A 57,671-nucleotide genomic window follows, 5' to 3' on the forward strand; every position below is an offset into this window, starting at 1 on the left:
GTCAGTGCAGGCCCAGGGGACTGCCTTCGCCATCGGTGTTCCTCCGCATATCTACGCATTTCACTGCTACACGCGGAATTCCATCCCCCTCTGCCGCACTCTAGCCGTGCAGTCACAAATGCAGTTCCCAGGTTAAGCCCGGGGATTTCACATCTGTCTTGCACAACCGCCTGCGCACGCTTTACGCCCAGCAATTCCGATTAACGCTCGCACCCTACGTATTACCGCGGCTGCTGGCACGTAGTTAGCCGGTGCTTATTCTTCAGGTACCGTCATCACTCCGAGGTATTAGCCCAGAGCTTTTCTTCCCTGACAAAAGCGGTTTACAACCCGAAGGCCTTCTTCCCGCACGCGGCATGGCTGGATCAGGCTTGCGCCCATTGTCCAAAATTCCCCACTGCTGCCTCCCGTAGGAGTCTGGGCCGTGTCTCAGTCCCAGTGTGGCTGGCCGTCCTCTCAGACCAGCTACGGATCGTCGCCTTGGTAAGCCTTTACCCCACCAACTAGCTAATCCGACATCGGCCGCTCCAATCGCGCGAGGCCTTGCGGTCCCCCGCTTTCACCCTCAGGTCGTATGCGGTATTAGCTACTCTTTCGAGTAGTTATCCCCCACGACTGGGTACGTTCCGATGCATTACTCACCCGTTCGCCACTCGCCGGCATCCCGAAGGACCCGCTGCCGTTCGACTTGCATGTGTAAAGCATGCCGCCAGCGTTCAATCTGAGCCAGGATCAAACTCTTCAGTTCGATCTCTAAAACTCATCCGGAATTGAAGTGAACTTCACTTCTGCTTCCGTGAGCGTTCAGGAAAGTCTTTCAACTTCCCCACAAGGCATCCGCCTCAAACGCCCACGCTTATCGGCTGTATCTTGTTAAAGAACCCACACCACAAACAAAACCTTCGCTTCGTTTGCGTCGCCAATCAGTGATCAGCGAAGACCGAGATTATTGCAAGATTCTTATTTCCTTGTCAAGTGCTCGGTTATTTCGTCTGCTTTGCTTCACTTGAACTTGCGCCACCGGGACTCTTCGTCGCCTCGGCGCGCTGCTCAGTTGTCCGTATCGCAGCGAAGACAGAAACTTTAGCACACTTTCGAGTGGTCGTGCCAGCCCCCCAGGCTCCCACCCGGTGACGCGGCACGGCCTTCAGTGGGCGAGGGTGTGCTCGCGGACAAGCTCGGGCCGCAGCAGCTGTCCGCAGGTTTCCTGCGGGTTCTCGCTGGCCAGCACGGTCTGCACGTGTTGCGCCAGACGACGCGTGTCCACACGCAGGATGCGCTGCTTGATGGTGGCGATTTGCGAGGGATGCATCGAGAAGCTGCGCAAGCCCATGCCCAGCAACAAGGCCGTGAACGCAGGATCGCCGGCCATCTCGCCGCAAATGCTCACGGCTTTGCCCGCGGCCCGAGCGCAGGCGATGGTGTCGGCCACCAGACGCAGTACCGCAGGATGCCAAGGATCGTATAGGTGCGCCACGGCCTCGTCGGCGCGGTCGATGGCCAACGTGTACTGGATGAGGTCGTTGGTGCCCAAGGAGACGAAGTCGAAATATCGCAAGAAGCGCTCGACCTGCAAGGCCGCCCCGGGCACCTCGATCATGGCCCCCACTTCGACATCGGTGTAGGGCTGACCCGCGTCGCTGAGTTGCTGCTTGGCCCGCGCCAGGGCCTCGAAGGTCTGACGCACCTCACCCAGATGGGTGAGCATGGGAATCAACAAGCGCACCTTGCCGTACGCACTGGCTCGCAGGATGGCGCGCAACTGCATGCGAAACATGCTGGGTTCGGACAAACTCCAGCGGATCGCGCGCAAGCCCATCGCTGGGTTGAGGGTGTGTTCGTGGCGCAACTCGTTGTGAGACATGCGCTCCAGGGGCTTGTCGGCGCCGATGTCGATCGTGCGTATGGTCACGGGCAGCCCTTGCATGGCCTGCACGACGGCCCGGTAGGCCTCGAACTGTTCGTCTTCACCGGGCAAAGCGCCGTTGCGGTTCATGAAGAGAAACTCGGTGCGGAACAGCCCCACGCCGACGGCGCCGGCTTGCAACGCGCTGGGCGCATCTTGCGGCAGCTCGATGTTGGCCAGCAGCTCGACGCGCTCACCGTCGAGCGTGACGGCCGGCGTGTGCCGCAAGCGCGCCAAACGCTCGCGTTCGAGTTCGCTTTGGCGCTGACGAAAGCGGTATTCCTCCAGGATGATGGGCGACGGATCGACGATGACCACCCCGGCGTCGCCATCGATGATGACCCAGTCGTCCTGACGGATGAGATGGCTGGCTTCTCGAGCACCGACCACGGCGGGGATGCCCATGCTGCGCGCGACGATGGCGGTGTGCGAGGTCTTACCCCCCACGTCGGTGACGAAGCCCTGAAAGACGCTGCGCTTGAACTGCAGCATATCGGCCGGCGCAATGTCATTGGCGATGAGCACGAGGGGGTCCTCCCCTCCCCAGTCGTGCGGGGCGGGCGCCGGCGGGGCCGCCAATACCGAGCCGTTGCGCCCGAGCACGCGCAGCAAGCGTTCGACGACCTGCTCGATGTCGGCTTTGCGCTCGCGCAGGTAGTCATCTTCCATTTCGTCGAATTGGCGCGCCAGGACTTCGAGCTGGGCCGACAGGGCCCATTCGGCGTTGTAATGACGCTCGACGATCCATTGTTTGGTGGCCCCGGTCAGCGCCTCGTCGTGTAACAGCATCAGGTGGACATCGAGCAAGGCCGCCAACTCAGTCGGCGCATCGGCGGGCATGTCGCGTTTGAGACCGGCCAGCTCTTCGGCCACGGCATCGCGAGCCTGGCGCAGCCGGTCGATCTCCGCCTCGACACGGTCAGGGCTGATGAAGTAGTGGGCCACGTCCACTCGGCTGGAGGCCACCAGGACCGCTTTACCGATGGCCACACCGCGCGCAACGGGCAATCCGAAGACTTGGAGGGTCATGCCCAGATGCTAGCAGCGCTGCCTGCAGCGGTCATGAGGGTTGACCGCGGCCCGGCCGCTTGCAGCCGGTCCGCATAGCGCACCGCCGTCCTTGCAGGAGCCGGCCTGCATCGGTCAGACTCGGGGGCAAGTGCAGCGCCTGTCAGCGGCGCATCTCTCATGCATGACCCAGCTTGTGGAGGACCACATCATGTCAGGGCTTGCGGGCCTGATCGAGCAGAAACTGGAAGGTTTGCCACGTCCGGTGGCGCTGCAGTGGCCCGGCGGCAGCGCCGGCGCCCGCGATGCAGCGGTACGGCTGAAGCTCCATGAGCCGCGCTGGTTGGCCGCCTTGGCGCGCGGACAGATCGGCGCGATGGCCGACGCGTATGTGATGGGCCAGCTCGACATCGACGGCCACATGCGTGACTTGATGGCCGTGGCAGCCGCTTTGGTGGGCAACCCGGTCGCACGAGGGCAGCCGGGTTGGTGGCAGCGTTGGTGGCGATCGGTGCGCTCGCGCTGGCGCCACCACAAGGCGCGCGACGCGCGGCAGATCGAGTTTCACTACGATGTGTCGGACGATTTCTACGCGCTGTGGCTGGATCCGAGGCGGGTGTATTCCTGCGCGTATTTCCGTGAGTCGGACATGACGCTGGCCCAGGCGCAGGAGGCCAAGCTCGATCACATCTGCCGCAAGCTGCGGCTCGGGCCCGGTCAGCGCTTTTTGGACATCGGCGCGGGCTGGGGCGGCTTGCTGTTATGGGCGGCTCAACACTACGATGTGAAGGCCGAGGGGATCACGCTGTCGCGCAATCAGCATGCGTATGTCAACCGGCTGATCGACGAACTGGGCTTGCGCGGACGGGTGCAAATGCATTTGCGGGATTACCGCGACGTGCCGGAAGACACTCCCTATGATCGCATCGCCTCGGTGGGCATGTTCGAGCATGTCGGGCGGGCTCAGCTGGTGAGCTACTTCGACAAGATCCGCCGCCTGCTGATCCCGGGCGGCCTGGTGATGAATCACGGGATCACCGCCGCTGGACTGCACAATGCCCAGCTCGGCGCCGGCATGGGGGATTTCATCGAGAAGTACATTTTTCCCGGCGGCGAGCTGGAGCATGTCTCGGAGGTGACCCAAGCACTGAGCGCCGGGGGGCTGGAGCTCCTGGATGCGGAGAACCTTCGGCCTCACTACGCACGCACGTTGTGGGCCTGGTCCGATGCGCTGGAGGCCCAGCTGGAGCGGGCGCGCGCGCTCACCAACGACAAAACGGTGCGCGCCTATCGTCTGTATCTGGCGGGTTGCGCAATGAGTTTCGAGCAGGGGTGGATTTCGCTGTTCCAACTGTTGGCGGCGCGGCCCAGTGGGTCTGTGGACGAGGGCTCGATGCGCGGGGCGCAATCGGCCTATCCTTTCAACCGGGAATACATGTACCGTTGAGGCGGGACATCGATGCTGTACAAATTCAAGTCCAAGGCCGCCGCCGAGGTGATCATGACGTCTGCGCACGGGGACCATGTGATGCGCCTGATCGGCAAGCCCCCGGGGCAAAAGGGCATTCTCTTGCCGCAGGAGATGCCAGCCGCGTTGAGCGCGCTGGAGCAGGCCATCGCGCAGGAAGAACATGCCCGACGCCAAGCCGAGCAAGAGGCCCAGGCCGAAGGGCACAGCCTTCCGCCGCCCGAGGACGTGAGCCTGCGGCAGCGCTTGTGGCCCCTGATCGAGATGATCCGGCGCTGTCATGCCGCCGACAAGGAAATCGTCTGGGGGGTATGAAGCCCACCCTTGCCTGACAGGAGAGCAACATGAAACTGTGGAGCCAGAGCTGGAACGATGGACAAGCCATCCCCGAGCGCTACGCGGCCGGACGCCCGGATGCGCAGGGTGGCGTGACGTTCTCGGACAATCTCAACCCCCATTTGGCTTGGAGTGGGCTGCCCGCGGGCACGCAATCACTGGTGTTGATGTGTCACGATCCGGACGTGCCCAGCCGGGGCGAGGACGTCAATCAGCCCGACCGGGAAGTGCCAGCCGACCTGCCGCGGGTGGACTTTTTCCATTGGGTGATGGTCGATTTGCCGCCCACATTGAGCGAGATCGGCGAAGGCGAGTTCTCCAGAGGGTTCACGCCTCGGGGCAAGCCCGGACCGGCCACCCTGCATGGGGCGCGGCACGGCCTGAACGATTACACGGGTTGGTTTGCCAGCAATCCTGACATGGCGGGCTCGTATTTCGGCTATGACGGCCCCTTCCCTCCGTTCAATGATGCTCTCGTGCACCACTACGTGTTCACGCTGTTTGCATTGGATGTGGCTCGCTGCCCTGTCGAAGGAGCGTTCACCGGCGCGCAAGTGCGCCAAGCCATCACCGGGCATGTGCTAGGCTCGGCATCTTTCGTAGGCACCTACACGCTGAATCGGCGCCTGCGCGCTGGCTGACCGTCCCGCTGGACGGTCGGTGGCGTCGTTTCCAACGCCCCCCCCGCCCGCGTTGCGCCGTCCTGCGTCCTGTCTTGCATGTCCGATCCGCTCCCTACCCGCATCGTGGCCATCCGCCATGGCGAGACCGCCTGGAATGTCGATGCCCGAATCCAGGGTCACCTGGACATCCCGCTCAATGACACGGGACGGCGCCAGGCCGCGCGTTTGGCTCGGGCCCTGGTCGATGAAGGCTTGCACGCGCTGTACAGCAGCGATCTGAGCCGCGCTCGGCAGACGGCGCAGGCCGTGGCCGAGCTCACCGGTTTGCCGGTGCACGCCGTGCCGGGCTTGCGCGAGCGCGCCTTCGGTCATTTCGAGGGTCGGACCTTCCGCGAGATCGAGACGCAATGGCCCGAGCAAGCGCAGCGATGGCGGCAGCGCGACCCCGAGTTCCGTCCTCAAGGCGGTGAGAGTTTGGCCGGCTTTTACCGGCGGGTGGTCACACAGGCGGAAGCCTTGGCCCGCGCCCATCCCGGCCAAACGATTGCCTTGGTCGCCCACGGCGGCGTGCTCGACTGTCTGTATCGGGCGGCCACACGGATCGACCTGCGCGCGCCACGCACCTGGGAATTGGCCAACGCCAGCGTCAACCGGCTGCTGTACACGCGTGAGGGCTTCACGCTGGTGGGGTGGGCCGACACTCAGCATCTGCAAGATATGGCGCTGGACGAGTCCCTGGAGGGGCCTCGGGCTCGCTGAGGGTCTCCCCGTAGCCCGTGGTCACCCGTAGCTGCGCACAATGAGGATTTGTGCTTGGCTGCGGAAGGTCCTATGGAAGGTGCACAGATCATCGTTTTGGCCACCCCGGTTTTTCTGTTGTTGATCGCCGTGGAATACGGCGTCGGACGCTGGCGGGGACGCAACACCTACCGGCTCAATGATGCGCTCAGCAGCATCGGCCTGGGCATCATGAGTCAGGTGGTGGGGGTCTTGACCAAGGCTTGGACGGTCGGGATCTACACCGTGGCTTACCAGCATCTGGCCCTTTGGCACTTGCCGACCGACGCCCTCTGGGTCTGGGTGCTGGGCTTGCTGCTGTATGACCTGTGCTACTACTGGCACCATCGCCTGGGTCACGAGTGTGCGTTGTTTTGGGCGGCCCATGTGGTGCACCATCAAAGCGAGGACTACAACCTGTCCACCGCTTTGCGGCAAACCAGCTCCGGCTGGATGGGAGGCTGGCTGTTCTATCTGCCCATGGCCGTGCTGGGATTTCCTCCGCTGGTCTTCGGTGTGGTGGCGCTCATCGACCTGCTCTACCAATACTGGGTGCACACGCAGCAAGTCGGCAAACTGGGCTGGTTCGACCGGGTGTTTTGTTCTCCGAGCAATCACCGGGTGCACCATGCCGTCAATGACAAGTATTTGGACAAGAACTTTGGCGGCATTCTGATTTTGTGGGACCGCCTGTTTGGCACCTTCGAGGAAGAGGACGACCGCGAGCCCTGCGTTTACGGTACGCGCAGCCCGCTGCGCAGCTGGAATCCCGTCTGGGCGAACCTGCAGGTCTATCGCGACTTGGCGCTGGATTGCTGGCGCACGCGCCGCTGGAGCGACAAGCTGCGCGTGTGGTTCAAGCCACCGGGCTGGCGCCCGGCCGACGTGGCCGAGCGCTTTCCGAAGCCTCCCTTCGATCTGTCACGGGTGCACCGCTACGACCCGCCGATGCCGCGTTGGGCCCAATGGGCCGCCGCCACGCTGTTCTTGGCCTTGTTGGGAGCCACTGCCGCCTTCCTATGGCAGGCGCACACGCTCAGCCTGGGGGCGCAAGTCGGCGCCGCAGCGCTGATCGTGGCCGGGTTGTGGGGCGTGTCGGCCTTGTGCACCACCTCGGCGCCACAGCAGGCGCCTGCGGTGGGTCAAACCGCCTGAGACGCCCGCAGGCTCGTGCTATCCTTCTCCGGTTGGCCGAGTTTGCGGCAACTTCCTTGCGGCCCTCATCGTTTTGTCGTCGCGCGTTTGTCGTCCCCACCTGACCGTCCACGCATCTTGCATTTCGTCACCGGAGGCTTCTCGGGAGCCACTCAGGTGGCGATCGACCTCGTTGACGCTGCACTGTCCAGCGCGCGCACCGAACCCTTGCTGGTCTTGCGGCGCAAGCCTCAAACGCCACGCTCCCGTATCGACGCGCTGAAGGAGCGCGGCATGCCAGTGGCCACGGTGGCGTCTTGGCCCCACGCCCTGACGGTTTGGCAACTGGTGCGCCTGTGCCGCAAGTTTCGGCCCCAGGTACTGGTGGCACATGGGTTCAGCGAGCACCTCTGGGGACGGTATGCCGGCCTGTGGGCCAAGGTGCCGGCCTTGGTGCATGTGGAGCACAACTCGCGTGAGCGCTACACGCCTTGGCGTTTGGCGCAGGCGCGTTGGCTGGCCCGGCGCACTGCGCGCATCGTTGGTGTCTCCGAGGGTGTGCGCGAGCAACTGCTGAGACTGGGCTTCCCGCAAGATCGCACCGTGGCGATCCCCAATGGCATCCGGCTGGAGCGATTCGCGCAGGCCGACGAGCATCCCCTCGAAGCACGTGAGCCAGGCATCGTGATGGCGGCCCGCTTCGCCAAGCAAAAAGACCACGCCACCTTGCTACAGGCCATCGCGGTATTGAAGACTCGGGGGTGGACACCCCCGGTGTGGCTGGCCGGTGGCGGCAAGCCACGGCACCTCGAAGCAGCGCAGCAGTTGTGCCATCGCCTCGGACTGGACGGGCAAGTTCACTTTCTGGGGCACTGCAGCGACCTGCCCGGTCTGCTGATGAGCCAGCGCATCTGCGTTTTGTCCACTCACTATGAGGGGATGCCCTTGTCCCTGGTGGAAGGCATGGCCGCCGGCTGTGCCGTCGTGGGCACGGCCGTGCCGGGCGTTCGCGAACTCATCGACCACGGCCACAATGGCCTGCTCGTTCCCCATGAGGACCCCGTCGCGCTGGCCGATGCGCTGTGCGAGCTGCTGTCCGATGCGGCCAAAGCCAGTCGGCTGGCTCGACAAGGACGCCAGACGGCGCTGAACCGACATGGGCTGGACCTGATGCAGCGCCGCTATGAAACGCTGTTTCTGGCGCTGGCCGGTTCGACCTCTCCTCATGCCTGAGTCCCTTCATGGACACCTCTCCTTGGCTAAGCGTTCTCATTCCCGTCTACAACGTCGAGCTCTATTTGCAGGCCTGCGTGGAGTCGATCCTGATGCAGGCCGACGAGCAGGTGGAAATCGTCTTGCTCAACGATGCCTCCACCGACGGGTCTGTGCAGGTGATCTCGCGGCTGCAGCAGTCCTGGCCGGGACGGCTACGCGTCTTGCACCATGACCGCAACCGTGGGCTGAGTGCGGCACGCAATACGATGCTGGATGCGGCATGTGGGCGTTATGTGTGGTTCGTGGATTCGGACGATCTGATGGCCCCCGGCGCGATTGGTGAGCTGCGAGCCACCGTCGATCGTGACGCGCCGGACCTGGTGCTTTGCGATTTCAGCGTGCTGCGTGAGCGCCCTCGGCTGAAGCATCGGCTACGCGGAGAATCGCATCGACGCACCTTCATCGGTCCGTCTGGCCGCACGCTCACGGACCGATCCGTGTTGTTCGCCGGGGTGCTCGAGGGAGTGAATCTGCATGCGTGGTCCAAGATCGCCAAGCGCGATCTGTGGGCCGATGATCTGCGGTTCCCGCAGGGGCGCTACTTCGAAGACATGATGGTGATCCCTCGTCTGGTCCTGCGCGCCCAAAGCTTCCATCACGTGGCCCGCCCCTGGATCCGATACCGTCAGCGACAGGGCAGCATCCTGGCAACCATGTCCATGCAAAAGGCCCAGGACATGTCTCGTTCTTTGCTGGGAGTGCGTGAAGCGCTGGCCTCGGCGCCGTTTCAGCCAACGCCTCGAGCACAGTTCGCACTGGCTTACTTGGCGGCCCGAAACTACATCGGCGCCGCCCGGTATGTGGCCAAGCACCACCCTCAACACCAAGCCGCCAGGCTGCGCGAGTTTCGCCAGGATTTCATGCAAACGATTTCGCTGGACTTGCGTGAACTGCGCCAGGCCTACCTGAGTCGGGGTTGGATTTGGCGCTGGCTGCGTCTGCAGCATTGGCTGCAACAGGCCCCGCTTGGATCGAGCGAGGCGCGGTGACCCCAACGAGGCAGAACAACCGTTGTCAAGGCCGCCGCACGGAGCCCGCGGCATCGCGTGCAAGGTCGTCGATCGATTCTTCTCGGCGGCTGGATGCGTGCCGCACTGTGGCCGGACGATGTCGCTGACGATGCCTCTTCTCAAGGGCCAGTGTCGAACAGCCCGCCCTCGCCACTTTTGGGGGCCACCAAGCCCAGGTGCCGATAAGCCGTGGCCGTGGCGATGCGGCCGCGCGGGGTGCGTTGCAAGTAGCCCTGCTGGATGAGATAGGGCTCGATGACATCCTCGATGGTGTCGCGCTCTTCGCCAATGGCGGCAGCCAGGTTGTCCAGGCCCACCGGACCGCCGTCGAAGCGATGGATGACGGCTTCGAGCAGTTTGCGGTCCATCACGTCGAACCCCATGGGATCCACATCGAGCATGGCCAGGGCACGATCGGCGATCGCTTTGTCGATGTGGCCGTTGCCTTTGACCTCGGCATAGTCGCGCACGCGGCGCAGCAGGCGGTTGGCGATGCGCGGCGTGCCACGCGAACGTCGGGCGATTTCCATCGCGCCTTGCGGGTCGATGGAGGCATTGAGCAGGCCGGCAGACCGGGTGACGATGCGCGTGAGCTCCTCGGCGGTGTAAAACTCCAGCCGCGCCACGATGCCAAAGCGGTCACGCAAAGGGTTGGTGAGCATGCCCGCGCGGGTGGTGGCCCCCACCAGCGTGAAGGGCTGCAGGTCGAGTTTGATCGAGCGTGCAGCCGGGCCTTCGCCGATCATGATGTCGATCTGGTAGTCCTCCAACGCGGGATAGAGGATTTCCTCGACCACGGGGCTCAGACGATGAATTTCGTCGATGAAGAGCACGTCGTTGCGCTCGAGATTGGTCAGCAGGGCGGCCAGGTCTTTGGGTTTTTCGAGCACGGGCCCGGAGGTCTGGCGCAGGTTGACCCCAAGTTCGTGAGCGATGATGTGCGACAGCGTGGTCTTGCCCAGGCCCGGTGGACCGAACAGCAAGACGTGGTCCAGCGCTTCACCGCGCTTTTTGGCCGCGCCGATGAAGATTTCGAGCTGCTCGCGTGCCTTGGTTTGGCCCACATACTCGGCCAGGCCTTTGGGGCGCAGCGCGCGCTCCAGAGCTTCTTCCTGGGGCGAGGTGGGCGCCGCCGACACGACCCTGGCGCGTGGCGGTGGCGTGAAGTCGTCGGTTTGGATGCTCATGGGCGCCGGCTCACTTGGCAAGGGACTTCAACGCCAGTTTGATGCCCTCACTGACGCCCACGTCCTCGGGCACAGACTTGAGGGCCGCGGCGGCCTCCCGTTCGCTGTAGCCCAGGGCCACCAGGGCCTGCAGCACGTCGGCCTGCACTTCGTTTTTGACCGACACGGCCGCCACCCCCAGTTCCGCGCCGAGCTTGCCCTTGAGTTCGAGCAGCAATCGCTCGGCCGTCTTTTTGCCGATGCCGGGAATGCGCGTCAGGCGGTCTGCCTCTTGCACACTGATGGCCTGGGCCAGTTCGGCCACGCTCAGGCCTGACAGCAGCGACAGGGCCATGCGCGGCCCCACGCCCGAGACCTTGATGAGTTGGCGAAACGCATGGCGCTCGGCCGCCGTGCCGAAACCATAGAGCGTTTGCGCGTCTTCGCGCACGACGAAATGGGTCAGCAGCGTGGCCCGCTCACCCAGTGGGGGCAGGTGATAGAAGGTGCTCATCGGCACGTCGACTTCGTAGCCGACGCCGCCCACATCGATCAACACTTGCGGAGGGGCTTTCTCCGCGATGACGCCCGTCAAACGACCGATCATCCCGGCATTATCGCGGGGGTCGCGGGGGCGTCGCCGCCGACGGCCGCCTCGGGTTCATCGCGGGGTGCGCTTGAACAGGCCCAGGCGCTGCGCCTCCAAGGCCGCCTCGGCACGCGAGGACACATTGAGCTTGCGGTAGATCTGCTTGACGTAGTCGGCGATGGTGTGACGCGACAAGTTGAGTTGTTGTCCGATCTCGGGCAGCGTGAAGCCTTTGGCCACACGCAGCAGCACTTCGTTTTCACGCTCGGTGAGCGAGACGTCGGGCAGCAGCGGCGTCTCCTCTTGCTGCTGCCGCGCGTGGGATGCGAAGTAGGCGATCACCCGGCGAGCGATCGAGGGCGACAGCGGCGGCTCGCCCTGGGTGATGCGCTGCAGCTGCTCGGCCAGCATCTCGCGCGATTGCTCCTTGAGCAGGTAGCCGAACGCACCGGCTTGCAAGGCGGGAAAGAGGTGATCGTCGTCGTCATGGATGGTGACCACGACCGATTGGGCCTCCGGCTGCTGCTCGCGCAGGGCTGCGACCACCTCGACGCCCGAGCCGTCGGGCAGGCCCAGGTCGATCAGCGCAAGATCGAACCGCATGGCGGTGATCTGTTGCAGCGCATCGTGGACACGGGCGCTTTCGACGAGCCGCGCCTTGGGAAACACCTGGATCACCAGGGCTTTGAGCCATTGGCGGATCTCGGGCAAGTCTTCGAGCAGCAGGATGTGCATGGCGAGTCAGGGCACCGAGGCCGAAGCGCCCTTACGGGCGGGGGATGGGCAAATATTAGCAGGCCGGCCCGGCCTGCTACAGGGGCAGTGTGAGGCGGATCAGGGTGCCGAACCCTGGGCCGGATTCGACCAGGCACTGTCCGGCCAACTGTTTGGCGCGGCGTTTCATGCTGGCCATGCCATGGCCGCGGTCGAGGCGGCCATCGAGCTCCATGGGAATGCCTTTGCCGTTGTCCTGAATGACGAGATGAAAGTCGTTGTCGTCGATCACGCAGCGGATGGTGCAGGCATTGGCTCCACTGTGCTTGATGATGTTGCTGACAGCCTCGCGCAGGATGCGGGTGGTCTGCACGTAGGCGCGCGCCGAGAGGTTGCGTTCGTCCAGCTCGTGCGCGCTGACCCATTCGACCTGCACGGCCGCTTGGCTGAGCCGCGAGACGGTTTCGGCACGCCAGTCGGCCAAGGCATCGGCGATGCGCACCGGCTTGCCGGTGAGCCCGCGCACCGACAACCGCATTTCTTCCAGGGCTTCACGTGCCAAGGTGGCGATGCGCTCGTCGTGGCTGGTATGGACGATGGTCAGCAGCTTGGCGCCGAGGTCGTCGTGCGAGTCGCCGGCGATGCGCTTGCGCTCGGCCTCGGCCACCTGTTCGATGCGCAATTCGGCCAAGTGGGCGTAGCTGCGTTCGATTTCGACCGTGCGCTCGTGCACACGCCGTTCGAGTTCGTCGCGCATGGTCTCGGCCACGCGCAGCGCCTGCGCGAATTCGCGCAAGACCTGGACGGCAACGACCAACATCAGCACCGGCATGACGAAATGCACCAAGTGTCGGTTGGGCAAGTCCAGCCAGCCGCGTTGCAGCCCCAACTCAGCCACCGCGGCCAGCACCGCCAGGATCATCACCGCAGCCACACCGCGCCAGCTTGTGCGTTGGGCCCGCCGGGCCTGGATGAGATAGTCGACCGAGGCCACACCGACTTCGAGCGTGAAGATCGCAAACCACAGGTTCATGACCTCGAAAAGCCGCTGCCGACCCGCCAGCGCCAGGCTCAGCGGCACCAGCAGGCATTGCATCCACAGCGCGATGTCCACCCAGCGGTAGCGCAGCCCGGCGTGGCGCTGCAGGAACAAAATGGCAAATGCCGTCACCGGCGCGACCAGGCAACCGATCAGGACTTCGGCTGCGGCATGGGTCAGAGGAATGTCACTCCACCACACGCGGGCACTGACGAGGGACCAGCCGATCAACAGAGCGCCGAAGTAGAGGTACACCGGCTGGGATCGCCGGATCCAGCCCAGCCCGAGCATGAACAGGCCCATCACGGACAGCACGGCTGCACCGATTTGCAAAACGGTGACGTTCCAGAACAGCGCACGGTCGTGGCGCGCGCGCAACTGATCGTAGGAACCCACCTCGAGCACCGACAGCCCCCCGGCGCGTTGGCGCGCGGCGACCTCCCCGGCCGAGAACCCCACCACCCGCACATCGAGATGGTTGCGACCGGAGGGTTCCAACAAGCCCGACGGCAGTGCAAATAGAAAAGGACGGTAGCAATTGCGGGTGACGGGCTCACTCATGCGGCCGCCGCGACCAATGACGTGGCCGTTGAGGCGCACCTCGACATTGGTGCAGGCCCGCTCGATGTACAGCCCCAGCAAGCCATCGGGCACCACCAGCGTGTCCGCCCGCAGGTCGAAGCTGGCCGAATAGGTGAGCACCCCAGAGAAGTCCGGCTGCTCGCGTGCCCAGTCGTGAGGCAAGCTGACGTTGCGCAACACCGGCCGGCCGACACGGCCGTCCGGGTTCTCCTGCGTGACCAGCGCCTCGCGGATGACCAGGTTCTGGGCCTGCACCGGCACGCTGAGGCCCACCAGGGCCAGCATCCAGCCCAGCACCCACAGCCTGACGGCCACACCCACCCACGCTCCGCGCGATACGCCCATCGTTTCCATGGCGCGCATTCTGCGACGAAGGCCGACGGCTTCCCAGGCCCACGCTTCACTTTCCCCGAAGTCGGGGGACAATGCCGGCACTGGAGCTGCCCTGAATCGCCCGTGCCCGTGATCCTCCGCCACGCTTTCATCCCGCTGGACAACACCCGCCTGGCCCACCTGTGCGGCACCCTCGACGAGCATCTGCGCACCATCGAAGCCGCGCTGGATGTGAGCATCCGCCGGCGCAATGAGTCCTTCCGCATCGAAGGCACACGCCGGCAGGCCGAGCGGGCCGCCGCGTTGCTGCAGTCGCTCTACGAGCGCGCAGCCCAGCCGCTGCCGTCCGATGTGGTCCAGATGGCGGTGCTGCAAGCGGCCCGCGCCGACGAGCCGCCCGCGCCGGCTGGCGATGATGCGGCCGAGGACATCGTGCTGCGCACCCGGCGCGCCGATCTGGCAGGACGCACCCCGAACCAAGAGCTGTACCTGCGCAACATCCTCAGCCACGACATCACGTTCGGCATCGGTCCGGCCGGCACCGGCAAGACCTTCCTGGCCGTGGCCTGCGCGATCGACGCCCTGGAGCGTGCCGCCGTGCAGCGCATCGTGCTGACGCGGCCGGCCGTGGAAGCCGGCGAGCGCCTGGGCTTTTTGCCCGGCGATCTCACGCAAAAGGTGGACCCCTATCTGCGCCCGCTGTACGACGCGCTGTACGACCTGATGGGCTTCGACCGGGTCACCAAGGCTTTCGACAAGGGGCAGCTCGAGATTGCGCCATTGGCCTTCATGCGTGGACGCACGCTCAATCACGCCTTCGTGATCCTGGACGAAGCGCAGAACACCACGCCCGAACAAATGAAGATGTTCCTCACCCGCATCGGCTTTGGCTCCAAGGCGGTCATCACCGGCGACGTGAGCCAGATCGATCTGCCGCGCGGCACCCCCAGTGGCCTGATCGACGCCGAACGGGTGCTCAAGCGGGTGCGGGGCATTGCGATGACACGGTTCACCGCCGCCGACGTGGTGCGCCACCCGCTCGTGGCCCGCATCGTCGAAGCCTATGAGGCGGCCCGGCCCGCTCGAGGGGAGTGAACATGCGCCCGAGGCTGCAACTGTCCCTGCAGTTTGCCGATGCGCGCCATCGCGCGCTGTTGCCCCGGCACAAAGTCGCGCGTTGGATCCGTGCGGCCTTGGAAGCACCGGCCCAGATCACGGTACGCATCGTCGATGCCGAGGAAGGACGCGCGCTCAACCGCGATTATCGGCAGCGGGATTACGCCACCAATGTGCTGACCTTCGACTACCAGCACGCGCCGGTGGTGGTGGCCGACCTGGTCGTGTGCGCGCCGGTGGTCCAGCGCGAAGCCGCCGAGCTGGACAAGCCGCTGATCGAGCACTACGCGCATCTGCTCGTGCATGGTACTTTGCATGCACAAGGCTACGACCACGAAGCCGACGACGACGCCGAGGTGATGGAAGCGCGCGAATCGGCCGTGATGCGCGCGCTGGGTTTCTCAGACCCCTACGCGCGCGCCGTTTGACGGGCTCGGGCCCGGCCGCAGCTCAAAGCCGACCCTCCTCCACGGCGTGGCAGGCCACTTTGATGCCCTGCCTGTCTTGCAAGACCGGGCGCTCGCGCGAGCAGCGCGCATTGGCATGTGGGCAGCGCGGATGGAACGCACAGCCGCTGGGCGGGTTCAGTGGGTTGGGCACCTCGCCTTGCACCGGCGTGCGCGCGCGTCCGGTCATGTGGATGTCGGGGATCGCATCGAGCAGCATGCGGGTGTACGGGTGACGCGGGCGCCCGAACAGCTCGCGCTTGGGCGCCAGCTCCACCAGCCGGCCGAGGTACATCACGCCCACCTCGTCGGACACGTGGCGCACCACGGCCAGGTTGTGGGAGATGAACAGATAGGTCAGCCCGCGCTGGCGCTGCAAGTCCTTCATGATGTTGAGCACTTGCGCCTGCACCGAGACGTCCAGCGCCGAGGTCGGCTCGTCGCACACCAGGAACTCGGGCTGCGTGGCCAGGGCACGGGCGATCGAGATGCGTTGACGCTGCCCACCGGAAAACTGGTGGGGGAATTTGTCCATGTCGGCGCTGGACAGGCCCACCGACTGCAACAGCTCGCCCACACGCTGCTTGGCCTGCGCATCGGTGTCGACCAGACCGTGCTCGCGCAAGGGCTCGGCGATGATGTCCAGCACCTTCCAGCGCGGATTGAGGCTGGCATATGGGTCTTGAAAAATCATCTGCATGCGGCGATGCAGCGCTCGGCCTGCGGCCGTGCCGGCCACCGCCTGGGTGTCGATGCCGTCGAAGTACACGCTGCCACGGCTGGGCTTGTACAGCCCCACCAACAGACGCGCCACCGTGCTCTTGCCACAGCCGGACTCGCCCACCAAGGCCAGCGTGCGCCCGCGCTCGATTTGAAAGCTCACCCCGTCGACGGCATGCACGAATTCACGCGGCTTGCGTTCGATCACTCGGTTGAGCCAGGGGGCCGAGACATCGAAGGTCTTGGCCAGGTCTTTCACTTCCACCAAGGCAGTCATGCGGCACGTCTTTCTTGCGGTGAGTGCAGCCAGCACGCCGCACGGGTGCGGCCGGCATCCATCAGTTCAGGCCGCTCAATGCGGCAACGGTCGAAGGCTTGCGGGCAACGCGGGTTGAAGGCGCAGCCCTTGGGGATGGCCGTCAGGCGCGGCATTGCACCGTCGATTTGAGTGAGGCGATCGCGGTCCTCGTCCATCGAGGGAATGGAGCCCATCAGGCCCACGGTGTAGGGATGGGCCGGAGCGTGGATCACGTCTTGCACCGGGCCGATTTCGACGATGCGCCCGGCGTACATCACGGCCACACGATCGCAGGTCTCGGCAATCACGCCCATGTCGTGCGTCACCAGCATCACCGCGGCGCCCTTTTCCTTGCACAAGCGCTTGAGCAACGCGATGATCTGGGCCTGGATCGAGACATCCAGCGCCGTGGTGGGCTCGTCGGCCACGATGAGCTTGGGCTCGGCCGCCAGCGCCAGAGCGATCACCACGCGCTGGCGCATGCCGCCGGAGAACTGGTGCGGATAGTGGTCGATGCGCTGCTCGGCCGCCGGAATGCCCGTGTCCTTGAGCAGTTGGATGGCGCGCTGGCGGGCCTGCGCCGGGCTCATCGGCAGGTGGGTCAGGATGGTCTCGACGAGCTGCCGCCCCACGGTGTACAGCGGGTTCAGCGAAGTCAGCGGATCCTGGAAGATCGCGCCGATTTGCCGGCCGCGCACCTTGCGCATCTCCTCGTACGGCAGGTTGTCGATGCGCCGGCCGTCCAGCCGGATCTCTCCGGCGGCCACGCGGCCCGGCGGCTCCAGCAGACCGATGATGGCCGCTCCGGTGAGCGACTTGCCCGCACCGGACTCGCCGACCACGCCAAGGATCTCGCCAGCGGCGATGTCGAAGCTGATGTCGTCCAACGCCAGCAGCGTGCCGCGCCGGGTCGGAAATTCCACGCGCAGGTTCTTCACCTGCAGCAAAGGGGTTTCGTTCGTGTTCATCGTGGGCACTCCTGGCTCAGCGCAGGCGGGGGTTCAGCGCATCGCGCAGCCAGTCGCCCAGCAGGTTCACGCTCAAGGCGATCAGCACCAGCATGGCGCCGGGGAAAATGGTGATCCACCACTCGCCGGAAAACAGGAAATCATTGCCGATGCGAATCAAGGTGCCCAGCGAGGGCGAGGTGGGCGGCACCCCGACCCCCAGGAAGGACAACGTGGCCTCGATGATGATCGCTTGGGCCACCTGGATGGTGGCCAGCACCAGCACCGGCCCCAGCACATTGGGCAGCACGTGCTTGCGCATGATGCGCAAGGGACTGACACCGATCACCCGAGCGGCCTGCACATAGTCTTTGTTGCGCTCGATCAGCGTGGAGCCGCGCACCGTGCGGGCATAGTCCACCCACTTGGTCAGCGCAATGGCCAGGATCAGCACGCCGAAGGCCAGAGTCTCGTGTGCATTGGGAAACAGGGCCCGGCCCACGCCATCGATCAACAAGGCGATCAAGATGGCCGGAAAGGACAACATCACGTCACACACGCGCATGATGAAGGCATCGACCTTGCCCCCCACGAAGCCCGACAGCAGGCCCAGCGAGACGCCCAGCACCACCGACAGCACCACCGAGGCCAGCCCGACGAACAGCGAGATGCGCGCGCCATACATCAGGGCCGAGAGGATGTCGCGGCCCTGGTCGTCCGTGCCCAGCAAGTACTTGGTCGTGCCGCCCTCCATCCACGCTGGCGGCGAGCGTGAATCCGCCAACTCCAACGTGGCCAGATCGAAGGGATTGTGAGGCGCCACCCAGGGCGCGAACAGCGCGCAAAAGCCACAGAGAAACGCAATGGCCGCCGCGGCGATGGCCACTGGCGAGGTGCGAAAGCTGTACCAGAGGTCGCTGTCGAAGAAGCGTCGCCAGGCGCTGGGTGGAGCAGTCGTGGAGGTCGTCATCGGAATACGCAAAGGTCGTGTGCACCCGCCGTCGGCGCGCGCTCTCGTGAAGCGCAACCTCCCGGCGGGCTCGGGAGGGGCCCGCTTGGGCCCAGGCCGTCACTTCACATGGATGTACTTGAAAGGCATGAAGTTGTCGGCCAGCTGGACCAGGTCGATGTTGGACTTCATCGCCCAGGCCAGCGCCTGCTGGTGCAAGGGGATGTGCCCGACCTCGTCCTGGTGAATCTTGAAGGCTTCGGCAATCATGGCGTTGCGTTTGGCCGGATCGGTTTCGGACTGGATGCGCTGGGTCAACTCATCCACCCGGGGGTTGCTGTACCAGCCCAGATTGAACTGGCCTTGCCCCTTGTCGTTGGGCGTGGCCATCAGGGCCGACAGCGGGTTGTGGGAATCGTAGGTGCCAGGCGTCCAGCCCAACAGGTAGAAGCTGGTGTCGCGGCGCAGGATCTTGGGGAAATAGGTGGCCTTGGTTTCGGCCTGCAGGTTCACCTTCACCCCGATGCGAGCCAGGTTGGCAGCCACGGCCTGGCAGATCGCCGCATCGTTGACATAGCGGTCGTTCGGGCAGTTCATGCCCACCTCGAAGCCATTCGGATAGCCGGCTTCGGCCAGCAGTTTTTTGGCCGCATCGGGATCGTAGGGCAGGCGCTTGTTCAACTCAGGCACGAAGCCCTTGATGCCCGGGGCCACCATCAGCGCCGTGGGCGTGGCGGCCCCGCGCATCACACGGGTGCGAATGGTCTCGATGTCGATGGCCTGATAGAAGGCGCGGCGCACCCGCACGTCCTTGAACGGGTTCTTGCCCTTGACGTTGGAAAACAGCAGCTCGTCGCGCTTCTGGTCCATCCCCAAGAAGATGGTGCGCAGCTCGGGGCCTTGCAAGACCTTCAAGCCCGGGTTGGCCTTGAGCCGGTCCACGTCCTGCAGCGGCACGGGCTCCATCAGGTCGATCTCGCCAGACAGCAGCGCGGCCACGCGCGTGGCGTCGTTGCCGATCGGGGTGAAGATCACCTCGGTGACATTGCCCTCGATCTTGCCCCAGTAGTTGGCATTGCGCACCAGCACCGTGCGCTGCCCCGGCTGACGCTCGCGCAGACGGAAAGGGCCCGTGCCATTGGCGCGGAAGCTGGCCGTGTTCTCGATGCCTTTGCGGCGGTCCACCGGCGTCTCGGCGCGGTTCTCCTCGCACCACTTCTTGCTCATGATGTAGACGAGGGTGATGACGTCCGGCAAGATGGGAAAGGGCGCGCTGGTTTCGATCTCGACCGTGTGGGCATCGAGCTTGCGCACTTCCTTGATCGCATTGGTGTAGCCACGCATGTCCGAGCCCTCGCCGGCGGCGCGCTTGAAGCTGAAGACCACGTCATCGGCGGTGAAAGGCGTGCCATCGTGGAAGCTGACGTTGCGGCGCAGCTCGAAACGCCACACGGTGGGAGACGTTTGCTTCCAGCTCGTGGCCAGGCCCGGCGTCAGGCCCAGGGTCTTGTCGCGCGCCACCAACGGTTCGTAGATGTTGCCGGTGAAGCTCAACTGCATCGACTCGTTGAGCGAATGAGGATCCATCGACTGGGCATCCCCCTGGTTGGCTACCCGCAGGGTCTTGGCAGCGGCCAGCCCGCAGCTCAGGGCCAGCGCCAGGGCCAGCAATGTGGGCTTGAACTTCATCGACAGCACTCCTTGATCAGTGGGGAGAAAGAGGCATGGCCTGTTCGACCAAAGCAGCGAACAAGGCCGCGCCCAGCGGCAAGATCTCGTCATTGAAGTCATAGCGGCTGCTGTGCAAGAAGCCGCTGGAATCGGCCACCTCGCGCCCCTGCCCGATGCGCAGATAGGCCCCGGGCTTGACCTGCAACATGAAGGCGAAGTCTTCGGCGCCCATGCTGGGCGGCAAGTGGCGCACCACATGGTCCTCGCCGACCAGCGAGGCGGCCACGTCGGCGGCGAACTGCGCCTCACGCGGCGAGTTGACCGTGGCCGGGTAGATGCGCTGATAGTCCAAGGTGGCCGAAGCCCCCAATCCCATGGCCACCGATTCCACCAAGCGCCCCAGGCGCTCCTCGATCATGTCTTGCACCTGCGAGCGGAAGCTGCGCACCGTGCCCACCAGCTTGACCTGGCGCGGGATCACGCTCATGGCGCCCACATCGCCGCCTTGCATCGCGCAGATGCTGACCACCGCCTGGTCGAAAGGGCTGACATTGCGCGAGACCAGACTTTGCGCCGCCGTGATGATGTGCGCGGCCACCAGCACCGGGTCCACGGCCAGATGCGGATGGGCGCCATGCCCCCCCTTGCCGGTGACGGTGATCTCGATGCGGTCGGCCGCCGCCATCATCGGCCCCGGCGCCACGCCCACATGCCCGGCCGGCAGATGCGGCCAGTTGTGCATGGCATAAACCGCTTGCGCCGGAAAGCGTTCGAACAGCCCCTCGTCGATCATGGCCTTGGCCCCACCGAAGCCCTCCTCGCCGGGTTGGAAGATCAGATAGGCCGTGCCATCGAAGCGGCGGGTTTCGGCCAAATAGCGCGCTGCGCCCACCAGCATGGTCGTGTGGCCGTCATGGCCGCAACCATGCATCAGCCCCGGCTTGGTCGAGCGCCAAGCGAAGTCGTTTTCCTCGCGCATCGGCAAGGCGTCCATGTCGCAGCGCAGGCCGATGGCGCGGCCGCTGTCATGCCGACGGCCCCGGATGACGGCCACCACCCCGGTTTTGGCAATGCCGGTGTGGATTTCGTCCACGCGCGCGAGCTTGAGCGCCTCGACCACGCGGGCCGAGGTGCGCACCTCCTCGAAGCCCAGCTCCGGGTGCGCATGCAAATCCCGGCGCAAGGCGGTGAGCTCGGCATGGAAAGGCACGATGTGGCGAAAGATGCCGTGATGCAGATCGAGCAACCGCATGATCCAGCCCCGCCCTCAGTGGGCACTGCCCGGACGCTCCACACGCAAGCGCGGATCGACCGCGAAATACAACAAGTCCACCGCCAAGTTGATGATCACGAAGATCAGGGCGATCAGACACAGGTAGGCCGCCATCACCGGGATGTCGGCAAAAGTCACGGCCTGGATGAACAGCAGGCCCATGCCTGGCCACTGGAACACCGTCTCGGTGATGATGGCAAAGGCAATCAGCCCGCCCAGCTGCAAGCCCGTGATCGTGATCACCGGCACCAAGGTGTTCTTCAGCGCATGGCCGAAATGCACCGCGCGGTTGCTCAAGCCCCGCGCCCGCGCGAACTTGATGTAATCGGTGCGCAGCACTTCCAGCATCTCGGCGCGCACCAAGCGCATGATGAGCGTGAGCTGGAAGATCGCCAAAGTCACCGCTGGCAAGATCAAATGTTTCCAGCCCGTGGCCGTGAGCCAGCCGGTGGTCCACACCTCACCGAGCTGGACCACCTCGCCACGCCCAAAGCTTGGCAGCCAGCCCAGCGTCACCGAAAACACCATGATCAGCAAAATGCCGATCAAGAAGGTGGGCAGCGACACCCCGAGCAACGAGAACGTCAGCATCAGCTGCGACAAAAAGGTGCCTCGGTTCAGCGCCGTGTAGACCCCCATCGGGATGCCCACCACCAAGGCGATGACGGCCGCGACGATCACCAGCTCCAGCGTGGCCGGGAAGCGCTCGAGCAACAAGGTGGACACCTTTTGTCCTTGACGCAGGCTGAGCCCGAACTCGCCCTGCACCGCATTGGCCACGAAACGGCCGAACTGCACGAAGAAGGGCTGGTCCAGCCCAAGATCGGCGCGCATCTGGTCACGCTGCTCGGGCGTGGCATCTTGCCCCAGGATGTTGGTGACCGGGTCGCCCACGTACTGAAACAGCATGAAGGCGATGAAAGCCACCGTGAGCATGACCACGACGGCCTGGGCCAGTCGACGAAGAATGAATGCAAGCATGAAGCCTGTTCCGGCCGGTTGCCAAGGCGCTCACTCGTGATGAGCACCTTCGGGAGTTTCGAGATACACAGAGCTGTGGACCAGCTCGCAAGGAGCGCGGGATCGTCCGCGCCGCATGCGCGCTGGCTCAGTCCGTCATGAGAGGCAAAGGCAGCGGCGACACCTCCTCAATTGACCTTCACCAAGCGCATGTCGATGCGGTTGTCGGCACGGTGCACCAAGTCGATGTTCTTCTTCATCGCCCAGGGGATCACCTGGTCGTGCAGGGGAATGTGCGCCACCAGATCGTTTTGCAGTTGCAAGGCCTCGGTCAGCATGCGCCGGCGCACCGGGGCGTCGGTTTCCACCTTGATGCGATCGACCAGATAGTCCATGCGCTCATTGGAGAAGCGGCCCACGTTGTAATTGCCGTCGCCACCCGTGCCCACGCTGCGCACCAGCGATTGCAGCGAATACAGCGCGTCGAAGGTCGGCACGCCCCAGCCCAGCATGTAGATGCTGGCCTCGTAGCGCTGGATCATCGGGAAATAGGTCACCAGCGGCATCGTGCGCAGCTTGGCCTTCACGCCGATGCGCGCCCACATCGCGGTGATGGCCTGGCAGATGGCCTCGTCGTTGATGTAACGGTTGTTCGGGCAGGCGAAATCCACCTCGAACCCGTCGGGATAGCCGGCCTCGGCCAGCAGCTTCTTGGCCGCTTCCACGTCATAGGGGTAGCGCTTGGCCACGCTTTCCGTCCAGCCGGCCACCTGCGGGGCCACCAGCGCGCCGGTGGGCTTGCCCAGGCCGCGCATGATGTTGCGCGAGATGGTGTCGATGTCGATGGCCTGGTACAGCGCCTTGCGCACCCGCAGGTCTTTCAGCGGGTTCTTGCCCTTGATGTTGGAGCCCGGCAACTCATCGCGGAACTGGTCCATGCCCAGGAAGATGGTGCGGTTCTCGACGCCGTCGACCACCTTCAGATTGGGGCTGGCGCGCAGACGCGGCAGGTCTTGGGGGGTGGGGTCGAGCACCAGATCGACCTCGCCGGACAGCAACGCGGCGATGCGGGTGGCGGCCGACTTGATCGGCGTGTAGACGATCTCGGTGACATTGCCCTCCATCTTGCCCCACCAGTTGGGATTGCGCTTGAACACCATGCGCTGGTCGGGCTGCCAAGATTCCAAGATGTACGGCCCCGTGCCGTTGGCATTGCGGTGGGCGAAGTTCTCCTCGGGCGTCTTGAGATCCTTGGGCGCCACCGAATTGTTCTTCTCGGCCCAGGCCTTGCTCATGATGCGCAGCTCGGTGAGCTGACGCAGCAGCACCGGATTGGGGTTCTTGAGGAAGATGTCGATGGTGTGGTTGTCGACCTTGACGACCTTGTCGATGCCCTGGGTGTAGATGCTGAAGTTGGACGTGGGGGCCATCGCCCGATTGAGCGAGAACACCACGTCGTCGGCGGTCATCGGCGACCCATCATGGAACTTCACGCCCTGGCGCAGACTGAAACGCACCTGCGTGGGGCTGATGTCGCGCCAGGCCGTGGCCAGCACCGGCTCGACCTCGAAGGTGCGGCTGTTGTAGTAAACCAGCGACTCGTACACATTGGCATGCAGGCCGTTTTGCAGCGCATTGTTCTGGGAATGGATGTCCCAGGTGGCGATTTCGCCCTGGCTGGCCCACTTGAACGTCTTGGCCTGGAGCGGCGAGCCCGTCAGCAATCCGGCGCAGACGACCGCCGCTGCGGCCGCCGCAGTGAGGGAGGAACGTTTGAACATTGGTTCACTCACGACAGGAGTATTGAAGCTGTGAATGATCAGCAAATCCTGTGCCGCTCGTCAAAGGGGGAAGTCCGGATGGGTGCACCGATCGCCGTCGCACAAAAAAAGCCGCCCGAAGGCGGCTTTTTGGACTTGCTGTTCCTTCGGCTCGCGCAAGGCGAGCGTCAGATCAGAAGTTGTGCTGGATACCGACGTCGAAACCAGTGCGGCGATTCGCGCCCGTTTCCTTGGCGGTGCCCAGGTCGGCGTAGACCTTGGTGCGCTTGGACAGGGGGTAGTGGTAGCCCACACCGAACTTCTTGATGTCGGTGTTGTTCAGGTCGTTGTCACGCACGGCAAACAGCGCACGCAGGTCGCCACCACCAACCGGGGCGTTGGCAAACAGGGTCCAGTTGTCGCGGTCAGCCACGTCGACACCACCGGCGTTTTCGGCCGTGCCGGTCGTGTAGGACAGACCCACGCGGGCGAAACCAAAGTTGTAGGCGCCGGTGGCCGTCCACACGCTGGTCTTCACAGCGCCCAGGGCCGCCGGGGTTTGGTTGCCGGCGTTTTCGTAGCCCAGACCCAGGTAGAGCGGGCCGGCCGAGTAAACGACGTTGGCGCCGAACGGGTTCTTCGTGCCGGCAGCGGTGGTTTCCTTGGCCGCCACTTGCACCAGGGCCGTCAAGCCGCCCAGATTGGGCGTCTTGTACGAGAAGGAGTTGCTGAAACGCACCGGCAGAATGCCCAGCTGGTTGTGCGCAGGACCGGCCTGCCCGATGGTTTCGTAGCCGAACGGATCGCCCGCCAGAGCCACCCAGAACAGCGGGGTGTAGTCACGCCCCAGGCGAATTTCACCGAAACCGCCCGACAGACCCACCCAAGCTTGCTGCCAGAAGTTGGCAGCAGTTTGGGCGCCGGTATCGTTGTTGAAACGATGCTCGATCAGGAAGTTGGCGCGCAGACCGCCGCCGAGGTCTTCGGTGCCACGGAAGCCCAAACGCGAGCCGGCTTGTTGGTCCAGACCCCAGGCGTCACTGGTGGAGGTCGCGCCGGCCAGCGTGGAGGTGCCGTCATTGGTCTTGGTCAGCGCCATGTCCAGCTTGCCGTAGATGGTCACGGACGACTGGGCGGCCGCAGCGCCAGCGAAGGCGCCCAGCACGGCGAGAGCGAGAAGAGATTTTTTCATTGCAACTATCTCCTAGGTTGAACAAGAGGTCTCGGTCGCCCGTTGTTGTGCAGGACCGGGCTGTCCGAGCCAACCTCCTCAGCGGAAGTTGGCGCTATTGCACCAGAGGGTCGCGGCGGCGGCCAGACTTGCGCGCAGAAAAGACCGGGGTTTGTTGTCTATGCGCAACAGGCCAGGCCGCCGAGGCCGGCCCCGCGGCGGCGGATGCCCCACCGAGACGCAGACCCGCGTGCCCCCCGAGGGGGCTGCCACGCCGGCCGGCCAGGCTCTATGCTTGGGGCTTGGTCGCTGCGAGAGTGTGTTGCGATGAATGCCCGCCCCCCCTTGTCTGCCCTGGATACCCTGCTCAGCGCCGCCGATGGCGCCTTGCGCACCGTGTTCGGCGCGCACCGTGCGGCCCGCCCCTGCCCGCAGCCGACGCCGCCCGCGCCGCAGGCTCCCTTGAGCGAGCCCGAGCGCCGGCTGTCGGGCGCGCTGATGCGCGTCAATCATGTGGGCGAGGTCTGCGCCCAGGCGCTGTACACCGCCCAGGCGCTGGCCACGCGCGATCCGGCGCTGCGGGCCCATTTCGAGGCCGCCGCCCGGGAGGAGGTGGATCACCTGGCTTGGACCGAGCAGCGTCTGGCCGAGCTGGGCGACCGCACGAGCTGGCTCAACCCGCTGTGGTACGCCGGCGCCTTCGGCATCGGCTGGGTGGCCGGGCGGCTGGCCGGCGACCGGGTCAGCCTGGGGTTCGTGGTGGAGACCGAGCGCCAAGTGGAACAGCACCTGCAAAGCCACCTGGAGCGTCTGCCGGCACAGGATGCCTCCTCACGCGCCATCGTGCAGCAGATGAAGGAGGACGAGGTCCGTCATGCCTTGGATGCCGAAGCCGCCGGTGCCGTGCCGCTGCCTGCGCCGGTGCAGTGGCTGATGCGCGCGGCCGCCAAGGTGATGACCACGACCGCCCATCGTGTCTGAGCGTCAGACCTCGACGATCTCGTAGCTGGTGGTGATCTCGGCCGTCTTGCCCAGCATGATGGTGGCCGAGCAGTATTTGTCGTGCGACAGCTCGATGGCGCGCCGCACGGCCGTCTCGGGCAGACCCTTGCCAGTCACCACGAAGTGCATCTGGATGCGGGTGAAGACCTTGGGGTCGGTGGGGGCACGCTCGGCGCTGAGCTTGACTTGGCAGCCGCGCACGTCGTGGCGTCCGCGCTTGAGGATGAGCACCACGTCATAGGCCGTGCAGCCGCCCGCACCGGCCAGCAGGGTTTCCATCGGGCGCGGGGCCAGGTTGCGCCCGCCGCCCTCGGGGGCGCCGTCCATGTTCAGCAAGTGTCCGCTGCCCGTTTCGGCCGAAAACGCCATGCCGTGTGCCGGCATCCAGTGGATGGTGCATTCCATGTCACGCAATCTTCAGGGTGGAAAGCCCCTCATTGTGGGCGCTGCGCGGTCGGCGTGCAGCCTGGAGGTCTGGAAAACGGCCTCTCACGCAAACCGTGAAAAATTTGTTGCGGCGCATCAAGGAATGGCGTTAAACTTCCGTTCATGTGATGCCTGCACTGTGCAGCATTGCAACGTTTGTCTCCTCCACCCTCCTCCTTTGGTGGATTCGGCCCAAGGCTTCACCGCCTTGGGCCTTTTTCTTGGTACAGCAGCCCCCTGCACCGGCTGCTGCACTGCAAAACGAGGGCGGGGCTCGCGTATATTCGACGGCTTCGCAGGAGGAGCCCCATGGCACGAGCCACCCCCAAGACCCCCCGTACCGCCGCCCCGGCGCGGCGCCGCAAGCCCTTGTCCTTGGCGGACTATCTCCAGAAGATTTTGACGGCGCGCGTCTATGACGTGGCGGTGGAGACCGAGCTGGAGCCAGCCAGCCAGCTGTCGCAGCGTTTGGGCAACCGCGTGTTGCTCAAGCGCGAGGACAATCAGCCCGTGTTCAGCTTCAAGCTGCGCGGGGCCTACAACAAGATGGCGCACTTGAGCCCAGCGCAGCTCAAGCGGGGGGTGATCTGCGCCTCGGCCGGCAACCATGCGCAAGGGGTGGCTTTGGGCGCGCGCCGTCTGGGCTGCCGCGCGGTGATCGTGATGCCGGTGACCACGCCGCAGGTGAAGGTGGATGCCGTGCGCTCGCTGGGCGGTGAGGTGGTGCTGTTTGGCGAGAGTTTTTCCGACGCCTATGCGCATGCGCGCGAGCTGGAGGCAAAGAAGGGCCTGACCTTCGTGCACCCTTTCGACGACCCGGACGTGATTGCCGGGCAGGGCACGATCGCGATGGAGATCTTGCGCCAGCACCAAGGGCCGATCGATGCGATTTTCGTGGCCATCGGCGGCGGTGGCCTGATTTCGGGCATCGCCAGCTACGTCAAAGCCGTGCGGCCAGAGATCCGCGTCATCGGCGTGCAGATGGAGGACTCCGATGCGATGCTGCGCTCGGTGCGCCAGGGCAAGCGAGTGCAGCTGTCGGATGTGGGCTTGTTTGCCGACGGCACGGCCGTCAAGCTGGTGGGCGAGGAAACCTACCGCCTGACGCGCCAGCTGGTGGACGACTATGTCGTGGTGGACACCGATGCAGTGTGCGCGGCGATCAAGGATGTGTTCCAGGACACGCGCAGCATCCTGGAGCCCTCCGGGGCCATGAGCGTGGCGGCCCTCAAGCAGTACGTGCAGACGCATCGCTGCAAGGGCAAGACCTTCGTGGCCATCACCTGCGGGGCGAACATGAATTTCGACCGGCTGCGCTTCGTGGCCGAGCGCGCCGAGGTGGGCGAGGAACGCGAGGCGCTGTTTGCGGTGACCATTCCCGAGGAGCGCGGCAGCTTCAAGCGCTTTTGCGCGTTGTTGGGCCAGCGCAGTGTCACCGAGTTCAACTACCGCATCTCTGGCGCCGACGAGGCGCACATCTTCGTGGGCCTGACGACGAGCCAGCATGGGGAGTCGGCGCGCATTGCGGCGCATTTCCAAAAGCATGGCTTCCCGACGCTGGACCTCACGCACGACGAGCTGGCCAAGCAGCACCTGCGCCACATGGTGGGCGGGCATTCCGAGCTGGCCCGCGATGAGCGGCTGTTTCGCTTCATCTTCCCGGAGCGGCCGGGCGCGTTGATGAAGTTCCTCTCGACCATGCACCCGGGGTGGAACATCAGTCTGTTCCATTACCGCAACCAAGGCGCCGACTATGGCCGCATCTTGGTGGGCATCCAGGTGCCCAAGGGGGACAAGAAGGCCTTCCGGGAGTTCCTGGACACGCTGGCCTATCCCTATGTGGAGGAAACCGACAACCCCGCCTATCGCTTGTTCTTGCGCTGAACCCTCGTTTGGGGGTGGGCCGCCCCATTGCAGCCAGAAGGTGCCACTGAAAGAATGGGGCGGCTTCGCACTGGCAGCGCCTCCCAGCGCCCCCCATGAGCCTGCATCGTTCGCTGATCGCCCCCACGTTCCATCCGCCGTTGCAGCAGGCGCTGCACGAGAAGCTGGCTGCGCGCAACACCGCCGCAGGCAGCCTGGGCGAACTCGAACCCCTGGCGGTGCGCCTGGGCCTGGTGCAAAACACCCTCAAGCCTCGGCTGCACACCCCACAGCTCGTGGTGTTCACCGGCGACCATGGCTTGGCGGTGGACGGCATCACCGCACCGGACACCACGCCCAGCACCGAGCAGGTGCAAGCCCTCATCACCTTGCGCACGCCGTTGGCCGTGTTCGCGCACATCCAAGGGCTGGGGCTCACCGTGGTCGATGCCGGGCTGGCCGAGCCGCTGGGGCGCCACCCGCTGTTGTTGTCGCGCAAGATCGCCCATGGCACGCGCAACTCTCGGGTGGGGGTGGCCATGTCCTTGGATCAGGCGCAGGCGGCGATCCGTGCCGGCATGGAAATCGCCAATGCGCTGCCGGGCAATGTGCTGGCCTGCGCAGGACTGGGCGTGGGCAGCGAGGCCAGTGCGGCGCTGTTGCTCTCGCGCCTGGCGCTGCTGCCGCTGCCTCAGCTCGTGCAGCCGGCCGCGCAGGCGTCGCCGCAGCTGCTGGGCCACCAGGTGGCGGTGTTGCAGGCCGTGTTGGAGCGCCACCGCAGTGTGAGCGAGCCGGTGGAAATGCTGGCTGCGATGGGGGGCTTCGAGATCGGCATGATGGTCGGTGCGATGCTGGTGGCCGCAGGCAAGCGCCATTTGATCATCGTCGATGGCCTGCCGGCCTGCGCGGCCCTGGCCGTGGCCTCGCGCATCGCCGCGCCGGTGGTGGACTATGCGGTCTTTGCCCGCAGCCACAGCCGCCCGGGGCTGAGTCTGGCCTTGGGCTACTTCCAGCAGGGGCCGCTGCTCGAGCTGGGGCTGGAAAGCACCGACGGCACCGGCGCCACGCTGGCTTGGCCGCTGATCCATGCGGCCGCGGCGCTGTTGACCGAGGTGGCCGAAGGCGAGGACCCGGGGCCCAGCCGGCCCATGGGGTTGTGAGGCGGGCTCAGCGCAAATAGTCCAGTTCCAGCCGCTGCTGCAGCCGCCGGGCCAAGCGAAAGGTTTCCTTGAGCATGCGGCGGTCGATGTCGTTGAGTTGGGCCACGTCGATGCGGTTGGGCTGCTCGGGCATTTCCTCGGCGCCGATCTGCACGCGCAAGCGCAGGGTTTGCAAGAATTCGAAGCCGGCGATCCAAGCCTGGCTCTCCTGCGGCTCCACGCCCATGGCCGGGGCAGCCTGCTCCAGGCGCGCGCGCGTGCCCGTGGCCGTGACGCCATGGGCCAGCGCATAGACACGGGCGGCCGCCACGAACAAGGCCGCGCCTTGCATCTTGAGGTCCAGCCACTGGTGGGGGCCGTCGCGGGTGGTGTCCAGCCCGCCCAACCAGTTCAGCGGCACGCGCAAGCGCAGCGCCAGCTCACTCATCTGGCGCAAAAAGCGCGGCACGGCACGGGCCCGGCGATGCACGAGCTGGCGCATGGGCTCCAGCAGCGCGGCTTGACCGGCCAGCGCTCGGAAGTCGAAAAAGATGCTGGCATGCAGCAAGTCCTCGGGGGCGCCGTGCTCGATCCAGTGGTCGAAGCGCGCACACCATTCGCGCGGGGTCAAGCACCACTGCGGGTTCATCGCCATCACCCCGCCCTTGCACAGCGGATAGCCGCAGGCCGCCAACCCTTCGTTGACGGCTTGGGCGAAGGCCAGCCAGCGCGCGCGCTCGCGCTCGGGCGCATCGCTGTGGAAGACCAGTCCGTTGTCCTGATCGGTGGCGATGGTCTGTTCGCCCCGACCTTCGGAGCCCAGCGCGATCCAGCAGGCTTGCTGCAGGTCCAGGCCATGCGCCTGGGCCATCAGTTGCACCAGGCGCGAGGTCAGCACGTCGTTGAGATGGCTGACGAGCTCGGTGAGCTGGCGCGCGCGCAGGCCCTGGGCCAGCAAGCTGCGCGCGAAGCGACGAATGTCGGGAGCCACCGACCGCAGCGCCGCCAGATCGCGGGCATGGCGCAGGTCGGCGCTGAGTTGTTTGAGCGACAGACGTTGCAGCGCGAAGAGGTCGCGCTCGCTGAGCAGGCCCACCAGTCGCTCGCCGTCGAGCACCGGCACATGGCGAATCCCATGACGGGACATGAGCAAGGCGGCATCTTGGGCCGTGTCGTGCGCGGCCAGGGTGTGCACCGGCCGGGTCATGACTTCAGCCACCGGCAAGGACAACGGCCGCTGCGCCAAGGCCACGCGGCTGAGCACATCCTGGCGGGTGAGGATGCCTTGCAGGCGGCCGCCGTCGTCGGTGATCAGCATCGCACCCAGACGCTGGTCGTGCATGGTGCGCAGCGCCTGCGCCAGCGGCGTGTCGGGCCGGCACGTGACGGGCTGGCGGCGCACCAGGTGCGCCAGCGCCGTCTCGAAGGACTGCTCGGCCAGGGTCTGGGATGCGGCATCGGCCTGGATGGCGCGACGCGACAGGGTGAGATATTGCAGGATGCGCCCGCTGAGGAAAGCGGCGAACGGCGGGCTGAGCGCGGCCACCGCATCGACGGCTGGGCGTGGGATCAGCAAACACCAGCCCGGCTCGGTGGCGGTGTAGGTGGCGGTCACGGGCCGGGCGCCCATCAAGGCCCCGACAGGAAAGACATCGCCGCGTTCGTATTGGAAACCCGTGGCTTCCAAATCGGCCAGCCCGCGTCGGCCGGTCACCGCGCCGGCCAGCACGACGTACAAGGTGTGGACCGGGCCATCCTCGGGACGGCGCAGCACCTGGCCGCTGGTGCAACGCAGCAAGGTCGCGGCTTCGAGGAGCTGCTCGACATGGACCGGCTGCATCTGTGAGAACGGTGGATGCGGCTGCAGCATGGCCAGCCATTGCGGCCGCCCGGGACGGGGGGTGGCAGTTGGGGCCGACGTGTCCATGGGCGGGCGACGCAGCCGGGGCCGGGCTCAGGACGTGCGGCCCTCGGGACGTGCCACCGGCAAGGTGCCGGTTTGAGGCGCCGGCAGCGCAGGCAGCTCCAGCGTGAGCGTGGCGGGCCCCTCGCGGGGTCCGAGGGATGCGCTGCGGTGGCTCAGGCCGAGCAACACGAGGTCGCCATCGACGACGCTGCCCAGCGCATAGGCGCGAGGGGTCTTGCCGTCCACCGCGATGAGCGCCGCGCCTGGCCCAGGGCTGCCGGGCGCAGGCGCCATCACGCCGACGAGTTTGAAGCGGCTGCTTTGTGCGCTGGGCGCCGGGGCCGCCGGGCCGGCTGGCTGGGGGCCACCGCCCAACAAGCGCAGCACGGAGACGGCGCTGCCGGACGAAGCCACCACCGTGCCGGCATGCGGCGGCACTGGCAGCGGTGCGCTGCCCAGGCGCAAGGCCCAGAACACCATGCTGGCGGCGGCCAAGGCCCAGATGACGAAGGCACCGAGTTGGGCGATCATGGTCCCATTATGATGGATGGCCGTCGGCAGTGGCGAGGTGGGCTGTCACCTGCGCGGCTCAGCGCTGGCGCTATGCTGCGCGCAGACGGCGGCCTGCTGCCGCTGTTTCGGTGGACCCTGAACCCGCGAAACCCATGACTTCGACCTCGACTTCTAGGCGGCCGCGCGCCGCCCGTCCTTGCCACCACGGCGGCTTCACGCTGATCGAGCTGATGGTGGTGCTGGTGGTGATCGGCATCCTGGCCGCGCTGATCGTGCCCAATGTGCTGGACCGCGCCGACGACGCCCGGGTGACGGCCGCGCGCACCGACGTGAACAATCTGATGCAGGCGCTCAAGCTGTATCGCCTGGACAATCAACGCTATCCCACGGCCGAGCAGGGCTTGCAGGCGCTGGTGGCCAAGCCGACCACGGCGCCGATTCCGCCGAATTGGCGGCCCTACCTCGACAAGCTGCCCAATGACCCCTGGGGACGCCCCTACCAATATCTGAACCCCGGTGTGCGCGGCGAGATCGACGTGTTCAGTTTCGGCGCCGACGGCCAGGCCGGCGGAGACGGCCTGAACGCGGACATCGGGTCTTGGCAGTGACCGCCCCGGGCCCGGTGGTGCCTGCGGTGTGCGTGTCATGGCCTCGTTCGGCCCCCTCGGCGCGGCCGGATCCGCCAGGTCGGTGCGAGGGTTGGCGATGATGCGGGCGGTTCCCAGGTGCGGCGACCGTGCCCTCGGTTGGGCGCGCCGGCGCGGCTTCACTCTGCTGGAACTGCTGATCGTGGTGAGCCTGATGGCCGTGGTGGTGGGCACCCTCAGCCTGGCGGTGCGCGATCCGCAGGCCACCGCGCTGGAACGCGAGGCCGAGCGCTTGGCCGCGCTGCTGGAATCGGCCCGGGTCGAGTCGCGGGCTTCGGGCGTGGGGGTGCGCTGGGTCCCGACCGAACAGGGTTTTCGCTTCGTCGGCCTGCCCGATGGCCTGGCGCTGCCCACGCACTGGTTGCATGAGGGGTTGCGTGCCGAGGTCTATGGGGCCGGTGGACTGACGCTCGGTCCGGACCCGCTGATCGGGGCGCAGCGCGTGACGCTGTTTTTGGAGGACCGGCGTCTGACCGTGGCCACCGATGGTCTGCAAGCCTTTGCGATCGTGCCATGAAGCCTGGGACACGAGGATTCACGCTGATCGAGGTGCTGGTGGCGCTGGCGGTGGTGGCGCTGGCCTTGTCCGCCGGCTTCAAAGCCGCCGGTGCGCTCAGCAGCAACGCGCAGCGTCTGAGCGACAACATGGCCGCGCAGTGGTGCGCGGAGAATCAGCTCGCCGGCCTGGTGCTGGCGCGGCAGTTCCCCTCGGTGGGGGACGCCAGCTTCGCCTGCGAGCAAGCCGGCCGGGCGTATGTGGGGCTGTTGCAGATCCGACCCACGCCCAACCCCAATTTCCGGCGCGTCGATGCCCGCGTCAGCACCCCCGAGGGGCTGCCGCTGGTGAGCCTGTCGACCATCCTGCCCCGGTACTGAAGATGCGGCCACGCCGAGGCTTCACACTCATCGAGGTGCTGGTCACCGTCAGCATCTTGGCCATCGTGGCAGCCATGGGTTGGCGCGGGGTGGACGGCATCGTGCGCACCAAGGACATCGCCGAGGCCCGGCTGGATCAGATGCTGCGGCTGAACACCGTGCTGGCGCAATGGGAAGCCGATTTGGCCGCGCTGCATGACACGCGGGTGGTGCCGGCCCTCAGCTTCGACGGCCGCGCCGCGCGGCTGACGCGACGCAGCGAGCAAGGCGTGCAGATGGTGGTGTGGAGCCTGCGCGCTCAGCAATGGCATCGCTGGAGCAGCGCGCCGGTGACGCGCAGCGCCGAATTGCAAGAGGCCTGGATGCGCTCGTTGCAGTTGCTGGACGGCGACGTGGGGGATCTGGCCGCCTTGCCCGGCGTGGCGCAGTGGCAACTTTATTTTTGGCGCAACAACGCCTGGACGAATCCCCAGTCCACGGGCGACCAGTCGGCCAACGACCCGCGCAGCCAAGCCCTGCCCCAGGGCGTGCGCCTGGTGCTGACGCTGACGCCGCAGTCGGGACTGTCCGGCGAGGTCACGCGCGATATCGTGTTGCGATTGAGGGCCGAATGAGAACCGCAGCCCGCCGCCGCCCCCGTGGAGCCGCGTTGCTGACGGCCATGATCATCGTGACCGTGGTGGCCACCTTGGCCAGCGGCATGCTGTGGCGGCAGTGGCGCTCGGTGCAGATCGAAGCGGCCGAGCGCAGCCGTGCGCAGGCGTCGTGGATCCTCACCGGCGCGCTGGACTGGGCCCGGCTGATCCTGCGCGAAGACCGGCGCTCCGGCTCGGTCGATCACCTGTCCGAGCCCTGGGCCACGCCGCTGGCCGAAGCACGTCTGTCCACCTTTCTGGCCGTCCAGCCCGGCGACGCGGAGGCCGCGCCGGATGCCTTTCTGGCCGGACGCATGAGCGACTTGCAAGGCCGCTTCAATCTCACCAATCTCGCGCAAGCCGCCGATGCCGCGCAGCCCCACCGGCAAGCGCTGCAGCGCTTGTGCGAGCTGGTCCATGTGGACCCGAGCACGGCCGATCGGCTCGCCGCCGGCTTTGCCGCGCCGCCCACCGGGCAAGACGCCGCCGCCGATCGCCCCCTCATGCCACCCACCCCGCAGTTGCTGGGCTGGCTCGGCTTGGATGCCGCCACGGTGCAGGCGCTGGCCCCTTATGTGGCCGTGCTGCCTCGGCCCACGCCGGTCAATCTGAACACCGCCTCGCGCGAGGTGCTGGCTGCGGTGCTCGGCGTGGACCTGGCCAGTGCCGACCGGCTGGTGCAGCATCGCCAGCGCTCACCGTTTCGCAGCCTGGCCGAAGCCGCCCCATTGTTGCCCCCAGGGACGAATTTGTCGGACCAGCAAGTCGGCGTCAGTTCGGACTTCTTCGAGGTGCTGGGGCAGTTGCGCATCGATCAGCGCGCCGTGCAGGAGCGCTCGCTGGTGGAGCGACGGGGGCTGCAGGTGGTGTCGCTGTGGCGCGAACGCAGCGCCCTGGTGCTTGGTCAGGGGCGCTGAAGCCCCCGGTCGGGCCGGCTGGCGATGTCCCCCCGGGGACATGGCCGCGACATTTCTTCACACCAGGGGTGAAGGGATGCGCATAATGTGTTGATTTGAAACGCCTTCCATGAGTGTGCTTGTCATCTCGCTGGCCCCCAGGCCGCGCCTGAGTGCGCACAGCGACTCCGCCGCAGAGTCGGCCGCCGCATTGCGCGCGCCGAGCGAGTACGACTATGTGTGGAGCCGCGACGGCCTGACGCCCCACCGGCACGGCCGTTGTGCGCCCGCCCTGCTGCCCCGGGCCGACAGCGTCGCAGCCGTGGTGGCCGCCGAAGATGTGTCTTGGCACCGCGTGACCTTGCCCAAAGCCCCGCAGGCGCGCCTGCGGGCCGCGTTGGTCGGGGTGCTGGAGGAGATGTTGCTCGAGGAGGCCGAGGACACCCATCTGGCAGTGGCTCCGGCCGCGCGGGCCGGGGAAGACACCTGGGTGATCGCGACCCACCGGGCCTGGTTGGTCGCGCAGCTGGCCGCGCTGGAGGCCGCTGGCGTCGTCGTCGATCGGGTCGTCCCGCCGGCCGAGCCCGGCGAGCCCAGCCGCGCGTATTTCTACCTCGACGACTCCGGCGAGGACGAACGTCTGCGGATGGTGTGGGCCCGCCCCGACGGGGTGCTGTCCCTGCAGCCGACGGGCACCTGGCTGCGCCAATGCCTCAGCGAGCTGCAATCGGGGGACTGGGGCGTGTCCTGGGCCGCCGAACCGGCGGCCGTGGCCGCTGCCGAGGCCATGCTGGGACAGCCCGTGGACGTGTGGCCGCGCCCCGAGGCAGCGCTGCAGGCGGCTCAATCGGCCTGGAACCTGCGCCAGTTCGAGCTGAGCAGTCGGCCGCGCGGTGTGCGCGCACTGCGCAAAGCCTGGAGCACCCTGCTTGGGCCGACGTGGCGTCCCGTGCGGCTGGGCCTGGCCGTGCTGCTGGGCGTGCAGCTCGTGGGGCTGAATGCCTGGGCCTGGAAACAGCGACAGGAGCTGCAAGCCTTGCGGGCCGAACAAGTGGCCTTGCTGCAGGCCACGTTTCCGCACGTGCGCGCGGTGCTCGACGCCCCCGTGCAGATGCAACGTGAAATCGAGCTGCTGCGTGCCCGTGCCGGCCGCCCGGGGGAGACCGATCTGGAGCCGATGCTGCAAGCGGTGGCCCGGGCCTGGCCGCCAGGCCGGGTGCTCGAAGGGCTGAGATTCGAGCCCGGGCAACTCACCCTGGCGGTGGGCGACTGGCCCGACGAGGCCATCGCCGAGCTGGCCCGGCAGCTCGCCCCCGAGGGCTGGGCCGTGGAGCGCAACGGCCCTCAAGTCACCGTGCGACGCTCCATGGGAGGGCGCTCATGACGCTGGAGGAACTGCGTCAGCACTGGCAGCAACGGCTGCGCTCGCGCTGGAGCGCGCTGGACGAGCGTGAACGCCGCCTCATCCGCGCCGCCGCCGCGATGGTGCTGCTTGCGCTGCTGTGGGCCGTGGGGCTGCAACCGGCGCTGCGCACCTTGCGCGACACCCCGGCGCGGCTGGCCGATGTCAGCACCCAATTGCAACACATGCAGCGCCTGGCCCAAGAGGCCCGCAGCCTGCGTGAAGCGCCCACGGTGGCCATGGTGCAGGCCACGCGGGCCCTGCAGGCCGCCGCCGAGCGGCTGGGCCCATCAGCCCGCTTGAATCTGCAGGGGCCGCAGGCCACCTTGGTCGTGCAAGGCGTGCCCGGCGACCTGCTGTGGACCTGGCTGGGCGAGGCCCGCAATGCGGCGCGGGCCCGTCCGGTGGATGTGCAGCTCACCCGCAGCGGCAATGGCTACAACGGCACCATCGTGCTGGTGCTCGGTGGAGACGCGCCATGAGCTGGCTGGCCACCCGCCTGGGCCGCTGGCGCGCTGGCCGCCGTCGGGCCGATGCACGGGATTCGCACTTTGCGGTCTCGCAGTTCGGACCGTCCCGCTTCGGCGCTTCGCGCTTCCCCGTGTCGCGCTTGGACTCAGCCGCCAGCGCCGCCGCCCGGGCCCGCCAAGCCCGTTTGCGCCGTTGGAGCTGGGCCGGCGCCCTCACCGGTGCGCTGCTGGCCGTGCTGTTGTACGCCCCGGCCACGTGGCTGGCCTCGGCCGTGGCAGCCGCCAGCGGCGAACGCGTGCTGCTGGCGCAGGCCCGGGGCACGGTCTGGAATGGCGATGCGGTGCTGGTGCTGTCTGGCGGCCCGGGCAGCCGCGACGCCGCGGCCCTGCCCGGGCGCCTGCACTGGAGGCTGCGGCCCGCCGGTCTGGGCGTCAGCGTGCGGCTGAGCCAGTCCTGTTGTCTCCATGGCGAGGTGGGACTGCGCGTGCGCGCCGGTTGGTCGCGCCTGTCGGTGCAACTGCAAGCCCCGCCGGACTGGGCGGCTCAGTGGCCCAGCGCCTTGCTGGGCGGCCTGGGCACGCCCTGGAACACGTTGCAGCTCGGCGGCGTGCTGCGCCTGTCCAGCCCGGGCCTGACGCTGGAAAGCGCCGCCGGCCGATGGCTGGTGCAAGGCCGCGCCGACCTGGACATCCTCGACGCGTCCTCGCCCCTGGTCACGCTCAGTCAGCTGGGAAGCTATCGCTTGAGCCTGTTCAGCAACGAGCAGGGCCAGGTGCAAATCGTGCTGTCCACCCGGGAAGGCGCGCTGCAGCTCAGTGGCGATGGCCTTTGGGGGCCCAGCGGCGTACGCTTCCGAGGCGAGGCCCGCGCCAGCGAAGGCTTCCAGGACGCGCTGGACAATCTTCTGAACATCATCGGGCGGCGTGATGGCGCGCGCTCGGTCATCTCGATCGGATGAGCATGGAACGCATTCTTTCGGCTCGACGTGGCCTGCAAGCCCTGCGAGCGGCCCTGGCCGCCGGCCTGCTGTGCCTGTGCACCCCTGTGGCGGTCTGGGCGCAGGCGCCAGCCGGCGACGCCAGCGGCCAAGTCACGCTGAATTTCGTCAATGCCGAGATCGACGGCGTGGCCCGCGCGATGGGCCTGATCCTGCGCCGCCAGTTCGTCATCGACCCGCGCGTCAAAGGGCAAATGACGCTGTACAGCGAGCAGCCCATGAGCCGTGCGGAGGCCTACATGAGCTTCCTGGCCGCGCTGCGCGGCCTGGGCTTTGCGGTGGTCGAGGTCGAGGGCCTGTACAAGATCGTGCCCGAAGCCGACGCCAAGCTGCAAACCGGCGTGGTGTCCGCCGGGCCGGGGGTGGCCGCACGCGGAGACACCATCCTCACCCAGATCTTCCGCATCCAACACGAAAACGCGAACAACCTCGTCACCATCCTGCGCCCGTTGATCAGCCCCAACAACACGATCAACGTCAACCCGGGCAACAACTCGCTGGTGATCACCGACTATGCCGACAACCTGCGGCGGCTGTCGCGCATCATCGCCGCGCTGGACCTGCCCAATGCCACCGATGTGGAAGTGATCCCGCTGCAACACGCGGTGGCGGCCGACGTGGCCGTGCTGGTGCAGCGCCTGGTCGATCAGCAAAGCACCGCCACGGCCGCCAGCAACGCCCCGGCCGCCGCCGCCCCAGGCGCCGCGCAAGCCGTGGCCGGCGGCAGCACCTCGGCCGGCGTGGTGCTGGCCGATTCACGCACCAATGCCTTGCTGGTGCGCGCCACCAACCCGGCCCGTTTGGCGCTGATCCGCTCGATCGTGGCCAAGCTCGACGTGCCCGGTGCTGCCGGCGCCGGCGGCAGCAACATCCACGTGGTCTATCTGAAGAACGCCGACGCGGTGCGGCTGGCCCAGGTGCTGCGCGCTGCCTTCCCCAGCGACGGGCGCGGCGGCAGCGCCAGCAGCGGCGGCAGCGGCACGCTCACCGGCGCGCCGGCCAGCGCCACCGGCGCCACGCTGGGCAGCGCCGCCGGCAGCAGCCTCGGCTCGACCCAGGCCACGGCCCCGGTGGCCGCCACGGCGCAGCCGTCCACCGGCGGCTTCATCCAGGCCGACCCGGCCACCAACTCGCTGATCATCACCGCCCCCGACCCGCTGTACCGCCAGTTGCGCGCGGTGATCGACCAACTCGACTCGCGACGCGCCCAGGTCTATGTCGAGACGATGATCGTCGAGGTCAATGCCACCAAGGCCGCCGACGTGGGCTTCCAGTGGCAAGGGCTGTTGGGCAAAGACGGCGACAAATGGGGGCTGATCGGCGGCACCAACTTCGGCAGCGGCGGCAACAACATCATCCAGCTGTCCTTGGCCGCGGCCACCGGCGGGCAAAGCGGCTCGCTGCCTTCGGCCGGCCTGAACGTGGGCATCGTGCGCAATTTCCTGGGCACCTACTCGCTGGCTGCGCTGGCGCGCTTCCTGGAGCAAAACGTGGACGGCAACATCCTGTCCACGCCCAATCTGGTGACGCTGGACAACGAGGAGGCCAAGATCACCATCGGCCAGAACGTGCCCTTCGTCACGGGCCAGTACGCCAACACCGGCAGCAGCGGCACGGTCAACCCGTTCCAAACCATCGAACGCAAGGACGTGGGCATCACCCTGCGCGTCAAGCCGCAAATCGGCGAAAACGGCACGGTGCGCCTGACGATCTATCAAGAAGTCTCCAGCGTGGTCAACCAAAACGTCTCGCAAGGCGTGGCCGATGCCACCGCGGGACTGGTCACCAACAAGCGCTCGATCGAATCGAGCGTGGTGGTCGATGACGGCCAGATCATCGTGCTGGGCGGGCTGATGCAAGACCAATTCACCGACAACCGCGACAAGGTGCCGGTGCTCGGTGACGTGCCGGTGCTTGGCGGACTGTTCCGCAGCGAGAACCGCTCGCGCGTGAAAACCAATCTGATGGTGTTTCTGCGTCCGGTGGTGATGCGCGATCAGGACGCCTCCAACCGCCTGTCTTGGGACCGCTACGACCACATGCGCGCTCAGCAGCTGGCCTCGCAGCCGGTGCCACGGGTGCTGCTGCCGGTCAACGAAGCCCCGGTGCTGCCTGCGCGCGAGCTGCCGCCACCGGCCGATGCCGCCACACCCCCAGTGCCGGCCCCTGCAGCGCCCCCGAACTGAAGAGGCCCACGTCGCGATGGCTGCCCGATACCCTTTGCCCTACGCCTTCGCCAAGGCCCACCACTTGCTGCTGGAAGACGATGGCCAACAGCTGACCTTGTGGGCCGACGCCCAGGCCGCCGCCCCGGCACTGTCCGAAGTGCTGCGCCATTTCCGGGTGGACCGCCTCGAACACGAGCCCCAGGCCAGCCTGGCCCCGCGCATCGCCGCGGCCTATGCCGGCGGCGAGTCCAGTGCCGCAGCGGTGGTGGGCGAGGTCGAAAGCGCCGTGGACCTGTCGCGCATGATGCAAGACCTGCCTGCGGTGGAGGATCTGCTGGAGGCCGCCAATGATGCGCCCATCATCCGCATGCTCAACGCCTTGCTCACCCAGGCGGCCAAGGACGGAGCCAGCGACATCCACATCGAGCCCTACGAGCGCAGCTCCTCGGTGCGCTTCCGTGTGGACGGCACCTTGCGCGAAGTGGTGCAGCCCAACAAGGCCCTGCATGCGGCGCTGATTTCCCGGCTGAAGATCATGGCCGAGCTCGACATCGCCGAAAAGCGTCTGCCGCAAGACGGGCGCATCTCGCTGCGCATTGGCGGCCGCGGGGTGGATGTGCGCGTCTCCACCCTGCCCTCGGCCCATGGCGAGCGGGCCGTGCTGCGCCTGCTGGACAAGGGCGACACCCGCTTCACACTGGAGAGCCTGGGCATGGGCGGCGACACCCTGGCGCGGTTTTCTCGGTTGATCGACCAGCCTCACGGCATCGTGCTGGTCACCGGCCCCACGGGCAGCGGCAAAACCACCACACTGTATGCCGCCCTGGGCCGCATCGACACCAGCACCAGCAATGTGCTGACGGTGGAAGACCCGATCGAATACGAACTGCCCGGCATCGGGCAGACCCAAGTCAACCCCAAGATCGACCTGACCTTCGCCAAGGCGCTACGCGCCATCTTGCGGCAAGACCCGGACGTGATCATGATCGGGGAAATCCGCGATTTCGAAACCGCGCAAATCGCCATCCAAGCCTCGCTGACCGGCCATTTGGTGCTGGCCACGCTGCACACCAACGATGCGCCTTCGGCCGTCACCCGGCTCATCGACATGGGCATCGAGCCCTTCTTGCTCAGCTCCAGCCTGTTGGGTGTGCTGGCCCAACGGCTGGTGCGCAAGCTGTGCCCACACTGCAAGCGCCAGGACGAATCCGGCCGCTGGCATCCGGTGGGCTGCAAGGAATGCGGCATGAGCGGCTACAAAGGCCGCACCGGCGTGTACGAGCTGATGGTGGCCGACGACAAGATCCGCGCGCTCATCCATGGCCGCGCGGCCGAATCGCAGATCTTCGTGGCTGCCGAACAAGGCGGCATGCGCACCATGCGCGAAGACGGCGAACGGCTGGTGCAAGCCGGCATCACCTCGCTGGAAGAGGTGCTGCGCGTGACGCGGGATTGAGCCCATGCCGGCCTACCGCTTTGAAGCCCTCGATGCTGCCGGACGCACCAGCACCGGCCTGATCGAAGCCGACAATCCCAAGGCCGCGCGTGCGCAATTGCGTGCGCAAAAGCTCGTGCCGCTGTCGGTAAGCCCCATCAGCGCCGTTGCCGACACGCCCGGTGCGGTGCGTCTGCGTGGACGGGTGTTCAGCACCACGGCCCTGACCATCTGGACCCGCCAGCTGGCCGGGCTGGTCGGCTCGGGGCTGCCGCTGGAGCGGGCCTTGACCGCGCTGGCTGACGAGGCCGAGGACCCGCGTCAACGCGAACTGGTGGCTCATCTGCGCAGCGAGGTCAATGCCGGCTCGTCCTTTGCCAAAGCCCTGGGCACGGCCCCACGCGAGTTCGACGAGATCTACCGGGCCGTGGTGGCCGCAGGCGAGCAAAGCGGCGGGCTGGGTCAGGTGCTCGAAAAGCTGGCCGACGACCTGGAGGAGCGCCAAGCCCTCAAGGCCCGACTCGTCGGTGCGGCGCTGTACCCGGCCATCGTCTCGCTGGTGGCCGTGGTCATCGTGGTCTTTCTGGTCACCTATGTGGTGCCCCAAGTGGCCTCGGTGTTCACCGGCAGCAAACGCGCCCTGCCCTGGTTGACGGTGGCCATGTTGGGCCTCAGCGACTTCGTGCGCCAGTGGGGCTGGCTGGCCGCGCTGGGCCTCACCGGCGCTGGCGTGCTGCTGGCCTATGCCTTGCGCCATGACGGCTTCCGTGAAAGTTTCGATGCGGCCTGGCTGCGCCTGCCCCTGCTGGGGCGGCTTTCGCGCGGGTACAACGCCGCTCGCTTTGCCGGCACTCTGGCCATGCTGGCCGGCGCGGGGGTGCCCATCCTGAAGGCCTTGCAAGCCGCAGCCGAGACGCTGAGCAATCGCGCACTGCGTGCCGATGCGCTGGACGCCCTGGTGCAGGTGCGCGAAGGAGCGCCCCTGGCCGCGGCACTGGCCAGCAAGAAACGCTTTCCCGGCTTGCTGGCGATGTTCATCCGCCTGGGCGAGCAAACCGGCACCTTGCCCACGATGTTGGCGCGGGCCTCGACCCAACTGGGCCAGGAGGTGCAACGCCGAGCCCTGCAACTGGCCACCGTGCTGGAGCCTGTGCTCATCGTGGGCATGGGCGTGATCGTCATGCTCATCGTGCTGGCGGTGTTGCTGCCCATCATCCAGCTCAACACCTGGGTGAAGTAGACCCCGGCAAGCCGCGCAGCCCCCCCGGCCCACCGCAGCCGCGGGGCGCACGGACGGGGCTCAAGCAGGGGAACAGGCGGGCCGCGGGAAGGCTCTCATGCGTCGATGCGCACGGTAGGTTGCGCAAAGCCCCCGAAGACCACTGGCTTTTGGCATGTGCGAATCTTCACGTGATGCGGCCCGGGCCGGGCTTCGGCCATCAACAGGCGGGGGTTTCCCCGTTTAATCGGGACATGCATCCCGCTAGGCTTTGCTGCAATGACCCCACCGGCCGCAGCAGTGGAGGTTGTCGATGAGCTCGCATGATCTGGTTCCCGTGAAAGACACCACCATTCCGATCGCGCACATGCGCAGCGTCTACCGCCTCAGCGACGTGGAGCGCCGGCTGGACAAGCTGCCGCAAAAAGAACATGAGCATTTGCGCGCCACTTATGAGCGCATGATCGAACGCGGCCCCGAGCGCTTCCAAGTCAAGCCCTCGGGCCTGCCGGCGATGGCTCCGCTGTACGAGGAGTTGCCCAATTTCACCGAAGTGCTCGACGACGTGAAGCGCCAACTCGCCCTGTGCGAGGACAGCCGCGACGCGCTGGAGATCACGCCGATGCTGCTGTTGGGCCCGCCCGGGGTGGGCAAGACACACTTTGCCCGGCGGCTGGCGCAGCTGCTGGGCACGGGCATGGGGTTCGTTGCGATGAGCTCCCTGACCGCCGGCTGGGTGCTCTCGGGCGCCTCATCGCAATGGAAGGGCGCGCGGGCCGGCAAGGTCTTCGAGACCTTGGTGGAAGGTCAGTATGCCAACCCGGTCATCGTGGTCGATGAAATCGACAAAGCCTCGGCCGATTCGACCTACGATCCGCTGGGCTCGCTGTACAGCCTGCTCGAACACGACACGGCCGGCAGCTTCACCGATGAGTTCGCCGAAGTCCCCATCGACGCCAGCCAAGTGATCTGGGTGGCCACGGCCAATGACGAGCGCGCCATCCCGGAGCCGATCCTGAACCGGATGAACGTCTACACCGTGCCCGCGCCGGACCGCGAGGCCGCGCGCAAGATCGCGCTGCGATTGTATGCCTCCATCCGCGCCGAGCACGATTGGGGCGCGCGCTTCGAGCCCGAGCCGCAGGAAGCCGTGCTGGACCGCTTGGCCGAGTTGGCCCCGCGCGAGATGCGCCGCGCCTGGATGACGGCCTTTGGCAACGCCAAGCTCGAGCGGCGCAGCCGCATCGAGGTGCGCGACCTGCCCGATCTGGGCACGCGTCGCAGCCCGATCGGGTTCGTGCACTGACCGGCGGTGCGAGGCCGGGCGGCCCCAACCCGTAAGCCCAAGTCAGCCGACCGGCTTTGGCGCGCCGCCACGGCGCGCTGCCAGGGGCTGAACGACAATGCGCCCCGTGATGCATCGACGCGACTTTCTGCGGCAGTGGCCCGCATGGGCCGCCGGATGGAGCGCCTGGCCGCTGATCCAAGCCCAAACAACCAGCCCCACCCCCAGTTCCATGATCGTCGGCGACGGCGACGATCCGGCCGTTGCCTTCTTTTATGGCCCGCAGCCGCCGCTGGATGCCTTGCGCTTGTACGACTGGGTCGTGCTCGAACCCGAGCACGCGCTGGCCGCGCGTGCCGACGTGGCCTCCTGGCTGGCGCCGCACAGCTTGGCCTTTGCCTATGTGTCTGTGGGCGAGGTCCACCCTCAGCGCCCCTATGCTGCGGCCCTGCCCTCGGCCTGGGTGCGCCAACGCAATGAAGCCTGGGGCTCCTGGGTGATCGACCAGAGCGCGCCGGGCTGGCCAGCCTTCTTCCTGGACCGGGTGATCGCGCCGCTGTGGAACGCTGGCTTTCGAGCCTTTTTCCTCGACACGCTCGACGCCTACCTGCTGTTCGCCACGGACGAGGCCAGCCGCGGCGCCCAAGCCCAAGCCCTGCGCGAGACCCTGCGCGCCATGGTGCGGCGCTGGCCGCAGGTGCGGCTGATGCTCAATCGTGGGTTCGAGCTCATCGACGACGAGCTGACCCCGCACGTGGTGGCCGTGGCCGCCGAATCCCTGTATCGGCGCTACGATGCCGCCAGCAACACCTATGTCGAGGTGCCCGAGGCCGATCGGCGCTGGCTGTTGCAGCGTTGGGCCGAACTGAAGCGCCGGGGCCTGCCCGGCATCGCCATCGACTACGTGCCCCTCGGCCAGCGCGGCCTGGCCCGGCAGACGGCGCAACGCATCGCCGCCCATGGATTGATCCCCTGGGTGGCCGATCCGGCGCTGGAGACACTCGGGGTGGGCGCCATCGAAGCCGTGCCGCGCGAGGTGCTGCTCCTGCACGATCCCGTCGACCCCCACCATCTGGAGCTCCGACAGCGTTCGGCCCATTTGTACGGCGCCTTGCCCTTGGAAGCCTTGGGCCTGGTGCCACGCTACCTCGCGGTCGATGCGCCGGCCCCGGTCGGCCCCCTGGCGGGCCGTTACGCCGGCGTGGTGCTCTACCTGGACAATGTGGCCCATGCCGACGCTGCCGTGCCGCTGTTGGACCGTGCCCGGTCGGAGGGCGTGCCGGTCGTGCTGCTGGGCCAAGTGCCCGCGGCCCTGCTGAGCCGCTGGGGCGCCACGCTGACCTCGGGCCGGCTGCAAGCGCCGGTGCAAGTGCGGCGCGCCCCGGACGTTCCAGCCGCCGAAGCCTTGCCCCGCGTGTTGCCCGAGGCTTCCGTGTTGCTGCGCGCAAACGCCCAGGCGCAAGTGTGGCTGTGGGCCGAAGACGACCAGGGGCGCCGCATGGACGGTGCGGCCATCACGCCTTGGGGCGGCTACGCCTTGCCAGGCTTTGCGCTGTACAACCTGCCCGGGGGGCTGGGCCACCGTTGGTGCGTGGAGCCGATCGAGTTCCTGCGCCGCGCCTTGAGGCGGGGGCCCGACCCCATGCCCGATGTCACCACCTGCGTGGGCCGCCGCGCCTTTTTCGTGCATTTCGACGGCGACGGCTGGCTCAATCGCTGCAACCTGCCTGGCACGCCCACGGCCGGCGAGTACCTGGTGCGCGAGTATTTGATGCGCTACCGGGTCCCCATCACGGCCTCGTTCATCGTGGGGGAACTCAGCGAGCAAGGGGTGTTTCCCGAGCAGGCTGCGCTGGCCCAGGAATGGGCGCGCCAAGCCCTGGCGCTGCCCCATGTGCAAGCCGCCAGCCACACCTGGTCGCATCCGTTTCACTGGGGCGAAGCCTCGGGCAAGGCCGATGCCTCCTACGAGTTGCGCTACGGTGTCCACCTGAAGCTGCCCGGCTACGTTTTCGACATGCGCACCGAAATCGTCGGGGCCAAGGAATGGATCGCCGATCGCCTCTGCCCCCCCGGCAAACCGGTGGAGATGTTGTTGTGGTCGGGGGATTGCAACCCGCCCCCCTCGGCCTTGGCACTGGCGCGGCAAGCCGGCCTGGGCACGCTCAACGGCGGCGGTGGCGCCATGAGCCGCCTGCGCCCCAGCCTGACCGCGCTGTGGCCCATGGGCCTGCCCAAAAAAGCCGAGTACCAGGTCTACGCCCCCGCATCCAATGAGATGGATTACACGAACAACTGGCAGCCCCCGTATACCGGCTACGAACACGTGGTCGATACCTTCACGATGACGGATGGGCCCTACCGACTCAAGCCAGTGAACATTTACTTTCACCCATATCTCGTGACCCAGCCGGCCGGCGCCAAGGCGCTGCATGCGGCATTTGCCTGGGCGCTGGACCAAGCCCTGCATCCGATCACCGCGCGTCAGTATCACGACACCGTGCATGCGTGGCGAGCCGCGGCAGTCGGACGGCGGCTGGACGGCAGCTGGCGCTTGAGCAGCCCTGCGCCGCTGCGGCAATGGCGACAGCCCCGCGCCGCCCAGCCGCCTTCGGTGAGTCGCAGCCGACAGGTGGCCGGCTGGCAGGACCATGGCCCGCTGCGCTATGTGCACCTCACGGCCGACCGGGCCGAGCTGCGCAGCGGCGCTGCGGCCGCTCGCATCGTCGATGCGAACGCCGCGATCGTGGAGTTTCGACAACGGCCCGACGGCGGCTGGCAGGCCCGGCTGCAAGGCCATGTGCCGGTGGAATTGCGCGTGGAATTGCCCGCCGGTTGGCGAGTGCTCACCTCTGCGCGCCTGCGGCGAGAGGGCCCGTTGGCCGTAATGCAAAGCGCCAGTTCTTGGCTCGAGGTGCAATGCCTGCCGGGTTGAACACGCCAGCCTCCACCGCCGAGGCTCCGCCCAGGGCCCCACTGCTGAGTGTGTCGCCCGACGACCCTCGCCGTAGCCGACTGCTACCGCGAGGCGCCTTGCTGGGCGTCGGCGGCGTGTGCCTGGCCGTCTTGGCCATCGTCTTTCCCGGCGAGGGCCTGATGCGCTTGGTCGAACGCTCGGCCAATCATGCCTTGGCCATCGACTACCTGCACAACCTCTTGCGTTTGCACCCGGGCGATGCACGGCTGCTGCGGCTGCTGGCCGAGCGCTATCTGGCCATCGGCGAGGTGCAGCGCGCCTGGGACGTGTTGCAAACCGTGGAGGACGCCTCGGCCCAGGCCCTGCGCGAGCGCGTGGCGCTGCAATCCTGGCGCGCCGCCCGCTCCGAAGGCCGTCTCGAAGAGGCAGAGCGCTGGCGGGGCTGGCTGCTGGGACACCTCGCCCAGCGCCGCCCCACCTCGGCAGAGGCCTGGATCGACACGCTGGAACGGCTGCACGAACTCGAGGCCCTGGAGGCCGAAAGCCCTTGGTTGAAGCAAGCCGGCACCTGGGGACGCCGTGCGCCCTCGCAAGCCCAGGCCTTGGCGCGCCGCTTGCTCGGGCTGGCGCGCCCACGGGCAGCGGCCGAGCTGCTCACCGAAGCCGCGCGAGCCAGCACGGCGGCGGCCCAACCGGCCTTGTGGCGCGCCGCCGTCCAGGCTTGGCTGAGCGCCAACGAACCCCCGCGGGCCTGGCACACCGCCCAGGCCTTGGCCGCGCGCACGCCGGTGCCACAGGCCGACGCCTGGCTGCTGGCCCGCTTGGCCTTGATGACCGATCAGCCGCAAACCGCCGCGCGCTGGCTGCGCCTGGCCCTGCGGCTGCACGAACCCGAGAGGCTGGGTACAGCCCCGACCCTCGATGAAGCCACCCTGGAAGAAGCCTGGGGGATCTTCGTCAGTGCAGGGGACCATGCCGCTGCTTTGGCCATCAGCGATCGAGCGCGCCGTCTCGCGCCCAACAGCACCGTGTGGGCCGAACGGCACGCCCGCGTGCTCGAATGGAGCGGCCGCCCCCAAGAGGCCCTGGCCTTGTGGGTGCAGCTGATGCGCGGCCCTGTCGCCCGTCTGGCGCAGCAAAGGGTGCGCGCCCTGGCTCCCGGCCTGTTCGATTGGAACGCTTTGATCGGCTACTGGCGCACGCGCGCGGCCACATCGACCTTGTCGGCCGAAGAGTGGCGCAGCTACATCGACTTGCTGCGCCAGCAAGGCCTGAGCGAGCAAGCCGTCGAAGTGGCACGACAGGCCGCGGCCCAGCACCCCGCGCTGGATCGCGTCTTGGCCGCCTTGCTGTGGAACGAAGGACACATCGACGACGCCCTGGCCGCATACCGGCGCGCCGCACGCGGCGGCTGGCTCGACACCGAAGCCCGCCTGGAAGCCGCCAGCGCCATGCTGATCGCCTTGCGCCTGGAAGAAGCCGCCGGCCTGCTCGCCCCCGATCCGCCGGCACCCACCCCTGCCGCGCTGCGCGAGAGCTATCTGGAATTGCGCGCCGATCTGGCCTGGGAACTGGGACGACACCAAGACGCCCGGCGCGACTACGAACGCTTGTACCGTGAAGCCCAAAGCAACGATGCCGAGATGAGTGACTATCGGGCCCAGCGTCTGCTGACCTTGACGCGACGCCTGGACGGCGCTGCAGCCGCCCTGCGCTTGGCCCCGGCGTTGTGGCTGCGCGGTGCCTCCGAAGGTTTGGCCGAGCTGTGGCTCGATGTCATTGCCGAGCAGCCCAGCGTGCACACCTTGCGTCAATGGGAACAGGCCATGGCCGAGACCGCCGTAGGGGCCTTGGTCCGACAGCGACCGAGCCTGCTGCAGCGCCAAGCCGCGGTGTGGCGGCTGTTGGGCCGCAGCGAGCGCGCCGAGCCCTTGCTGCGACGCGCCCACGCGCTGGCACCGCAAGACGTCTCCATCCTGACCGACTGGGTGAGTTGGCTGGTCGATCAGCGCCGCTGGGACGATTTGCGGCACACCTTGTCCGAGCATGCCCAGCGGCTCGAACGCGACCCCGAAGGGCGCCTGGTATTGACCGAAGCCGTGCGCGCGCTCGGCCACCCGGCCTGGGCGCTGCGGCTGATGCGTGCGCAGCTGGAGCAACGCCAGCACGACCCGCTGTGGCTGGCCGCCTATGCCGAGGTGCTCGAAGAACTCGGCCAGGAGGCTCAGGCCCGACACGCGCGTGAGCGCGCCTGGGCCTTGTTGCGAGCGCCTCGCTCCGGCACCGACGCACCAGCCGATGCGGCCCAGGCCGCGCGCGCTTTGCAAGCGCAGTTGTTGCAGCTGCGCCTGGCCACCGGGCGCATGTCCCCAGAGCAAGTACAAGCGCTGCTGGCCGGGCTGCGCGAGCGCCTGCGCCTGGGGGACCTCGACGCGGACAGCCAAACGCAAGTCGACGCCAGCCTGGTGCACGCCTTGTTGGCGATGGAGCTCGACTCCTGGGCCGATTGGTGGTTGGCCCGCCGCACCCTGAGCGGGGCCCTCGGCGCGGGCTTGCGCGTGCTGCGCGCCCTCGCGCACCGCGATGTCCAGGGCGTGCGCGACCATCTGGACCCCGGCCGCGCCGCGCTCAGCCCGGTGGACCAGGCCGAAGCCGCCTGGGCGATCGGCCAGCGCGGCAGCGCCCTGGCCGCGCTGGGCGCACAACTGGAAGCCGCCGCCGCGCGCGACGACGATCCGCAGCGCCTGCGCAGCATCGCCACCCTCACGGCCGAGCGGCAACGCGAGCAAGCGCATCAACTGCGCCTGGGGCAAACACAGGACACGCTGGCCGGCTTGTCGATACAACGCACCCAAGTGCAAGCCGACCTGGCCTGGGGCGAACGCTGGACCCTGCAAGCCCATCTAGGCCAAGAGCAGCTGAGGCGACGCACAGACTCGCTGCTGGCGCCCCTGCCCTCGGACCTTCGGATGGGGGGACTGAGCGCCACTTGGCATGATGAACGCTGGTCGCTGGGGGCTTGGTGGCGCACCCACGGACTGGGTGCGCGCCGCAACACCTGGGGGCTCGACACCGGCTACCGGCTCACCGACCGCCAGCGCCTGCAGCTGCATGTCGCACTGGATGCGCCTGTCTTGGACACCGAGCTGCTGCGCGTGGCAGCCCGCCGTCACCAGCTACAAGCCCAGTGGGAAGGCTCGCATGGACGTTTGTATGCCAGCACCCAGCTCAGCCTGGCGCGCTACCACACCGACGCCGGCGGCCGGCTCGGTCAGGCCAGCCAATGGCGCGCCGAGGCCGGATACTGGCTGCGCCGCACCGAACCGGTTCTGGCCGTGCGAGGGTATGCTGCGGTGCGGCGCGAACGGACCGACGACACCCCCCGCCCCGAGCTGGGCCGCTGGCTGGCCTCGGGCGACACCGGGCTGTCCGGCGCGCAAGTGATGCCCGGCTCGCAAGACGAAGTCGGACTGAGCGTGCGCTGGGGACAAGCCGACGGTCTGGCCTCGCGCCGCTGGTGGCCGCAGTTGGAACTGGGCCTGGCGCACTCCCGCCGCAACGGCTTGGTGCCCAGCGCATCCCTCGGCTGGCGCGGCCCTTTGCTGGGCGGTGATGAGTGGCAGTTGAGCGTGCAGCACAGTCAGTCCGACACCGGCCCCAGCCGATCCGTGCAATGGCAATACCGACATTGGTTCGATCGATGACCCCCTTCAAGCTGACCCACCCGACCAAGCACATGCCCAAGGAGCCTCGCCCATGAACGATTCGATGACCACGCGCCGCTGGTGGAGCGTCTGCTGGACGATCCTGCTGAGCCTGAGCCTGGGCGCCTGCGCGGTGCAAGCCCTGCCACCGCGCGCCTTCACGATCGCAGCGCAAGACACGCTGGCCGTCTTGCCCTTGCACAATGCCACCGAGGCGGCTTACGCCGACCGACGCGCCCAGGCCATCTTGCTGTCCCTGCTGCAACAGCGCGGCCTGAAAACCACGCTCTATCCCCAAGCCCCCACCGACAACCCGCTGCAGGCCAGTGTGCCGCCCAGCACGTCCGAAGCCCTGCAGTGGGCGCGGCGCGAAGGCGCCACCTGGGCCCTCACCGGCACGGTCACCGAATGGCGCTACAAAAGCGGCGTGGACGGTGAACCCGCCGTCGGTCTGACCCTGCAACTGATCGACCTGCGCAGCGGCGAGGTCGTCTGGTCGGCCACCGGCGCACGCACCGGTTGGGGTTATCAAGCCTTGGCCGCCGTGGGGCAAGCGCAAATCGAAGAGCTGTTGCGAGGCGTGCAAGTGCGCGCTGCCGGAACCAGCGAGGGCCCGCGCTGATGCTGTCCAAACGGGCCCGTAGCCGACTGCGCCGCCGTCGCTCCTGGCTGAGCCGGGTGTGGCGCCCGCGCGCGACCACCGCCGCCTGGTGGGCCTGGACCGAAAGCGCTTTGCTGCCGGTGATTGCGCTGGGGGTGGCCTGGCGCTTGAACCCGTCCGATCCGCTGGCGCTGCATGCCGCCTTTCCGTGGGTGTGGTTCGGCGCCTGGCTGGCGGCCGTGCGCTACGGGGCGGGCTATGGACTGGCCGGCGCGGCGCTGTATGCCATCGTGTGGTGGTGGCAACACGGCGCGCCCGTGGCCGGTGTGGCACTGTTCGGGCCCAGCGGGGGGCACTTTCCCGGCGAATTCTTTCTCGGCGGCACCTTGATGACGCTCGTGCTCGGCGAATTCGGCTCCGCGTATCGGCGCAGCGAACGCCTGCACCAAGAAACCGCCCGGGACTTGAGCGTGCGCCTGGAGCGCACCAAGCGCCGGCTGTTCATCGTCAAAGAAGCCTTGGCCACGCTGGAACAAGAACTGGTGGACCGCCCCTTGACGCTGCGGGATGCCTTGCTGGACTTTCGGCAACTGTGCGCGCAGTGGCAGCGCACCCACCCCGAGGCCGACGACGCCGAACGCATCCGTCTGCCGCAAGCCGTCGGGTTCTTGCAGTTGCTCAGCCAATCGTGCCGGGTCGTGGAGTCCGCGATCTTCGTGCGCGATCCCGCGCAACCGAGCGGTTGGCATCAGGCCGCGGTGCTCGGCCACGAGCTGCCCGAGCTCGACGACACCCATCCCCTGATCGCCACCGTGCTGGACAATGGCCATGCGGCCCACATCGCCCAGGAAGCCCTGGGCGATGTGGACACCAGCGACTGGGTGTATGCCGCGGTCTTGCGCAGCGACGAACAAGGCCAAGTGCAAGCCCTGCTGGTGGCCCACACCATGCCCTTCATGGCCTTCGAGCACACCAATCTGCAGCGCCTGCAAGTGCTGGTCGATGCCTATCGCGACTTCGTCGAACGGGAACAAGGCGTCGGTGAGCAGCGAGAAACCTGGCCCGAGGCCCCCATCGAGTTGCAACAAGAATGGACGGCGCTGGTCCGCCTGAGCCGACGCGCTCGGCTGCACAGCCATGCCGTGCTGTGGGCCTTGCCCAAAGACCTGCCAGCCGACGCGCGTGCCCGCATGGAGCAGGCCCAACCGGTGGAAAGCGAAAGCTGGCAATTGACCGGCCCCACGGGCCGCGTGGCCTGGGTGACCGTGCTGCCGCTCAGCAGTGCAGCCACCCTCGACGCGTATTTGCGACAAGCCCGCGAGGTCTTGCAAACCGCGCTGGCCGGCGAGTTCGAACCGTCGATCTACGACATCCAGGCCGCGCACAGCTTCGCGCAGCTGCGCGATGAGGTGCGACGCCATTTGCACACCACCGCTTGAGCCGCCATGGACACGACCAGCCTGAGCAAGTTGGCCAGTGGCGCAGTGGCGCTGGAAGCTGGCGCTTTGGCCCTGCTGTGGAGCCCCGATCCGGCGATGTACTGGGCCTTCTGGGCCGGCCACGCCGCAGCGGCCGCACCCACCGCCTTGCTGGGCTGGAAGCTCCTGCCGCCCCCTTTGCAACGGCCCAAGCGCTGGTCGCTGGCCCTGGCCTACACCGTGGCCTTGATGATGCCCGTGTTGGGGGTGGTGGGCGTGGTGCTGGCCGCTTGGCTGGCCCATGCGCTGCCAGCGCGCGTGCGCCGGCGCGACCATCTGCGCGAGGCGCCCACACTGGAGGTCTTTGCCATCAGCCTGGACATCGAACAACGCCCCGACGAATTGCCCGCGGGACAAGTCGCCCGCATGGCACGCGATCCGGGCCGCGCGCGCGCGCAACGCATCCGGGCCGTGCTGGCGTTGCGCGAGATGGCCCCGCGCGTGGCCGTGCCCACCCTGCGTGCGCTGCTGGCCGACCCCGACGAAGAAATCCGCTTGCTGGCCTACAGCATCGTCGAGGTCTGGGAGCGCGAGCTCACCGCCAAGCTGCAAGCCGCCCTGCGCGAGCTGCAGGCCTTGCGCGCGCAAGGCGCCCACGGCCCGGTGCTGTCGCGCGCAGCCCAGCAAGTGGCCGAGCTACAGCTCGAGTTCGTCTACCAAGGCTTGGCCCAAGGCGATTTGCGCGACTTCACGATGGATCAAGCCCGCACCTACTGCCGCATCGCCTTGGAAGCTACCCCCGAGGAGCCCAGCTTGTTGATGATGCACTTGCGCCTGAGTCTGGCCCAAGGGGCGCACGGCGAAGCACGCGACATGCTGCTGCGGCTGCGCGCCACCGATGCCAGCCCAACGATGTGGCGTCCCTATGCAGCCGAGCTGGCGTGGCAGGAACGACGCTACCAAGACGTGCGCGAGGTGCTGCGCCCGATGCACGCCGACCAAGTCGCCCCGCGCCTGCGCCCGGTGGTGCGTGTGTGGGCGCGCCCGCAGCGCGGCGAGCCACGCGTCTCGCGGCCCGCGCCCTTGAGCGATGCGCGCCCGCTGAGTGACATCACCGAGGCCCTGGTATGAGTCGCCCCCCACTGGACCGTGTGCCTGCCCCTGGCCAACGCATCGACGTGATGCTGCTGCTGGAAGGCACCTACCCCTATGTGTCCGGCGGCGTCTCCAGCTGGGTGCATCAAATCGTCAGCGGCTTTGCCGACCTGCGCTTTCACATCGTGTTCATCGGGTCGCGTCCCGAAGACTACGGCGCACCGCGCTACCAAATGCCGTCCAACGTGGTCGGCTTGACGCACCACTACCTGTTTGCCGAGTCGGCCTTGCCTGCGCCCAGAGAATGGCGTGGCCAGCGCCGCACGGCCGAGGTGGTGGAACGCTTGCACGAGGAGTTGCGCCGCAAGCAAGACGCCCATGCCCGGGCCGAACTGCTGGCGCGCAGCCTCAAGCTCATGCGCGAGGACATGACCCTGTCGTATCTGTTGCACTCGCATGAGGCCTGGCGGTACCTGACCGAGCAGTATCAGTTGCGTTGCACCGACCCGTCCTTCGTCGACTACTTTTGGACGGTGCGCACCATGCACACCCCGCTGTGGACCCTGGCCGATTTGGCCGAGCACCTGCCGCCGGCGCAGGTGTATCACACGGTCTCGACCGGCTATGCCGGCTATTTGGGCGCGGTGCTGGCACGCCGCCACGACCGGCCGCTGGTGCTGTCCGAGCATGGCATCTACACCAAAGAGCGCCGCATCGACCTGTTCTCGGCACAGTGGATCAGCGACAACTTGCCGGTGCTCGAACGCAGCGCGGGACAAACCGGCTATTTCCGTGAGCTGTGGATTCGCATGTTCGAGTCGCTGGGACAGATGTGCTACGACGCCGCCGACCCGGTCATCGCCCTGTACGAGGCCAATCGCCAGCGACAGATCGCCGACGGTGCCGACCCTCGCACCACCTGCAACATCGCCAATGGCATCAACATCACCCCATTGGCCGCCACCCGCGCGCAGCGCCCCGACCCCCCACCGCCGGTGATGTGCCTGATCGGGCGTGTCGTGCCGATCAAGGACGTCAAAACCTTCATTCGTGCCGTGCGCGTGGCCAGCAATCGCGTGCCCGGGCTGCAAGGCTGGATCGCCGGCCCCGAAGACGAAAACCCCGACTACGCCCGCGAATGTCACGAGCTGGTGCGCAGCTTGGAGCTGGAAGACAAGGTGCGCTTCCTCGGCTTTCAAAAGCTGGTGGAATTGATGCCGCGCATCGGGCTGGTGGTGTTGTCTTCGATCAGCGAAGCGCTGCCCTTGGTGCTGTTGGAAGGCTTTGCGGCCGGCGTGCCCGCGGTCACCACCGATGTCGGTTCATGCCGGCAATTGATCGAGGGCCTGGGGCCTGAGGACCAAGCCCTGGGAGCTGCCGGCCAAGTCGTCGGTATCGCCGATGCGCAAGCGCTGGGCATGGCCTGCGCACGACTGCTCGGCGACCCCGGCGCCTACCGCAGCGCCCAAGCCGCCGGCATCGCCCGGGTCGAGCGCTACTACACCCAACCGCTCATGTTCGACAAGTACCGCCTGGTCTATGAAGATGCGCTGGCGCGCAGCCGCCAGCGAGCGCAAGGGCAGGCCGACGAGGTCGGCCGAGTCGCGGCCATCCTGCGTGGCGAAGCCCCCTGGCCAGACGCTGGAGGAGCCCACTGATGGCTGGCATCGGCTTCGAGCTGCGCAAACTGCTGCGCACCGAGTCCTACCTCGGGCTGCTGCGGGCCTATACCTACGCCTCCATCATCAGCTCCGGGCCGTGGGTGTTTTCCATCGTCGGCCTCATCGCCATCGGCGTGTTGTCGCTGGGCACGGTCTACCCCGATGTGCTGATCGTGCAATTCCAGGTGACGGTGACGCACCTCATCATGGGCTCGCTCATCTTCACCGGCGGCCTGCAGCTGGCATTCACCCGCTGGGTGGCCGACCGATTGTTCGAAAAACGCCCCCAGATGGTGGTGCCCAACTTCCTGGGGGTGACCTTGGTGACCACCGCCCTCAGCGGCACGCTGGCCTGGGTCGTGGCCTGGTTCGGTTTTCGCGAGGCCAGCCATCTGTACCGTGTGCTGCTGGTGTGCGGCTTTGCGCTGCTCAACAACATCTGGGTGGCCACGGTCTTGCTGTCGGGCTTGAAGCAGTATCGGGCGATCCTGTGGTTGTACGGTGGCGGATACGGCTTGTCGGTGGGCTTGGCATGGGCCTTGCGCCCCTTGGGCATGGAAGGCCTGTTCGCCGGCTTCCTGGGCGGGCAGTTCGCGCTGTGGTTCGGCATGGTGGCTCTCATCCTGCGCAACTTCCCGCTGCGCGAACCGATCTCGCTGGCCTGCTTCGGCCGACGCCAGATGTACCCCGAGCTGCTGTGGGCCGGGTTGTTCTACAACCTGGGTGTCTGGATCGACAAGCTGGTGTTTTGGTGGTCGGAGGCGACCTCGCAGCACATCATCGGCTGGATGCGCGCCTCGGTGATCTACGACTTGCCGGTGTTCCTCGCCTACTTGTGCGTGATCCCTGGCATGGGCATCTTCCTGGTCAAATTCGAAACCGACTTCGTGGAGTGGTACGACAAGTTCTACAACGCCGTGCGCGAAGGCGGCTCGCTGTACGACATCGCGCACTACCACGACCGCATGCAAGAAACCGTGCGCGAAGGCTTGTACCAGATCATGAAGGTGCAGACGATCACCTTGCTGGCCGTCTACACCTTCGTCCCGTCACTGTTCGACTGGATCGGCATCAGCGATCTGTACATTCCGCTATTCCTCGTGCAAGCAGCAGCCGCCAGCTTCCAGGTCATGCTGCTGGCCGTGCTGAACGTGCTGTACTACCTCGACCGGCGGCGCGAAGTGGTGGCCATCACGCTGAGCCTGGTCGTGCTCAACCTCGTGCTGTCTCGCTGGTCGATCGAGCTGGGGGCCGAGTTCTTCGGCTACGGCCTGGCCCTGGCCCTGCTGGGTGCGCTGCTGCTGGGCCTGACCCTGGTGCAGCGGCTGTTCCGAAAACTGGAATACCAGACCTTCATGCTGCAGTGAGGCCGGCACCGCGTCGTACGGGTCAAACCGCGCGACTCAGCACTCCAGCGGCAGCCCGACGTAGTTCTCGGCCAGGGCGGTGGAAGCCGCGCGCGAGCCGACCAGGTAGTCGAGTTCGGCCTCCTGGATCTTGCGGCCGAACTCGCCATGGTCCGGAAAGTGGTGCAACAGGCTGGTCATGTACCAGGAAAAGCGCTCGGCCTTCCAGACGCGGCGCAGGCATTTCTCGGAGTAGTGGTCGATGCCGGCGCTGCTGCGCTCCTGGTAGTACTCGATCAAAGCCCGCGAGAGGTAGCCCACGTCGGAGGCCGCCAGGTTCAGGCCTTTGGCGCCGGTGGGCGGCACGATATGGGCCGCATCGCCAGCCAGGAACAAGCGCCCAAAGCGCATGGGTTCGGCCACGAAGCTGCGCAGCGGGGCAATGCTTTTCTCGATCGAAGGCCCGGTCACCAGCGACTGCGCGGCTTGCGGATCCAACCGGCGGCGCAACTCGTCCCAGAAGCGCTCGTCGCTCCAGTCCTCCACCTTCTCGCCCAGCGGCACCTGCACATAGTGACGGCTGCGCGTGGGGCTGCGCATGCTGCACAGCGCAAAGCCGCGCTCGTGGTGGGTGTAGATCAGCTCGTCGCTGACCGGCGGGGTGTCCGACAAGATCCCCAGCCAGCCGAAGGGATAGATGCGCTCGAAGGTCTGGATCGCACCGGCCGGCACACTGGCGCGGCTCACCCCATGGTAGCCGTCACAGCCGGCGATGAAG

General features: G+C 66.9%; 47 protein-coding genes, 1 rRNA gene and 1 pseudogene (1 of these 49 running past the window's edge). 31 read left to right on the forward strand and 18 right to left on the reverse strand.

Annotation, left to right across the window (positions count from 1 at the left end; translation table 11 throughout):
- Together F615_RS0111290 and ptsP are read right to left on the reverse strand one after the other, a co-directional pair.
- Positions 1 to 748 (reverse strand): 16S ribosomal RNA (locus F615_RS0111290); the annotation flags it as partial.
- A 399-nt stretch (positions 749 to 1,147) separates the two neighbouring features.
- The gene (gene ptsP, locus F615_RS0111295) at positions 1,148 to 2,935 is read right to left on the reverse strand and encodes a phosphoenolpyruvate--protein phosphotransferase (RefSeq protein WP_019561297.1); all 1,788 of its coding nucleotides are present in this window, start codon (positions 2,933 to 2,935) and stop codon (positions 1,148 to 1,150) included.
- 190 nt (positions 2,936 to 3,125) lie between these two features.
- On the opposite strand from ptsP, the gene F615_RS0111300 reads away from it, so the two are divergent.
- From F615_RS0111300 to F615_RS0111330, 7 genes and pseudogenes are all read left to right on the forward strand, one after another.
- On the forward strand, positions 3,126 to 4,361 hold the full coding sequence (locus F615_RS0111300; protein WP_026330250.1) for a class I SAM-dependent methyltransferase: 1,236 nt from the start codon (positions 3,126 to 3,128) through the stop codon (positions 4,359 to 4,361).
- A 12-nt stretch (positions 4,362 to 4,373) separates the two neighbouring features.
- A complete protein-coding gene (locus F615_RS0111305; RefSeq protein WP_019561299.1) occupies positions 4,374 to 4,697 on the forward strand; it encodes a DUF1840 domain-containing protein in 324 nt (107 codons plus the stop codon).
- A gap of 29 nt (positions 4,698 to 4,726) precedes the next feature.
- Complete coding sequence (locus F615_RS0111310; RefSeq protein WP_019561300.1) at positions 4,727 to 5,359, forward strand: YbhB/YbcL family Raf kinase inhibitor-like protein; 633 nt, start codon at positions 4,727 to 4,729, stop codon at positions 5,357 to 5,359.
- A gap of 78 nt (positions 5,360 to 5,437) precedes the next feature.
- On the forward strand, positions 5,438 to 6,100 hold the full coding sequence (locus F615_RS0111315) for a histidine phosphatase family protein (protein ID WP_019561301.1): 663 nt from the start codon (positions 5,438 to 5,440) through the stop codon (positions 6,098 to 6,100).
- 72 nt (positions 6,101 to 6,172) lie between these two features.
- Positions 6,173 to 7,219, forward strand: a pseudogene (locus F615_RS0111320) (sterol desaturase family protein); the annotation flags it as partial.
- A 210-nt stretch (positions 7,220 to 7,429) separates the two neighbouring features.
- Entirely contained in the window at positions 7,430 to 8,485 is a 1,056-nt protein-coding gene (locus tag F615_RS18365; RefSeq protein ID WP_019561303.1) for a glycosyltransferase, read from the forward strand.
- A gap of 8 nt (positions 8,486 to 8,493) precedes the next feature.
- Complete coding sequence (locus F615_RS0111330) at positions 8,494 to 9,516, forward strand: glycosyltransferase family 2 protein (RefSeq protein ID WP_019561304.1); 1,023 nt, start codon at positions 8,494 to 8,496, stop codon at positions 9,514 to 9,516.
- A gap of 140 nt (positions 9,517 to 9,656) precedes the next feature.
- On the opposite strand, the gene ruvB is transcribed toward F615_RS0111330, so the two are convergent.
- The 4 genes from ruvB to F615_RS0111350 all read right to left on the reverse strand — a co-directional run bounded on the left by ruvB (position 9,657) and on the right by F615_RS0111350 (position 13,981).
- Positions 9,657 to 10,724: a Holliday junction branch migration DNA helicase RuvB gene (gene ruvB / locus F615_RS0111335; RefSeq protein WP_019561305.1), complete on the reverse strand. Its 1,068-nt coding sequence runs from the start codon at positions 10,722 to 10,724 to the stop codon at positions 9,657 to 9,659.
- 10 nt (positions 10,725 to 10,734) lie between these two features.
- The gene (gene ruvA, locus F615_RS0111340) at positions 10,735 to 11,310 is read right to left on the reverse strand and encodes a Holliday junction branch migration protein RuvA (protein WP_019561306.1); all 576 of its coding nucleotides are present in this window, start codon (positions 11,308 to 11,310) and stop codon (positions 10,735 to 10,737) included.
- Between the two features lie 54 nt (positions 11,311 to 11,364).
- Positions 11,365 to 12,027 carry a response regulator gene (locus F615_RS0111345; protein WP_019561307.1) on the reverse strand — a complete coding sequence of 221 codons (663 nt, stop codon included), beginning with the start codon at positions 12,025 to 12,027 and terminating at the stop codon, positions 11,365 to 11,367.
- 76 nt (positions 12,028 to 12,103) lie between these two features.
- Positions 12,104 to 13,981 carry a sensor histidine kinase gene (locus F615_RS0111350; protein WP_019561308.1) on the reverse strand — a complete coding sequence of 626 codons (1,878 nt, stop codon included), beginning with the start codon at positions 13,979 to 13,981 and terminating at the stop codon, positions 12,104 to 12,106.
- Between the two features lie 108 nt (positions 13,982 to 14,089).
- Here F615_RS0111350 and F615_RS0111355 point away from each other — a divergent pair, with 108 nt between their 5' ends.
- Both F615_RS0111355 and ybeY read left to right on the forward strand, forming a co-directional pair.
- Entirely contained in the window at positions 14,090 to 15,055 is a 966-nt protein-coding gene (locus F615_RS0111355; RefSeq protein WP_026330251.1) for a PhoH family protein, read from the forward strand.
- Positions 15,056 to 15,057: 2 nt separating this feature from the next.
- Positions 15,058 to 15,504: an rRNA maturation RNase YbeY gene (ybeY, locus tag F615_RS0111360; protein ID WP_026330252.1), complete on the forward strand. Its 447-nt coding sequence runs from the start codon at positions 15,058 to 15,060 to the stop codon at positions 15,502 to 15,504.
- A 22-nt stretch (positions 15,505 to 15,526) separates the two neighbouring features.
- On the opposite strand, the gene F615_RS0111365 is transcribed toward ybeY, so the two are convergent.
- The 8 genes from F615_RS0111365 to F615_RS19445 form a co-directional block, all read right to left on the reverse strand.
- Positions 15,527 to 16,519 (reverse strand): ABC transporter ATP-binding protein, encoded by a 993-nt coding sequence (locus tag F615_RS0111365; protein ID WP_019561311.1) that lies wholly within the window; start codon positions 16,517 to 16,519, stop codon positions 15,527 to 15,529.
- Positions 16,516 to 17,508 carry an ABC transporter ATP-binding protein gene (locus F615_RS0111370; protein WP_019561312.1) on the reverse strand — a complete coding sequence of 331 codons (993 nt, stop codon included), beginning with the start codon at positions 17,506 to 17,508 and terminating at the stop codon, positions 16,516 to 16,518. Before F615_RS0111370 ends, F615_RS0111365 begins: the two co-directional genes overlap by 4 nt.
- A gap of 16 nt (positions 17,509 to 17,524) precedes the next feature.
- A complete protein-coding gene (locus F615_RS0111375) occupies positions 17,525 to 18,457 on the reverse strand; it encodes an ABC transporter permease (protein ID WP_019561313.1) in 933 nt (310 codons plus the stop codon).
- A 99-nt stretch (positions 18,458 to 18,556) separates the two neighbouring features.
- A complete protein-coding gene (locus tag F615_RS0111380; protein ID WP_019561314.1) occupies positions 18,557 to 20,125 on the reverse strand; it encodes an ABC transporter substrate-binding protein in 1,569 nt (522 codons plus the stop codon).
- Positions 20,126 to 20,141: 16 nt separating this feature from the next.
- Positions 20,142 to 21,359, reverse strand: a complete 1,218-nt coding sequence (locus F615_RS0111385) for a M20 aminoacylase family protein (protein ID WP_019561315.1) — start codon at positions 21,357 to 21,359, stop codon at positions 20,142 to 20,144.
- A gap of 15 nt (positions 21,360 to 21,374) precedes the next feature.
- Entirely contained in the window at positions 21,375 to 22,361 is a 987-nt protein-coding gene (locus F615_RS0111390) for an ABC transporter permease (protein WP_019561316.1), read from the reverse strand.
- Positions 22,362 to 22,528: 167 nt separating this feature from the next.
- A complete protein-coding gene (locus F615_RS0111395) occupies positions 22,529 to 24,121 on the reverse strand; it encodes an ABC transporter substrate-binding protein (protein ID WP_019561317.1) in 1,593 nt (530 codons plus the stop codon).
- Between the two features lie 172 nt (positions 24,122 to 24,293).
- Entirely contained in the window at positions 24,294 to 25,292 is a 999-nt protein-coding gene (locus F615_RS19445; protein WP_019561318.1) for a porin, read from the reverse strand.
- A gap of 306 nt (positions 25,293 to 25,598) precedes the next feature.
- Between F615_RS19445 and coq7 the strand changes: the two genes are divergently transcribed.
- Positions 25,599 to 26,252, forward strand: coding sequence for a 2-polyprenyl-3-methyl-6-methoxy-1,4-benzoquinone monooxygenase (gene coq7, locus F615_RS0111405; protein ID WP_019561319.1), 654 nt, complete (start codon positions 25,599 to 25,601; stop codon positions 26,250 to 26,252).
- Between the two features lie 3 nt (positions 26,253 to 26,255).
- On the opposite strand, the gene F615_RS0111410 is transcribed toward coq7, so the two are convergent.
- Positions 26,256 to 26,678 carry an OsmC family protein gene (locus F615_RS0111410; RefSeq protein WP_019561320.1) on the reverse strand — a complete coding sequence of 141 codons (423 nt, stop codon included), beginning with the start codon at positions 26,676 to 26,678 and terminating at the stop codon, positions 26,256 to 26,258.
- 330 nt (positions 26,679 to 27,008) lie between these two features.
- Here F615_RS0111410 and ilvA point away from each other — a divergent pair, with 330 nt between their 5' ends.
- Both ilvA and F615_RS18375 read left to right on the forward strand, forming a co-directional pair.
- On the forward strand, positions 27,009 to 28,583 hold the full coding sequence (gene ilvA / locus F615_RS0111415; RefSeq protein ID WP_019561321.1) for a threonine ammonia-lyase, biosynthetic: 1,575 nt from the start codon (positions 27,009 to 27,011) through the stop codon (positions 28,581 to 28,583).
- A 95-nt stretch (positions 28,584 to 28,678) separates the two neighbouring features.
- Positions 28,679 to 29,722, forward strand: a complete 1,044-nt coding sequence (locus tag F615_RS18375) for a nicotinate-nucleotide--dimethylbenzimidazole phosphoribosyltransferase (RefSeq protein WP_019561322.1) — start codon at positions 28,679 to 28,681, stop codon at positions 29,720 to 29,722.
- 7 nt (positions 29,723 to 29,729) lie between these two features.
- On the opposite strand, the gene F615_RS0111425 is transcribed toward F615_RS18375, so the two are convergent.
- Positions 29,730 to 31,628, reverse strand: coding sequence for a DUF294 nucleotidyltransferase-like domain-containing protein (locus F615_RS0111425; RefSeq protein ID WP_019561323.1), 1,899 nt, complete (start codon positions 31,626 to 31,628; stop codon positions 29,730 to 29,732).
- Between the two features lie 27 nt (positions 31,629 to 31,655).
- Positions 31,656 to 32,138, reverse strand: coding sequence for a hypothetical protein (locus F615_RS18380; protein WP_019561324.1), 483 nt, complete (start codon positions 32,136 to 32,138; stop codon positions 31,656 to 31,658).
- A gap of 134 nt (positions 32,139 to 32,272) precedes the next feature.
- Between F615_RS18380 and gspG the strand changes: the two genes are divergently transcribed.
- From gspG to pelG, 19 genes are all read left to right on the forward strand, one after another.
- On the forward strand, positions 32,273 to 32,728 hold the full coding sequence (gene gspG, locus F615_RS0111435; RefSeq protein ID WP_026330253.1) for a type II secretion system major pseudopilin GspG: 456 nt from the start codon (positions 32,273 to 32,275) through the stop codon (positions 32,726 to 32,728).
- A gap of 97 nt (positions 32,729 to 32,825) precedes the next feature.
- Positions 32,826 to 33,284: a pilus assembly FimT family protein gene (locus tag F615_RS0111440; protein WP_019561326.1), complete on the forward strand. Its 459-nt coding sequence runs from the start codon at positions 32,826 to 32,828 to the stop codon at positions 33,282 to 33,284.
- Positions 33,281 to 33,643 (forward strand): type II secretion system minor pseudopilin GspI, encoded by a 363-nt coding sequence (gspI, locus tag F615_RS0111445; RefSeq protein ID WP_019561327.1) that lies wholly within the window; start codon positions 33,281 to 33,283, stop codon positions 33,641 to 33,643. The genes F615_RS0111440 and gspI overlap by 4 nt, the downstream gene beginning before the upstream one ends.
- A 2-nt stretch (positions 33,644 to 33,645) precedes the next feature.
- A complete protein-coding gene (locus tag F615_RS0111450; RefSeq protein ID WP_019561328.1) occupies positions 33,646 to 34,257 on the forward strand; it encodes a PulJ/GspJ family protein in 612 nt (203 codons plus the stop codon).
- A complete protein-coding gene (gene gspK, locus F615_RS0111455) occupies positions 34,254 to 35,195 on the forward strand; it encodes a type II secretion system minor pseudopilin GspK (RefSeq protein WP_026330255.1) in 942 nt (313 codons plus the stop codon). Before F615_RS0111450 ends, gspK begins: the two co-directional genes overlap by 4 nt.
- A gap of 109 nt (positions 35,196 to 35,304) precedes the next feature.
- Positions 35,305 to 36,558: a type II secretion system protein GspL gene (gene gspL / locus F615_RS0111460; RefSeq protein WP_019561330.1), complete on the forward strand. Its 1,254-nt coding sequence runs from the start codon at positions 35,305 to 35,307 to the stop codon at positions 36,556 to 36,558.
- A complete protein-coding gene (locus tag F615_RS0111465) occupies positions 36,555 to 37,058 on the forward strand; it encodes a type II secretion system protein M (protein WP_019561331.1) in 504 nt (167 codons plus the stop codon). Before gspL ends, F615_RS0111465 begins: the two co-directional genes overlap by 4 nt.
- Complete coding sequence (gene gspN / locus F615_RS0111470; RefSeq protein WP_019561332.1) at positions 37,055 to 38,005, forward strand: type II secretion system protein N; 951 nt, start codon at positions 37,055 to 37,057, stop codon at positions 38,003 to 38,005. The genes F615_RS0111465 and gspN overlap by 4 nt, the downstream gene beginning before the upstream one ends.
- Entirely contained in the window at positions 38,002 to 40,230 is a 2,229-nt protein-coding gene (gene gspD / locus F615_RS0111475; protein ID WP_019561333.1) for a type II secretion system secretin GspD, read from the forward strand. Before gspN ends, gspD begins: the two co-directional genes overlap by 4 nt.
- Before the next feature lie 16 nt (positions 40,231 to 40,246).
- Complete coding sequence (gene gspE / locus F615_RS0111480; protein WP_019561334.1) at positions 40,247 to 41,668, forward strand: type II secretion system ATPase GspE; 1,422 nt, start codon at positions 40,247 to 40,249, stop codon at positions 41,666 to 41,668.
- 4 nt (positions 41,669 to 41,672) lie between these two features.
- The gene (gspF, locus tag F615_RS0111485; protein ID WP_019561335.1) at positions 41,673 to 42,887 is read left to right on the forward strand and encodes a type II secretion system inner membrane protein GspF; all 1,215 of its coding nucleotides are present in this window, start codon (positions 41,673 to 41,675) and stop codon (positions 42,885 to 42,887) included.
- Between the two features lie 292 nt (positions 42,888 to 43,179).
- Positions 43,180 to 44,172, forward strand: coding sequence for an AAA family ATPase (locus F615_RS0111490; protein ID WP_019561336.1), 993 nt, complete (start codon positions 43,180 to 43,182; stop codon positions 44,170 to 44,172).
- 109 nt (positions 44,173 to 44,281) lie between these two features.
- Positions 44,282 to 47,086: a bifunctional glycoside hydrolase/polysaccharide deacetylase family protein gene (locus F615_RS0111495; protein ID WP_245558352.1), complete on the forward strand. Its 2,805-nt coding sequence runs from the start codon at positions 44,282 to 44,284 to the stop codon at positions 47,084 to 47,086.
- On the forward strand, positions 47,071 to 50,772 hold the full coding sequence (locus F615_RS0111500) for a tetratricopeptide repeat protein (RefSeq protein ID WP_019561338.1): 3,702 nt from the start codon (positions 47,071 to 47,073) through the stop codon (positions 50,770 to 50,772). The genes F615_RS0111495 and F615_RS0111500 overlap by 16 nt, the downstream gene beginning before the upstream one ends.
- A gap of 52 nt (positions 50,773 to 50,824) precedes the next feature.
- The gene (locus F615_RS18385) at positions 50,825 to 51,394 is read left to right on the forward strand and encodes an LpoB-related protein (protein ID WP_019561339.1); all 570 of its coding nucleotides are present in this window, start codon (positions 50,825 to 50,827) and stop codon (positions 51,392 to 51,394) included.
- Positions 51,394 to 52,812, forward strand: coding sequence for a hypothetical protein (locus F615_RS18390; protein ID WP_019561340.1), 1,419 nt, complete (start codon positions 51,394 to 51,396; stop codon positions 52,810 to 52,812). Before F615_RS18385 ends, F615_RS18390 begins: the two co-directional genes overlap by 1 nt.
- A gap of 6 nt (positions 52,813 to 52,818) precedes the next feature.
- Positions 52,819 to 53,922, forward strand: coding sequence for a tetratricopeptide repeat protein (locus F615_RS19200; protein WP_019561341.1), 1,104 nt, complete (start codon positions 52,819 to 52,821; stop codon positions 53,920 to 53,922).
- The gene (pelF, locus tag F615_RS0111520; RefSeq protein WP_019561342.1) at positions 53,919 to 55,544 is read left to right on the forward strand and encodes a GT4 family glycosyltransferase PelF; all 1,626 of its coding nucleotides are present in this window, start codon (positions 53,919 to 53,921) and stop codon (positions 55,542 to 55,544) included. Before F615_RS19200 ends, pelF begins: the two co-directional genes overlap by 4 nt.
- Positions 55,544 to 56,914, forward strand: a complete 1,371-nt coding sequence (pelG, locus tag F615_RS0111525; protein ID WP_019561343.1) for an exopolysaccharide Pel transporter PelG — start codon at positions 55,544 to 55,546, stop codon at positions 56,912 to 56,914. The genes pelF and pelG overlap by 1 nt, the downstream gene beginning before the upstream one ends.
- A 36-nt stretch (positions 56,915 to 56,950) precedes the next feature.
- Here the strand turns inward: pelG and pobA are convergent, their stop codons facing one another.
- A protein-coding gene (gene pobA, locus F615_RS0111530; protein ID WP_019561344.1) for a 4-hydroxybenzoate 3-monooxygenase crosses the window boundary here: on the reverse strand, positions 56,951 to 57,671 show its 3' portion. 458 nt of this gene lie beyond the right edge of the window; 721 of the gene's 1,179 nt are visible here — the last part of the coding sequence; the start codon falls outside the window, past its right edge — the gene reads right to left on this strand; its stop codon occupies positions 56,951 to 56,953.

The sequence above is a fragment of the Caldimonas manganoxidans ATCC BAA-369 genome (genome assembly GCF_000381125.1).
Taxonomy (GTDB): Bacteria; Pseudomonadota; Gammaproteobacteria; order Burkholderiales; family Burkholderiaceae_C; genus Caldimonas; species Caldimonas manganoxidans.

Coding starts and splice junctions, on each gene's coding strand:
- F615_RS0111440 (WP_019561326.1), top strand. CDS start 32,826: ATGATGCGGGCGGTTCCCAGGTGCGGCGACCGTGCCCTCGGTTGGGCG.
- gspN (WP_019561332.1), top strand. CDS start 37,055: ATGAGCTGGCTGGCCACCCGCCTGGGCCGCTGGCGCGCTGGCCGCCGT.
- F615_RS0111385 (WP_019561315.1), bottom strand. CDS start 21,359: ATGCGGTTGCTCGATCTGCATCACGGCATCTTTCGCCACATCGTGCCT.
- ruvA (WP_019561306.1), bottom strand. CDS start 11,310: ATGATCGGTCGTTTGACGGGCGTCATCGCGGAGAAAGCCCCTCCGCAA.
- F615_RS18375 (WP_019561322.1), top strand. CDS start 28,679: ATGAGCCTGCATCGTTCGCTGATCGCCCCCACGTTCCATCCGCCGTTG.
- F615_RS0111315 (WP_019561301.1), top strand. CDS start 5,438: ATGTCCGATCCGCTCCCTACCCGCATCGTGGCCATCCGCCATGGCGAG.
- F615_RS0111350 (WP_019561308.1), bottom strand. CDS start 13,981: ATGGAAACGATGGGCGTATCGCGCGGAGCGTGGGTGGGTGTGGCCGTC.
- gspD (WP_019561333.1), top strand. CDS start 38,002: ATGAGCATGGAACGCATTCTTTCGGCTCGACGTGGCCTGCAAGCCCTG.
- gspE (WP_019561334.1), top strand. CDS start 40,247: ATGGCTGCCCGATACCCTTTGCCCTACGCCTTCGCCAAGGCCCACCAC.
- F615_RS0111330 (WP_019561304.1), top strand. CDS start 8,494: ATGGACACCTCTCCTTGGCTAAGCGTTCTCATTCCCGTCTACAACGTC.
- F615_RS0111395 (WP_019561317.1), bottom strand. CDS start 24,121: ATGTTCAAACGTTCCTCCCTCACTGCGGCGGCCGCAGCGGCGGTCGTC.
- F615_RS19200 (WP_019561341.1), top strand. CDS start 52,819: ATGGACACGACCAGCCTGAGCAAGTTGGCCAGTGGCGCAGTGGCGCTG.
- F615_RS0111305 (WP_019561299.1), top strand. CDS start 4,374: ATGCTGTACAAATTCAAGTCCAAGGCCGCCGCCGAGGTGATCATGACG.
- F615_RS0111300 (WP_026330250.1), top strand. CDS start 3,126: ATGTCAGGGCTTGCGGGCCTGATCGAGCAGAAACTGGAAGGTTTGCCA.
- F615_RS0111500 (WP_019561338.1), top strand. CDS start 47,071: ATGCCTGCCGGGTTGAACACGCCAGCCTCCACCGCCGAGGCTCCGCCC.
- ptsP (WP_019561297.1), bottom strand. CDS start 2,935: ATGACCCTCCAAGTCTTCGGATTGCCCGTTGCGCGCGGTGTGGCCATC.
- gspL (WP_019561330.1), top strand. CDS start 35,305: ATGAGTGTGCTTGTCATCTCGCTGGCCCCCAGGCCGCGCCTGAGTGCG.
- F615_RS0111425 (WP_019561323.1), bottom strand. CDS start 31,628: ATGGACACGTCGGCCCCAACTGCCACCCCCCGTCCCGGGCGGCCGCAA.
- F615_RS0111490 (WP_019561336.1), top strand. CDS start 43,180: ATGAGCTCGCATGATCTGGTTCCCGTGAAAGACACCACCATTCCGATC.
- F615_RS19445 (WP_019561318.1), bottom strand. CDS start 25,292: ATGAAAAAATCTCTTCTCGCTCTCGCCGTGCTGGGCGCCTTCGCTGGC.
- F615_RS0111450 (WP_019561328.1), top strand. CDS start 33,646: ATGCGGCCACGCCGAGGCTTCACACTCATCGAGGTGCTGGTCACCGTC.
- F615_RS0111345 (WP_019561307.1), bottom strand. CDS start 12,027: ATGCACATCCTGCTGCTCGAAGACTTGCCCGAGATCCGCCAATGGCTC.
- F615_RS0111310 (WP_019561300.1), top strand. CDS start 4,727: ATGAAACTGTGGAGCCAGAGCTGGAACGATGGACAAGCCATCCCCGAG.
- pelG (WP_019561343.1), top strand. CDS start 55,544: ATGGCTGGCATCGGCTTCGAGCTGCGCAAACTGCTGCGCACCGAGTCC.
- F615_RS0111375 (WP_019561313.1), bottom strand. CDS start 18,457: ATGACGACCTCCACGACTGCTCCACCCAGCGCCTGGCGACGCTTCTTC.
- F615_RS18380 (WP_019561324.1), bottom strand. CDS start 32,138: ATGATCGCCCAACTCGGTGCCTTCGTCATCTGGGCCTTGGCCGCCGCC.
- F615_RS0111410 (WP_019561320.1), bottom strand. CDS start 26,678: ATGGAATGCACCATCCACTGGATGCCGGCACACGGCATGGCGTTTTCG.
- F615_RS0111465 (WP_019561331.1), top strand. CDS start 36,555: ATGACGCTGGAGGAACTGCGTCAGCACTGGCAGCAACGGCTGCGCTCG.
- F615_RS0111380 (WP_019561314.1), bottom strand. CDS start 20,125: ATGAAGTTCAAGCCCACATTGCTGGCCCTGGCGCTGGCCCTGAGCTGC.
- ybeY (WP_026330252.1), top strand. CDS start 15,058: ATGCGCCCGAGGCTGCAACTGTCCCTGCAGTTTGCCGATGCGCGCCAT.
- gspG (WP_026330253.1), top strand. CDS start 32,273: ATGACTTCGACCTCGACTTCTAGGCGGCCGCGCGCCGCCCGTCCTTGC.
- pelF (WP_019561342.1), top strand. CDS start 53,919: ATGAGTCGCCCCCCACTGGACCGTGTGCCTGCCCCTGGCCAACGCATC.
- gspI (WP_019561327.1), top strand. CDS start 33,281: ATGAAGCCTGGGACACGAGGATTCACGCTGATCGAGGTGCTGGTGGCG.
- F615_RS0111390 (WP_019561316.1), bottom strand. CDS start 22,361: ATGCTTGCATTCATTCTTCGTCGACTGGCCCAGGCCGTCGTGGTCATG.
- coq7 (WP_019561319.1), top strand. CDS start 25,599: ATGAATGCCCGCCCCCCCTTGTCTGCCCTGGATACCCTGCTCAGCGCC.
- gspK (WP_026330255.1), top strand. CDS start 34,254: ATGAGAACCGCAGCCCGCCGCCGCCCCCGTGGAGCCGCGTTGCTGACG.
- F615_RS18390 (WP_019561340.1), top strand. CDS start 51,394: ATGCTGTCCAAACGGGCCCGTAGCCGACTGCGCCGCCGTCGCTCCTGG.
- F615_RS0111365 (WP_019561311.1), bottom strand. CDS start 16,519: ATGACTGCCTTGGTGGAAGTGAAAGACCTGGCCAAGACCTTCGATGTC.
- ruvB (WP_019561305.1), bottom strand. CDS start 10,724: ATGAGCATCCAAACCGACGACTTCACGCCACCGCCACGCGCCAGGGTC.
- ilvA (WP_019561321.1), top strand. CDS start 27,009: ATGGCACGAGCCACCCCCAAGACCCCCCGTACCGCCGCCCCGGCGCGG.
- F615_RS0111370 (WP_019561312.1), bottom strand. CDS start 17,508: ATGAACACGAACGAAACCCCTTTGCTGCAGGTGAAGAACCTGCGCGTG.
- F615_RS18385 (WP_019561339.1), top strand. CDS start 50,825: ATGAACGATTCGATGACCACGCGCCGCTGGTGGAGCGTCTGCTGGACG.
- F615_RS0111495 (WP_245558352.1), top strand. CDS start 44,282: ATGCATCGACGCGACTTTCTGCGGCAGTGGCCCGCATGGGCCGCCGGA.
- gspF (WP_019561335.1), top strand. CDS start 41,673: ATGCCGGCCTACCGCTTTGAAGCCCTCGATGCTGCCGGACGCACCAGC.